Origin of the sequence: Cytobacillus sp. OWB-43, from assembly GCF_034651445.1 — a bacterium.
Lineage (GTDB): Bacteria > Bacillota > Bacilli > Bacillales > Cytobacillaceae > Cytobacillus > Cytobacillus kochii.
On sequence record NZ_JAYEFF010000003.1, the window covers coordinates 304,269 to 361,939 of the forward strand.

The window sequence follows — 57,671 nt, forward strand, 5'->3', positions numbered from 1 at the left end:
GTATGAGATTAGTGAAAAAGACTGTCAATCAAGATGATATTCAAACATATCATTTGTTTTTCGCAGATGATACGGGAAGTCCTGGAACAGATATGACTTTCTTCGATTTCCCTAATATACCCAAAGGTGTTCATGGTACAAATGAAATTTTTCAAACATCTTTCCGTGTACCTAGTGATCAGGCATTGGCTTATTGGGTGAAAAGGTTTGACCGGTTAAATGTTGCCCATAGCGGTATACAAGAGCAATTTGGCAAAAGAGTTTTGCCGTTTGTTGATTTTGATGATCAGCAGTATCAGCTTATTTCCGATGAAAATAATAAAGGTGTCGAAGCTGGGACACCGTGGCAAAATGGTCCTATTCCTTTAGAGTATGCGATTACTGGCCTTGGTCCGGTCTTTGTACGTGTATCTAATATTGATTATTTTAAAGAAATGCTGATGAAAGTATTAGAGTTTAGAGAAATTGCCCAAGAAGGTGACTTGTACTTATTTGAAGTTGGCGAAGGTGGTAATGGTGCACAAGTAATTGTTGAGTATAATACCGTTTTACCGATGGCACGTCAAGGATACGGTACCGTCCATCATGCTGCTTTTAGAGTGGAAGATAGGGAAGCTATTGATCATTGGACTGGGAGAATGGCGCAATTTGGCTACCAATCATCAGGTTTTATTGACCGTTTCTTCTTCGGCTCTTTGTATACAAGAGTTGCACCGCAAATTCTATTTGAGCTGGCAACAGACGGTCCAGGGTTTATGGGAGATGAACCATATGAGACACTAGGTGAATCGTTGTCACTGCCACCATTCTTCGAATCTAAAAGAGAACAAATTGAAGGCCTAGTCAGACCAATCGATACAGTTCGAAGTACAATTGACTTTAAAAAAGAATGACGCACTCTATGAGTATTAATTAGGATTAAGCAAACGCGATCTCATTTGATCGCGTTTTTTAATTTCGTTAAAATTAATTATGCTTAAAACAATACATACTTATCTGAGTTGATTATTTTTCAAGATGATACATAACACCCACCAATTAATAGGGATACTATTCATATGTTTTATCTAATTTGTGTGAAATACAATATTTATAACTAAAAGGAATAAGGGAATAACATGGAGGAGTGTTTTTTCAAAGAAATAAGAGAAATCAATTTTCATTTTGCATTTTCTAGTTTAGTATGGTTATATGTATAAAAAGTACGGTTAGGTTAGATGAAGGGGAAGATCGTTGCATGTCAGAAGAAAATATCACGAGAATACATATGTATGATAAAGAATATATCCTTATTGGTACAGCACATATATCCAAAAATAGTGCGGAGCAAGTAAAAGAAGTGATTGAAAGAGAGCAGCCTGACTCCGTATGTATTGAATTAGATAAAGGTAGATATGAGTCTATTACAGAAGGAAATAAATGGAAAGACATGGATATTTTTAAGGTGATTAAAGAAAAGAAAGCAACACTTTTATTAATGAATCTTGCTATCTCCTCTTTTCAAAATCGTATGGCTAAACAATTCGGAATTAAAGCAGGACAAGAGATGATTCAAGGCATTGAATCTGCTAAGGAAACCGGAGCAAAGCTTGTGTTAGCTGATAGAAATATCCAAATTACGTTTTCTCGTATCTGGAGAGGACTGGGTTTTAAGGGAAAAGCAATGTTACTTTCACAAGTATTTGCCGGTATATTTAGCAATGAAACGATAACTGAAGAAGAACTAGAAAAAATGAAAAATCAAGACTCAATTGATTCCATTTTAAATGATTTTACTGAGGTATTCCCACAATTAAAAGTACCTTTAATTGATGAACGCGATCAATATTTGGCAGAAAAAATAAAGAATGCGCCCGGTGAAAAGGTTGTTGCTGTATTAGGAGCAGCTCATGTTCCAGGTATTAAAAGGGAATTTGAGAAAAAACATGATCTCAAGAAATTAACGGAAGTACCACCAAAATCAAAAGCGCCAAAAGTAATTGGCTGGATGATTCCAGTAGCAATTTTAGTCCTTATTGTTCTTACTTTTCTCATGAATCCATCGGCTGGAGTACAACAAACAATTAGTTGGGCCCTTTGGAATGGAGGGCTCGCTGCTCTAGGGGCTGCTATTGCATTTGGACATCCTCTTACAATATTATCAGCATTTATTGCTGCGCCATTTACATCTTTAAGTCCGTTGTTGGCTGTAGGTTGGATCGCCGGATTTGTCCAAGCATTCATTAAGCGTCCGAACGTTCGCGATTTCGAAAACCTCTCGGAAGATGTATTTACATTGAAAGGGTTTTGGAATAATAAAGTAACTAGGATTCTCCTCATTATTGTGCTATCCAATCTCGGTAGCTCATTAGGAACTTTTATTGGCGGAGCAGATGTCATTCGTTTATTTATTGATCATTTATAAGTTATACTAGAATTAGTAATGTTCATTGAAAGGAAGTATGACGTTTGAAGAAATTCCCAACAATTATTATTGTTGCTATTGTAGTTGCGATAATAGCGTTTAATATGCTGGAAGCTGATTCAGCAGAATTAGTATTACGTGATCGAACGTTGATTTCAGCTGGTGCAGGTGTTTTGTCCGGAACCATTATGTGGATTCTTTTAACACTTGATAAAAAAGATAAAAAGTAATGTAAGAGCGCCTTTTCTTTTGAAAGGCGTTTTTTTATATGGGCTTTAGTTGTGATGTTCTCTTTTTGTCATAACAGTTGAGGTTGGTCAATACAATGAAATAACAACGAATGAAAGAGGGGACAGCATGAATACGAATAGGGTGATTACCAATGAAGTACTTGTACGCTATGCGGAGCTCAGCAGATTAAAAAAACAAATTGATGAAGAGCTAGGTGCTATGAAAAAAGTATTCAATGAATACTTTGATCAAGCGGTAGGGAGAAACGAAAAAGGTGAACTCATCCTCTCCCAATATAAATTACAGCGTCAAATTAGGGTGAAAGAGCAGTACGATAGAGAGAAGACGGTAAACAAATTAGAATCTATTAATCAGCATCAACTTATTCAAAAAATACCAGATGAGAAGAGAATTCAGTCTGCACTAGATTTAGAAATTATCGATGATAAAGATTTATCTGACTGTAAAACCACACAATATACGAAGGTGATTGTCGTTAAAGCAAAGGAATGAGGAGAAAAGATATATGGGATTTAGCATAGTTTAAAATATGTATTTTACACGAACAAATCCATTTTTTTGAATTTGTTCGTGTATTTGGTATTGTTCTGACTATTTTTTGAACCGGCTTGTCTTATTTAAAGATGGTAGAGATTTGCTCTATTTCTTCTCCGGAAAGTTGCACTTCTAATGTTTTTAAATTATTCAACACTTGCTCGGCTCTTTTAGCCCCTGGGATAATGGCGTCGATGCTGTCTTTTGTTAAATACCAGGCTAAAACTATATGGGCGACTTCCACATTTTTCGCTTGGGCAATACCTCGTAATTCATCTACTTTTGCTAAGTTATCTTCAAAAACCTCTTTTTGAAAATGTGGGGAGTTAGCACGCAAGTCACTGAATGTTGTATTTTTATCGTATTTCCCTGCTAATAAGCCAGATGCTAGTGGAAAATAAGGTATGAATGAAATATTGTTTTCTTTTGTATAAGGAAGTAAGTCTGCCTCGGCGTTTCTCTGTAATAAATTGTATTCCCCTTGGTATACATCTACATAACCATCTTTATTGGCTTCTTTTAATTGATCAATAGAAAAATTAGATACGCCAATAGCTCTTATTTTTCCCGCGTCTTTCAGTTCTTTCAACGCTCCAACTGCTTCGTCTTTTGGTGTTGATTCATCAGGAAAATGAATGTAATAAAGGTCAATATAGTCAGTTTGGAGTCTACGTAAGCTATCGTCTACAGATTGTTTTAAGAAACTGGGACTGTTATCCATCACCACATCTTCTTTAACGAATTTATGAGCGCCCTTGGTCGCAATGACTGCTTCTTCACGTTTGCCTCTTTCTTGTAAAACCTCCCCAATGAGTTCCTCTGACCGCTCAGGCCCGTAAATAAAGGCTGTGTCAAGAAGGTTCACGCCATTATTCAATGCTTCATGAACCAGTTTTTTTCCTTGTGCTTCATCAAGGTTGGAGTATAAATTATGTCCACCCACTGCATTTGTTCCAAGACCAATAGGATTAACAAAAAGTCCAGATTTACCTAATTGTTGTTTCGACTTCATTTACTTCACTCCTTCTTTTAAGTTAATCTGATCATAACAAATAATGTTAAGATAACAAAGAAATGCGTTTGTCATTCTTTCTTTTAAGTTGACATCTACTTGAGATGAAGCAGAACGATAATGAATAGTAAAACATACGTCAGGAGATTATGGTGAGTGAAATGAGAACTGTTTTAATAGTGGAAGATGAATTACCAATTAGCCAAGTATTAAAAGTTTATTTACAAAAGGCAAACTTTCAAACTGTCCAAGCATTTAATGGAACTGAAGCAATCCAAAAATTAAATGAATATCATCCATCACTTGTTTTATTGGATGTTATGTTGCCAGATCGGGATGGATGGTCAATTTTAAAGGAAATCAGAGCGCAAATGAAAACGCCTGTTATTATGTTAACCGCTCTAGCGGACGTTCAATATCGATTAAATGGATTAAATGAAGGAGCAGATGATTATATCGCTAAACCATTTAATGCAGAAGAAGTTGTAGCTAGAGTGCAAGCGGTCTTAAGAAGGACTGGTAAAAGTGATGAAAAAATCAAGAAGTACGGTGGTCTGATAATTGATATTAAGTCTCATAAAATTACATTAAATAGTGTGGTCATTGAGTTAACGCCTAGAGATCTTGCTTTGCTCATTTTTTTAGCAGAGCATCCGAATCAAACATTTACTAGGGAACAATTAATTGAACATGTTTGGGGTTGGGAATATGAGGGAAGCGATCGAGCGGTAGACTTAGCGATTAAACGAATTAGAAAAGCATTGCATTCATGGTCTTCAGAAGAAGGTGAAATCAAGACTTTACGTGGATTGGGGTATCAATTAAGTGTCTAATCAACAAAGTAAACCTAGAGAATCTCTACTTCGATATTGGACGACTCGCTATTTACTTGCACTTTGTGTCGGACTTCTAATTATCGCCTTTTTTTCTGTATTATGGATTAGGCATACCACAGTTGAAAACCGCCTCAATATTATGGAGTTAATGGCGGAAGAAATTGCTGACCGTTTTGTAGAAATGAGTGAAGGAAAGCCAATTCCAAAAGGAGATGTCCCAGGGTATTTGAATGATAGAGGACGTTTTATGGATTTAGAAAGTGATCCACTTATTTCAATTGTTGATACGTATGGAAATACTTTAACAACCAATCGGCCTCAAGATCGAATGTTACAATTTGCCGAAGTTCTTTTAAATGAGGATAAAACTGTTCAAGAATTAAATAATGATGCAACGAAAGAAGCTTTTTATGTTGTAAAAGTACCGATTACTTATCAAGATGCGCCTGTAGGCTGGGTAGTTATGCTAGAATCGAAAGCAAATCTAGCAGAAGTAAACCAAGAATATCGATTATTAGCTATGATGATTATTGGTTTGGCATTAATTGGCTGGGCAGCGATTTACTTCTTGTCGAAGAGATTGTCTAAACCTATCCAAGAAGTAGCAGAGGCAGCTAGGGAAATTCAAGCGGGGAATTATCAAATTGATTTAAAGGATTCATACCAAGAACAGGAATTATATGAGCTTGTACATTCTTTTAAAGAAATGTCTAAACGGTTAGAGAAATTAGAAACATTACGTACGGAGCTGTTAGCAGGTGTGACTCATGAATTAAAAACGCCGGTAACGTCAATTGACGGGTTATTGCAGGCTGTTCATGAAGGAGTGGTGGAAGGTGAAGAGGCAAAAGAGTTTATCAAACTGTCCATATTAGAAACAGAAAAAATGAAAAAAATGGTGGAAGATCTATTAGCCTTTAACACTTATGCCACGAATGTGATGCCAGTTCAACTACAAGAATATGAAATTAATCAATTAATTAAAGAATCAGTCTATCAATGGGAAATTACGCATGAAGTAAGTGAGGATTTTCAACTTGTTGTGTACCAAGCGAGCACGCCTTTATTTGTGCATATTGATCAGATAAGATTACAACAAATTCTAATTAATTTACTTAATAATGCCTTCCAGGCAATGGATGGAAAAGGGAAAATCGAGGTTAAAATAGATACGGGACCGAAGAATATCTCTATAAAAGTTAATGATAGTGGAAAGGGAATACCTGACGAAGAAGTACCATACATTTTTGAGCGTTTCTTTCGTGGACAAGAAAAGAAGCTTCGTGTAAGAGGGTTAGGTCTTGGCTTACCATTTAGTAAACTGATAGCACAATCAATGAATGGTGATTTAATTTTAGTTAAGACATCTGAGTGTGGTACTGAATTTATGATCGAATTACCTTATCAAAAGCACAGTTTTAGGAAGGATTGACCAAAGTGAAAGAACCTGATCATACAGCTGTAAGAGTGTCTTTATGGCGAGCATTACATTTAATTGTTGATGAAAAACCTTATATTTTTCATGATAATATCGGTTTAAAACTTATCTCTCCAAATGTTGATTGGCAGAAACGTCCTGATATGGATGTAGCAAATACAAGTGCTTTTAGAGCATCAATTGTCGCTCGCTCTCGTTTTGTTGATGATTTAGTTGTTGAACAATTTGAAAAAGGGGTAGATCAATATGTGATTCTTGGTGCGGGGCTTGACACTTTTGCACAAAGGCATCAAGAGTTATGTCCTCAGATGACCATTTATGAAATCGATCAAGTTGATACACAGTTATGGAAGAAAAAAAGACTGGAAGAAACAGGGTACCACATTCCTGATTGTTTAAAATTTGTACCGGTAAATTTTGAAGAGAAACAAGGGTGGTTAGATCAATTAAAGAAGAATGGTTTTGATGTTACGAAGCCTGCCGTTGTTGTTTCAACAGGGGTTACTCAATATTTAACTATAGATGCCATTATGGATACATTGAAAATGTTTAGTAAGTTAGCAAAGGGCTCAAAGTTGGCGCTGACTTTCCTACTCCCATTTGAAAACATAAAAAAACAGGATGAACGGAAAGAGGTGGATGAAGCAGAAAAAGGAGCAAAAGCAGGTGGAACGCCATTTATCAGTTTTTTCACCCCTTCAGAAATGCTAGCACTAGCTGAAGAGGCAGGCCTAAAAGATGTGACTCATCTATCATCTATTGATTTAAAAGAGAAGTATTTTCGTGTACGGAAAGATCAATTGATGCTGCAAGGTGGAGAAGATTTTATTATAGCAACGATATGAAAATATGTCGTGCCCTACTTTTATAAGATATCTATTCACATTTAACCCGCAATTTCAGATTATACCTGAAAGTTTGCGGTTTTTTTCGTTCTTGGGTACTCGGCGATTGAGCTGTGTGCTTTGGAAAAGTATTATGTCAAAACGAGATAGAACTGAAAGCCGAGGATAATACGTTAGCACGTCATTCAGATGGAAAAGCGGAATTGAACGCTTCGCAAAAGCTGTTTGCAAGTCATTCAGAAGGAAAAGCGGAAATGAACGCTTCGCAAAAGGTATTTGCAGGTCATTCAGAAGGAAAATCGGAAATGAACGCTTCGCAAAAGCTGTTTGGAAGTCATTCAAAAGGAAAAGCGGAATCGAACGCTCCGCAAAAGCTGTTTGCAAGTCATTCAGAAGGAAAATCGGAAATGAACGCTTCACAAAATGTATTTGCAAGTCATTCAAAAGGAAAATCGAAAATGAACGCTTCGCAAAAGGTATTTGCAAGTCATTCAAAAGGAAAATCGGAAACGAAAGCTTCGCAAAAGGTATTAGCAAGTCATTCAGAAGGAAAACCGGAAATGAACGCTTCGCAAAAGCTGTTTGCAAGTCATTCAAAAGGAAAAGCAGAAACGAAAGCTTCGCAAAAGCTATTTGCAAGTCATTCAGAAGGAAAAACAGAAACGAAAGCCTCGCAAAAGGTATTAGCAAGTCATTCAGAAGGAAAACCGGAAATGAACGCTTCGCAAAATGTATTTGCAAGTCATTCAAAAGGAAAAGCAGAATCGAACGCTTCGCAAAAGCTTTTTGCAAGTCATTCAAAAGGAAAAGCGGAAATGAACGCCTCGCAAAAGGTATTAGCAAGTCATTCAGAAGGAAAACCGGAAATGAACGCTTCGCAAAAGCTGTTTGCAAGTCATTCAAAAGGAAAATCGGAAATGAACGCTTCGCAAAAGGTATTAGCAAGTCATTCAAAAGGAAAATCGAAAATGAACGCTTCGCAAAAGGTATTTGCAAGTCATTCAAAAGGAAAAGCAGAAACGAAAGCTTCGCAAAAGCTATTTGCAAGTCATTCAAAAGGAAAAGCAGAAACGAAAGCTTCGCAAAAGCTATTTGCAAGTCATTCAAAAGGAAAATCGAAAATGAACGCTTCGCAAAAGCTGTATGCAAGTCATTCAAAAGGAAAATCGGAAACGAAAGCTTCGCAAAAGGTGTTAGAGAGTACGTTAACAAACAGAAAACGAGAATTAATCCAAGGTGGAACCAACCGCAGAGATAAAAGAAATAACCGTCTTATGGAATAAACATACATTTATGTTTCATACTAACAAAAAGGAGTATGGGAGGTGGCGTAATGTATCAGTTAACGACGAAAGAATTGTCGGCAATTGAAGATGAAATTCGGGCGGAGGAAATAACAGCGAAGACGTTTAACTGGTGTGCTTCTCTTTGTGAGGACGAAGAAGTAAGGATGTCATTGGAAAAATTAGCAGAGGAACATCAGCTAAGGATTGCAGAATTATCAACCTATTTCAACCGAGCGAGGAAATTACATTAATTTTATTGGAGGTGGTTTCATTGCCGAATAATATCAATGGTCGTGGATTAACAGAACGAGAAATGTTGCAATTATGTTTAGAATTAGCAAAAGGAAGAGTTCCCGCTATTAGCCACACATTAATGGAAACGACTCATGATGAATTGAGAGATATTTATGAAGGGTGCTTAAAAACAAGTGCAGAAGCCCAAAAGGAAATCTTTCAATTAATGGAAAAGAAGGGATGGTATGAAACGCAACTCGCTACAGTAGAAGAAATCGAAAATGTACAAAACTTTATGCAAAATAATTTAAACCCATCTCCCTCCGAATAATATTCGGAGGTTTTTATTTCTTTTTTTACATAAAAAATTATTTTGACATATGCCTGACACATTCACTGATTAAATTATAAAACAAGGCAAGCAAAATCAAATGAAAGAAGGGATTTTTAATGAATGAATTCAATCATTTTGAAGATAATCGCGAGTATCAATCGAAGCGAAAAAATACTTGGTTTAAAAGTGTAACAATGACTGTAGCAAGTGGAGTTATGGGCTCAGCCCTAACTTTAGGAGCAATCAATTATTTTCCTAATGAAACAAAACAGTCTACGGAGGTTGTACAGGAGCAAGCAGAAACTAATGTTTCCAAAGTTAATGCTGAAACGGTATCAACTACGAGTGATGGGTCGATTGCAGATATAGTAGAAAAAGCCTCTAAAGCAATCGTAGGCGTTGTCAACATGCAAGAGCAGCAAGCAAACCCTTTTAGTCATTCTACAGGCAACACCCAAAGTGGGGAAGCAGTTGAAAGTGGTACTGGCTCTGGTGTTATTTTCAAGCAAACAGATAATGAAACGTATATTGTGACAAACAATCACGTCATTGAAGGAGCGTCTAATATTCAGGTTTCTCTGCATAATGGTGAAAAGCTTCAAGCTGAACTTGTTGGAACAGATTCATTAACAGATATTGCCGTGTTAAAAGTGAATGAAAAAGTAGACGCTGAAGTCCTTTCTTTTACTGATTCTTCAAACCTTCGTGCAGGAGATCAAGTGTTAGCAATAGGCAATCCACTAGGCTTAGATTTATCCAGAACAGTAACTCAAGGAATTGTAAGTGCAGTGGATCGATCGATTGAAGTCTCTACCTCAGCCGGAGAATGGGATTTAAATGTCATACAAACAGATGCAGCAATAAATCCTGGAAATAGTGGTGGAGCACTTATTGACTCAAATGGGAATTTGGTTGGTATTAATAGTTTGAAAATAGCTGATAGTGGCGTAGAAGGGTTAGGCTTTGCCATTCCAAGTAACGATGTCGAGAACATTATTGATCAGTTAATGAAGGATGGTAAAATCATTCGACCTTATCTAGGTGTTGGTTTGATGGACTTAAATCAAGTACCGCAGTTTTATCAAGAACAATTACCAAAAAATGTAGAAGAAGGTGCCATTATTACCCAAGTTGAGGAAGGTTCGACAGCAGAAACGGCGGGGTTGCAAGCTGAGGATATTTTAGTTTCAATTGGTGATCAAACTATTACAGCCGCTAATGACTTAAGAGAATCTCTTTATAAAGACTTTTCAATTGGCGATAAGGTTAAAATATACTTTTATCGTGATGGTGAAAAGAAAACAGTAGAAGTAACGTTACAAGGAAATGGGGAAAAGCAAGTTGAAAAAGAATAAATTATTGATTGCCACTGGTTGTATGTTTGTTGCTGCTGTCATAGTTGCTGTTGTTTTATACAATAGCCATTCAAAAGCAGCGACAGTCAATGGAGAAAATATAAGCAAAGATGATTTGAATGAAGCGTTAATGTCTCAATATGGCACTTCTGTTCTAGATACATTAATATCTGATCAAATTGTTCTTCAAGAAATGGATAAGGAGAAGGTAACTGTAACTGAAGAAGAAGTGGCTGAAGAAATGGATGCCTATATGGAGCAATATGGGGGAGAAGAGGCATTTAAAGAAGTGTTAGATGAAAACGGGGTATCCTATGACTCTATAGAACATAATATCGAAATCTACTTAGGTTCAAAGAAATTGATCACACCAGGAATAGAAATTACTGATGATGAGATGGAAACATACTTTGAAGAAAATAAAGAAAGTTTTTCTCAGGCAGAAGAGATAGAAGCAAGTCATATCCTAGTAGAAGATGAGGATACTGCCAAAGAAGTAAAACAAAAACTCGATGATGGTGACGATTTCTCAGAATTAGCAGCTTCTTATTCAACCGATGATTCAAATAAAGATAATGGCGGTGAATTGGGGTATTTTGGTGAAGGTGAAATGGTAGAAGCATTTGAAGAAGTGGCTTTTGCTATGGAAGTGGACGAAGTGAGTGATCCAGTTAAAACAGATTATGGTTATCACATTATTAAAGTAACAGATCATAAAGAAGCGAAAGAAGCCAATCTCGAAGATGCGAAAGAAGAAATAAAAGAGATGTTAATAGAGTCTAAGCTTTCTACTGAATATACGGAATGGCTAAATGAGAAATACGAAGAATACGAGATTAAAACGTATATTTAAAGGAGGTGAACGATTTTGAAAGGAAGGAAAGAGCTCAAACATGAAATCTCAAAAATGGATGGGGTTATACTTAAAAAACGCTTAAGTTCCTTTATGAATGCGGACCCCCATTCAAATGGGAGAGGGGGATATAATGTTCGTAGCGTATACTTTGATAACTTTGAAAACAAAGCACTAATAGAAAAAAAAGAAGGCTATATGAACCGGGCAAAATATAGGGTTCGCACATATAATAATGATTTTGACACAATTAATCTAGAAAAGAAAAGTAAGAAGAATAATCTGACCTATAAAGAAAAATGTCGGATGACAGCTGAGGAATATGAGCTTATTAGAGCTAGCGACATTTTATGGATGGAGAATGATTCCAGACCATTAATGAGGGAACTTTTCCATAACATGATTCGTTATCAATTGAAGCCAGTAACGGTTGTCGATTATGAGAGGGATGTTTATATCTACCCATATGGTAATGTACGTCTCACTTTTGATAGCAATATTCGTACAAGCTTAAGGAATCCCGACTTTTTAAATACGACAATGCCTATGGTACCATCCCTTGATCATCAATTGATGATACTTGAAGTAAAGTATGATGAATACATTCCCGATGTCATTAAAATGCTTCTGCAAATGCTAGATCGCAGGAAGGGCACGTATTCTAAATATCAATTAAGTAGAATGTATGGATTATAGAGAGAATAGGAGAAAAGCAAAATGGAAAGTGTGAATTTTTCAGATGTATTTAAATCAAGCTTTTTAGAAAAGACAGAGAGTTTTTCAATTATAGATTCCCTAATAGGTTTATTCATGGCTTTTGCAATTGGACTTTTTATTTATGCAGTATATAAGAAGACATTTTCTGGTGTGATTTATTCACATACTTTTAATATATCCCTCATTATAATGACCATGGCTACAGCATTAATTATTATGGGAATTTCCTCGAATGTCCTGTTATCACTAGGTATGGTTGGTGCTTTATCCATTGTCCGTTTTCGTACACCAATTAAAGACCCTATGGATCTTGTTTATCTTTTTTGGGCGATTGTTGCCGGTATTCTTTGCGGAGCAGGCTTTATTCCGTTAGTGATTATTGGCAGTTTAATGATCGGTCTCGTACTTGTATTGTTCGTTAACAAAATTACGATTCAGAACCCTTACTTACTCATTGTAAAATATGGGGGTGAAGATGTGGAATCTCAACTAGAATCGCTATTATCAAAGGTCACTAATAAACATATGATGAAATCCAAATCTATCATGAATGGTAATCAAGTAGAAATTACTTATGAAGTAAGAATGAAAAAAGAGCAATCTCAAGTGGTGAATAATGTAACGAACCTTAGCGGGGTAGAGTCGGCTGTAATGTTAAGCTATGACGGTAATTTTACAGCGTAAATGAACAGGAGAAAGGAATATGATTAAACGCAAATATGTCGTTCTCGTTTTTCTAATGTTGGCTGTTTTATTTGTTGGTATTCTATTCTTTCTACCTCATTTACTTCCAAAAGGGGAAGTAGTTGATCACTCTTATGTTTCAAAAGTATTCAATAAAAATAAAGTGACTCAAGTTGAGTTAACCCTAGCAGAAGATGATTGGGAAGATATACTAGAGAATCCGACGGAAGAAGAATATAAGATGGCAAATGTGACGATAAATGGAACTAAATTGAACCAAGTAGCTGTTCGGACAAAGGGGAATTCTTCCCTTTCTTCCGTTGCTAGAATGGAAGATTCTGATCGTTATAGCTTCAAAATAGACTTTGATTACTATACCGATCAAACTTTATATGGATTGAAAAAGTTGAATCTAAATAACCAATTTAGTGATGCTACGCAAATGCGAGAATATTTATCGTATCAATTAATGGAGAATATGGGATTACCCACACCTGCTTATTCTTATATGTATGTGACCATTAATGGTCAGGAATGGGGATTATATTTAGGTGTTGAACAAGTAGACGAAGTGATGCTTGGAAGATATTTTGAAAATCCATATGGATCATTGTACAAGCCAGATGGTACAAATAGTGACTTGAAATGGGTAAGTGATGATATTGATGATTACTCAGGTTTAAACTTGAAATCAGAGGAGCAAGATGAACAAGCGTTAATAGATATGTTAGATAGTATCGATAATGGTGGCAATTTAGAAAAAACTTTAGATGTGGATCAAGTATTACGATATTTTGCAGTAAATACGGCTGTCGTTAGCATGGATAGTTACCAAGGGCAAATGAAGCACAACTATTATTTATATGAAAATGATGGTAAGTTCTCAATCATTCCGTGGGACTATAATATGGCATTTGGCGGCTTTGGAGTAGGTATGGGTGGCGGAGGACGCATGAACGGAGATTCTTCAATCGCTGAAGAAAACCAAAACAAAAATCAAAATCAGGAACAACAAGGTCTAGCACCAGGAGAAGGTGGGCAAGGTGAGGATGAACAAGGTCAAGTTCACCAAGCTGAAATGGGGAACTTCGATGGTGGCATGGGAAATAGTAATTTAATGAGTGAAGATACGATTAATTTCAGTATTTCCGAACCTGTAGCTGGTACTTCTTTAGATGAGAGGCCTTTACTTAATGCTTTATTGGCAAATGATGAATTTAAAAAGCAATATGAAGCATACCTTGAAAAGATTGCCGAAGAATATATGACAAAAGAGTCTTACCAAAATACAACTACACAAATTAGTACATTGATTCTTCCTTATGTAGAACAGGATCCTACCAAGTTTTATACAACAGAAGAATTTCTACAAGCAGTGCAAGGTGATGAGAGTTTACCAGCATTTGCTGAGGCGAGATCAGAATCGATACTTGCTCAGCTTTCAGGTGAATTAGAAGTAGAATCACAAGCTTCTGAAGTCAATAACATGTTCCCTAGCCGAGCAGGTGGTGATGACCAGGAAGGTCAAGAAAGAGGAGAAGTATTCCAACCGCCAAACGGTAATGAAGGAAACATTGATGGTGAAATGCCTGAACGTCCGCAAGGCAATGGAGACTTTCCGCAGGAAGGAGATTTTGAGACACCAGAAGGGTTTGAAGGTATGCCTGGTGGTGAGGGACGTGGACAAGAAGAGCAACCTAGTACAGTAAAGTTCAAAACGTCAGCAATCATCTTGTATGTGGGTCTAATCACAGCTTTATTAGGAACAACTTTTTTTATCTTCTTGTTTAAACGAAGAGGAAGATAAGTAAATGCATAAATAATCAAAATACTATTGACAATTAATTCAATACCCGATAAAATTTCCTTTATCAAAGCAACACATTAAATTTAATATGATTCTTATCGAGAGAGACTGAGGGACCAGGCCCGAAGATGTCCGGCAACCTCCTTTTAAAGGGAAGGTGCTAAATCCTGCAGAATGATTTCATTCTGAAAGATAAGGTTTAATAACAATCATTTGTTGAGCCTCTTTCAAAGTGAAAGAGGCTCATTTTATGTTGTAGAGGATTTAGGGAGGGTGAGGTAAATGATTGAAGTCAATCATTTAGTGAAAATTTATAAAAGCAAAAAGAAGCAAGTAATAGGGGTTGACAATGTATCCCTTTCTATTAAAGAAGGGGAAATATACGGGATTATTGGCTATAGTGGAGCAGGGAAAAGTTCTTTATTACGCTGTCTAAATTTATTGGAGAGACCGACATCTGGTGAAGTGAAAATTGATGGCGTTGATTTAACATCTTTAACAAGTAAAGAATTAAGAAAAGCAAGGCAGAAGATAGGTATGATTTTTCAGCATTTTTATTTAGCGAGTTCGAAGACAGTGTATGAGAATATTGCCTTTGCTTTAAAAGCGGCAGGTAAAAGCCCGAAAGAAATAGATATCAGGGTGAAAGAACTATTAGAATTAGTGGGTTTAGCAGATAAAATTCATCAGTATCCCACACAATTAAGTGGTGGTCAAAAGCAAAGGGTAGGAATAGCCAGAGCACTCGCTAATGATCCAAAGGTTTTACTTTGCGATGAAGCCACGTCAGCTCTAGACCCTAAAACAACAAAATCAATCCTGAACTTATTAAAATCAATTAATAAAAAGCTAGGATTAACCATCGTACTTATCACTCATGAGATGGAAGTAGTCAAAGAGATTTGTCATAGGTTAGCTGTTATGCAAGATGGAAAGGTCATAGAAGAGGGACCGGTGTATGATATATTTGCGAATCCAATTGAACCACTTACAAAGGATTTCATTCAGAGTGTTCTTCAATTTGACTTACCACAACAATTGATTGAAAACAGGAAGGGAACAATCATTAAGATTCAATTTAAAGGTGCAATAGCAGAAGAATCTGTTGTTTCTGAACTGTTCCAAACATTCAAAGTAAAAGGAAATATTCTTCACGGCAAGATTGAATATATTCAAGAAGTACCTCTTGGTATTTTTATTATGGAGTTGACTGGCGAAATACCTGAAATAGAAAGAGCTATACAATATATTCAAGAAAGAACACAGAATTTGGAGGTAGTTGAACATGTTGCTTGAGTCCATTCAGGCGTTACTTCCTGAACTAAATACAGCTGTATTACAAACAATTTATATGGTCGCCATTTCTTTAGTTGCGGCACTTATACTAGGTCTTCCACTAGGTATCTTATTATTCGTTACAGACGAAGGATTGTTCTTAAAGAATAGATTTGTAAATGCTGTTACCGGTTGGATTGTCAATTTGATCCGCTCTATTCCTTATATTATTTTGTTAGTAGCTCTATTGCCGTTAACAAAATTAATTGCAGGTTCAACTATTGGTCCTACAGCGGCTTCTGTTTCATTATCTGTAGCAGCGATTCCGTTTTTTGCAAGATTGGTAGAAACATCCTTAAGAGAAATAGATAAAGGAGTCATTGAATCTGCAGTAGCAGTAGGCGCTTCCCCTTGGATGATAATTAAGGAAATTCTTGTCCCAGAAGCGAAACCTGGAATTGTTCAAGGTTTAACGATTACGACTATTAGTTTAATTGGTTATTCAGCAATGGCAGGTATTATTGGCGGCGGTGGTATTGGTGATTTAGCGATACGTTTCGGTTACTATCGCTATGATAATGTCATTATGATTACGACAGTAATTGTCCTCGTTGTATTGGTGCAAATCATTCAAATTGGTGGGGATAAATTAACTAAATATGTAGATAAGAGATAATAAATTCAAACGATAGATATAGTAAAGGGGATGGAGCCTTTACTATATCTATTTATCCTAATGATTGAGTATTAAAGAGAAGATGGAAACAGACGGGGAGGAAGGATTCTATGAGCACGATAACAGCTTCATCTAAGGAAGCGTATTTAGCTGAACAACTCGCTCGACCATTTATTAAGACGGCTCAACAAGAAGAATTATTTCATAAAGCTACGATATTAGCAGAAGGATTTAGTAAGAGGGCGCAAAAGATTGATGAAAATGCAGAATTCCCTTTTGAAAATTTTGAAGAATTAAAACAATCAAATTACTTAAGTTTAACGATTCCGAAAGAATATGGTGGTAAAGAGATTTCCTTATATGAATATTTCTTAATACAAGAAAGGATTGCCCAAGGTGATGCGTCTACGGCTTTATGTATTGGTTGGCACTTAGGTGTTATCTATGATTTAAGGGTTAAACGGAAATGGAAGGAAGAACAGTTTGCCAAGTTATGTGAAATGGTTATCAAAGATAATAAATTGATTAACCGCTGTGCAACTGAGGTAGCAACTGGCAGTCCAACCCGTGGTGGACTACCAGCGACTACTGCGGTGAAAAAAGGAACACAATGGATCTTGAATGGAAGAAAATCTTTTGCTTCGATGGCACCAGGGTTAGATTTTTCTCTTATTACAGCAACGATAGAAGCTTCAGGAGAAATTGGTATATTCCTTGTACCTCATGAGAACCCTGGTTTAAAAGTGGAATCAAATTGGAATATGCTAGGGATGCGGGGCACGCGTAGTGACGATCTCGTGTTAGAGAATGTAATTGTAGAAGAAACAGCATTAGTCGAATTAGAAGGTGTTCATTTTTATGCGATTCCTAATGCATGGTTACTACATTCAGCTGCTTGTTTTATTGGCGTTGCTATTGCAGCTCGGAACTATGCCATTATTTTTGCTTCTGAATATCAACCTAATAGCCTGCCTGGTCCAATCAGTGAAGTACCAGAAGTGCAACGTAAAATTGGGGAAATGGAACTCGAGCTACTAAAAGCGCGAACAGCACTCTATTCTATAGCGGATCGTTGGGATAATGAACCGAATAAACGAGGAGAATTAGGAGCAGAACTTGGAGCCATCAAACATCTTGTCTCTAACAGTGCTAATAAAGTGGTCGATTGGGCAATGAGAATAGTTGGTGCACAAAGCTTGCAACAAAGAAATCCTTTGCAGCGTTATTACCGTGATGTGCGAGCTGCGCTCCATAATCCGCCTATGGATGATGTAGTAATCACAAATTTAGCAAAAAAAGCATTATCATTTCAAAATAACAATGATTAATAAAACTATTTAAATCACATGCCCCTCTTCATATTTGGAGAGGGTTATTATTTGTATAGGCATATAGATTAGCTCCAATTTTTATCATTTTCATCGTATATGGGCTTCAAAATATTTCGTTTTTCATAATTCTTTTTTTAAAGGCTTCTTTCCTTTTGAAAATGAATTATACTAGTAGATGTGAAAATGAAAAACGTAGAAAGTGGTGTACAGATTGAAAAAGTTTATTTCATCAATGACAATGGTTTCTTCCGTACAATGGGTCTTTTTTATTTTTGCCAATACTGTTGTCATTCCGATTTCCATTGCCAATGTATTTGAGCTATCTAGTGAAACGATGGCAATGATGATTAGAGCATCACTCATACTTACAGGTATTACTTGTATACTACAAGGATGGAAAGGTCATCGTTTCCCGATTATGGAAGGGCATTCAGGCTTATTATGGGGAATTATCCTTAATCTTGGGCTTTCAGCACAAGCGCTTAATATTGGATTAGAACGTATTGGTGGTGGGATTGTTACTGGTATTGTTTTAGCTAGTCTAGTGACCATTTTGCTGATTGCTTGTGGTGGTTTTTCATTATTGCAAGCCATCTTTAGTCCGATGGTAATGACTGTATATTTGTTTTTGCTTACTTTTCAATTAATGTTTATCTTTTTTGAAGGTATGTTAAAGATGACCTCGACTGGCGTCATTGATATAGGTATAAGTCTTTATTCTGTAGTACTCGCGCTGATTGTCGCTACATTAAAAATGAAGGGTAATCAACTTATTAGCAATTTTTCTATCTTAATTGGCCTTTTAGGGGGCTGGCTTGGTTATGTCCTATTGTTTGGTAATGATGGGGCGGGTATGACAACATCGGCACCTTTCCAACTTTTTCCATTAGGGGCTCCTAATCTTGAAATGGGAATTGTCGTAGTCACTTTTGTTGCCGTATTATTAAACTTAAGTAATACATTTGCTTCTATTAACGCTGCAGAAAAACTTCTACAAAGGAGAGCAGCAAAAAAAGAGTTTAAAGGCTCAATGCTGATTACTTCAATTTCTACCATTATTGGATCTGGTTTCGGACTTGTTCCCTATACACCATTTACATCAACGATTGGTTTCTTGCAAAGTACGAGAATTTATGAAAGAAAGCCATTCTTTATCGGTGGTGCTTTACTTACGATCATTGGTATTGTTCCAATTTTAGGCTCATTTCTTTCAATGTTGCCTGTTACAGTTGGAAACGCAGTCTTGTTTGTTGCCTATATGCAATTATTTGGTACTGCATTCAGTAGTTTAAATGGAAAGACGTTTAATTCCAATACGATATTTAGGTTAGCAGCACCTGTATTAATTGGTATTAGTATTATGAATATTTCACCTGCTATCTTTTCGGAATTACCTGTACTCATTCAACCATTTTTAGCAAATGGGTTAATAATGGGTGTTATTATCTCAATTATATTAGAAAAAGGAGTGAACTGGCTTAAATACGAAGATCAACCTATTAAAAGAGGAAAAGCAAGTTGATGTTTCCTTCTTTGGTATAAGACATATTCTTGCACGTTTCTTAACTAGGCAAATGAAAATAAAACACGTAAGATAGAATAGTAGCGAATCAAAAAAGGGGATTTTGTGATGGAAGGAATTACACTGAGTTCATTGCTAGATGTAATTGGGGAGTTATTTTCAGATGAAGTGTCAATTGTAGTTTCAAATACAACAGAGTATATTTACTATCGTCCAAGTAAACGTGTTGACTTGAAAATTCGGCCAGGGGATATTGTAAAAGAAGGAAGTATTGCTGACAAAGCGCTTAAGGCTGAACAAAAGGTGTCAGAGTTTATTAATAGGGATGTATTTGGTGTACCTTATCACGGGATGGCTGTTCCATTTAAAAATAATGGAAAAATTGAAGGTTGTGTGACTGCTATTTTTCCAACATTGACAGAGGGGAAATCTGTCGTTACATTAAAGACAAGTGATGGTTGGGTACCTGTTCCATTTAATGAAGTATATTTCTTGGAAGCCAAAGATCGTAAAACACATGTTCATGCTATTTACTCTTCTGGTACGCATAAAAATACGCTACAGGAGTTTGAGTATATTTTACCAAAGGAAAACTTTATTCGCTGTCACAGGTCATTTTTGGTGAATGTTAATCAAATACAAGAGATATTTCCTGACTCTCATTCTACTTTTTTATTATTAATGAGAAATGGTGCAAAAGTGCCTGTTAGTCAATCCTATTCTAGTTATTTTCGTAAGTTGCTCGGCTTCTAAATCAAAGGCATAAATGGATGAATAACATTTAACTCAATATTTTCTGATTATCTGAAAAAATCTGCTGGCTTATCGGCAGATTTTGCTGTTTTATCAAAATTTTTCATTAATTATACTAAAAAAATAATCCCATTCTGATTTATTAGTAAAATAGTTATTAAGTATTCTTTACAGAAAGAGGGATGGGAATATGGATAATAAACTTGGGAGAGTTAAAATTCAGACACTTCAGAACAATATCATGACTGCAGAAGGGGCTGCAGAAATGATTAAAGATGGCATGACATTGGGGTTAAGTGGATTTACTCGTGCGGGAGATGTGAAAGCGGTTCCTGTCGCATTAGCAGAAAGAGCAAAAACAGAAGATTTTAAAGTCAATGTGTATACAGGCGCATCTCTTGGTTCGGATGTTGATAAGTTGTTTGCAGAAGCCGGTATTTTAAATAAGAGATTACCATTTCAAGCGGACTCAACAATGAGAAAAGGCATTAATAAAGGGGACTTCTTATTTGTTGATCAACATTTATCTCACACAGCAGAACTTATCCGTTCAGGGGTATTACATGTGGATGTAGCTATTTTGGAAGCGGTTTCGATTGAAGATGACGGAACAATTGTACCTACAACATCAGTTGGTAACTCACTGTCTTTTGCAGAACATGCCCATAGTGTAATTGTTGAAATTAATATGGCCCAATTACCATCACTAAAAGGGTTACATGATATTTATAGTCCAGATAAACAAGGTGAGCGTGGTCCAATTCCAATTACAAATGTAGCCGATCGTATTGGTGAGATAGGTATTAAAGTGAATCCGGAGAAAATTAAAGCGATTGTGTTTACTGAACAAGGCGATTCACCTTCAACTATTGTTCAGCCAGATGAGGAAACAGTTATTATGGCACAACATTTAACCAACTTTCTTCGCAATGAAATTGCAGCAGGGAGATTAGATGAAAAACTTGCCCCATTACAATCAGGCATTGGTTCGGTAGCAAATGCTGTATTACATGGCATGATTGACTCTGAATTCACAGACTTAGAGGTGTATTCAGAAGTACTTCAAGATGCAGTATTTGATTTAATTGATGCTGGGAAAGTAAAGTTTGCGTCAGGCTGTTCCATTACACTTTCAGAAGAAAAGATGCAAGAAGTGTTTGCACATTTCGATCAATATCGCGATAAGTTATTGTTAAGACCACAAGAGATCACTAATCATCCGGAATTAATTCGCCGCTTAGGATTAATCTCTATCAATACTGCATTAGAACTAGATATCTATGGCAATGTGAATTCTACTCATGTTCAAGGAACTAAGATGATGAATGGTATTGGCGGATCAGGGGATTTTGCAAGAAATGCAAGGTTAGCTATATTCGTGACAAAATCAATTGCTAAAGATGGAAAAGTTTCAAGTATTGTACCTTTTGCTTCACATATTGATCATACAGAACATGATGTTGACGTAATTGTCACAGAACAAGGCTACGCAGATTTAAGAGGATTGGCTCCTCGTGAACGAGTTGAGCTAATCATTGAAAATTGTGCGCATCCGTTATACAAGGATCAACTTAGAGATTATTATTATGAAGCATTATCAGCAGGTGGCCAAACCCCACATATTCTAGCGAAAGCTTTTTCTTGGCATTTAAACTATGTGGAAAATGGCACAATGTTAGCTTCAGAGAAAGTGGATGTTTAAGGAACAAATATAAATTATAAAATACGAGTTAGAAAAGTAACCTAAGTTAATACTCAGGTTACTTTTTGTCGTGTCTCACTATCGTCTTTGTCTATATATACTGGAAAGGAAAGAGACTGAGTCGGAAACGAGTCAAAAAAGGGAGCCCAGGCAAAAATTTGATTGAATTCAAGCAGAAACGAGTCAAAAAAGGGAGCCCAGGCAAAAATTTGATTGGATTCAAGCGGAAACGAGTCAAAAAAGCGAGCCCGAGTAAAATTTTGATTGGATACAAACGGGAACGAGTCAAAAAAGCGGGCCCGGGCAAAAATTTGGTTGGATTCAAACGGAAACGAGTCAAAAAAAGCGAGCCCGGGTAAAATTTGGTTGGATACAAACGGGAACGAGTCAAAAAAGCGAGCCCGCGGCGAAATTTGATTGGATTCAAGCGAAAACGAGTCAAAAAAAGCGGGCCCGGGCAAAAATTTGGTTGGATTCAAACGGAAACGAGTCAAAAAAGCGAGCCCAGGCAAAAATTTGATTGGATTCAAGCAGAAACGAGTCAAAAAAGGGAGCCCGGGCAAAAATTTGATTGGATTCAAGCAGAAACGAGTCAAAAAAGCGAGCCCGAGTAAAAATTTGATTGGATACAAACGGTAACGAGTCAAAAAAGCGGGGCCGGGCAAAAATTTGATTGGATTCAAACGGAAACGAGTCAAAAAAGCGAGTCCGCGGCAAAAGTTTGATTGGATTCAAGCAGAAACGAGTCAAAAAAGGGAGCCCAGGCAAAAATTTGATTGGATTCAAGCCCGAAACGAGTCAAAAAAGCGAGCCCAGGCAAAAATTTGGTTGGATTCAAACGGAAACGAGTCAAAAAAAGGGAGCCCGGGCAAAAATTTGATTAAATATTCAAGGGTAATTGCCTCACTCAGTCCGTTTCATCAGTTGTTTCGTTTTCGTATTTATCTCTGAGCTTTAAAGCCTTGTCAATCAGTGTACTGCCAATTTCATTTTTAAATTGAGTGTAGACTGGGTCTAGGACCTTTTTCCAACTGTTTTTTTCTTCATTGGTAAGTTCGTGAATGTGGATTGAACTCACTTTTCTTATTTCTTCGAGTTGATTTTCATTCATCTGGGCAGCTTGTTTTCGATTCCATTGCGTGACTTCAGACATAGCCTCAGTTAAGATTCGTTTTGTTTCACTTGATTGCTTATTCCAAACATTCTCATTCATTAAGACGGCATAACCGAGATAGCCATGATTGCTTATTGTCATATACTTTTGTAAGTTATAAAACTTTTTCGAATAAATATTAGAGATAGTGTTCTCTTCGCCGTCTACTTTCCCACTATCTAACAAGTCGTATGTAGAATTAAAAGATTCTTTCACTGAATTTGCATTCAATTCAAGAAATTGTGATGAGAGGACATCACTTTGCATGATTCGGAATGTTTGTCCAGCTATATCTTGCGGATAAATAATTGGACCATCATTGGATGTGAATTGCTTAAATCCATTACTCCAATGAGCTAAACCGATGAGTCCATCCCCCTTTACACTAGATAATAGTGTTTGTCCGATAAACCCGTCTAACCCTTCGTTAATGGCTTCATAGGAAGGGAAAATAAACGGCAAATCGAGTAGCCCCCATGCAGGGTTTAACATGCCAAGTTTTGATGTGGAGGGAGCAATAATATCAACATTGCCTTCTTGAACCGCTCGTATTTCTTCTATATCAGAGTAGAGAGAGCCGTTAGAGAAGACAACAATTTTAATATTTCCGTCTGATTTTTCAGCAACAATCTCAGCAAATTTATCAGCGGCCATTCCCTTTGGCGTATTATTGGAGACAACATGACTAAAAGTTAAAACGATTTGATCATTGAGCCCTTCTTGTTCATCATCATAAGGAAGGTCTTCTGTGAGAATATATTGTTTAAAACTAAAAAAAAGTGCAAGCGTTATAATAATGGTTAATAGTATGATGCTATATTTACTTTTCATCACCTTCACCTCATACTAAATAGTATCATTATTTTCAGATTAAAGGTCAAGTGTAGGTGGCAATGAAAGGAAGATTTGTTTGAAGGAAATACCTATTCGTTGGAAAATAACGTTGCTATCATATGGGGTTGTTATCTTTTTACTGCTTATTTGCGGGCTTGTTGTTATCGCAAATATGCAACAACAAGAAGAATTGGACTTAAGAGGCGAATCAATGAGTACGGCTAGGACAGTAGCAGAGCTTGCAGATATAAAAGATGGACTTGAGGGAGATGAGGGCTGGAAGATTATTAACCCCATTGTTGAAGAAATAAGGGTCATTAATAATACGGATTATATTGTAGTAATGAATATGGATAGAGTCCGTTTCTCACACCCAGTTAGAAGTATGATAGGTCATGTGTCAACTGGTAGTGATGAAGATCCTGCATTTGCCGAACATATTTATTTTTCCAAAGCAAGGGGAGAAGATGGTACATATTTAAGAGCGTTTATTCCAGTATTAAAAGATGAACAACTAAACCAAATAGGTGTGGTAATGGTTGGTAATAAAATTCCAACATTCAAGGAAATCGTCTCTGGCTTTTCTAAAGAGATCCTATTTATTGTGTTCCTCACTTTAATTGTAGGGTTTATTGCCTCATATATATTAGCCAATCATATTAAGAAGCAAATGTTTGATTTAGAACCGTTCGAAATTAAACGAATGTTTGAAGAGAGAACAGCAACCTTTCATTCCATCAATGAAGGGGTAATTGCGATCGATTATCATGAGAAAATTACGATCTTTAATGAAAAAGCAAAAAAAATATTTAATGTGAATGGAGAAGTAACGGGATTATCGATTCGTTCCGTTTTAGAAGATACACGTTTACCAGAAATTGTTGAGAGAAATGAACCGGTTTATAATGAACAAATTATGGTGAGTGGAAAAAGCATCTTGAGCACGAGAATTCCTATTAATAAAGATGGCCAATTAATTGGCGCCGTTGCTATTTTCCAAGATAGAACGGAGGTAGCAAAATTAGCAGAGGAACTTACTGGTGTAAGGAGTTTTGTTGAGGCACTGCGTGTGCAAAATCATGAGCATATGAATAAATTGCATACAATTGCTGGGCTTATCCAATTAGGAAAGCCAGAAAAGGCATTTCAACTTGCATTTGCTGCTTCAGAAGAACAAGAAAGTATATCTTTATTTCTTCATGAAATAATTAAAGACGATGCGGTAGCTGGACTCCTAATTAGCAAAATCAGGAGAGGGAAGGAACTAGATATTATCGTGACAGTTGATACTAATAGTAATTTGGATCACTTTCCTCCTCATTTAGATCATCATGATTTTGTTCTATTATTAGGTAATTTGGTTGAGAATGCTTTCGGCTCCTTCGAACAACTCGATCAGGAAGAAAAAATGATAGATATAAGTATCGAACAAGATGACTACATTTGTTCCATCCTTGTAGAAGATAATGGGATAGGTATAGAAGAATCTAATTTAGAAAAAGTTTTTACAAAAGGATTCACGGAAGGAAAAGAAAATGGGACTGGTTACGGATTATATTTGGTCAAACAAATTGTGGATAAAGGAGAAGGGCAAATAACTGTCACTTCTAAGGTAAATGAAGGTACTTCTTTTTTAATTACCTTTGGGGAGGTTTAACTTATGAATGATATTCAAGTACTATTAATTGAAGATGATCCAATGGTACAAGAAGTTAATAAAGGTTTTATATCTAAGGTAAAAGGGTTTCATGTGAAAGCCATTGCTAATAACGGAGAAGAGGGCATTAGACTTGCTAAAGATTTCTCACCAGATTTAATATTGCTTGATGTGTTTATGCCGAAAAAAGATGGATTAAAAGTTATGTACGAATTAAGGAAACAAAAGCTTAATGCAGAAGTAATCGTAATCTCGGCAGCTAAAGATAAGGATACGATTAAAATGATGCTACAAAATGGAGCAATCGATTATATAATGAAGCCGTTTAAATTCGATAGGATGAAGCAGGCACTTGAGAAGTTTCGTCAGTATCGTGAAAGCTTAAAAAATGAAGGAACAATGTCGCAAGAGCAACTTGATCAATTACTTTATGCAGAACAAGTAACGAAAGTAGAGGTAGATTTACCTAAAGGGCTAAATGAATTTACATTGAAAGAAGTCATTAATTATCTAACCGTTCAACAACAACCGCAAGCAGCTGGAGAAGTGGCTAGCGGTATTGGGATTGCAAGGGTGACAGCTCGGAGATATCTTGATTATTTAGAGAAAAAAGGTGTAATAGTACTAGATATACAATATGGTGGGGTAGGGAGACCTGTGAATCGGTATATGATTAAAACGTAGTGCTGAAATATAGAATAATAATCACATAATCATGAACTAAAAAGAACTGTTGAGTAAAAGCTATTCAACAGTTCTTTTTAGTTCATTTGCCCCTATAGTAAAACTACTACTTTCCATGCATTGACGATGAAAGGGAGAAAATTTACGATAGATTATATACTTTAATTAAAGTATATAATCTATCTCCAAATGATCAAAGAGGAGGAAATGTTAGATGAAAGAGATTATCTCATTACAAGACATTAAACATTTTCATTCAAGATCAGAACAATTCCAACCGTTAGAATGGTACAAATCGATGCTTGAAAGTGGGTCTATTAGTTATAATGAGAATTCTGATACTTGGAATGCATTTAAGTATGATGCCGTAAAGACCGTTTTAAGCGACTATGAACATTTCTCCAGTGAAGGAGACCGTACAACGATTTCAGTAAAGTTTAGTGAAGATGATAAGCAAATGAATAGTAAAGTGAACTTCTTGAAAATGGATCCTCCACACAACAGAAAAGGAAGATCCCTATTAGCATCAGCATTTACTCCAAGAAGTTTAGAAAATTGGAAACCGCGGATTAATCAAATTGCTGAAAATTTAATTACACAAATAGAAAAGGGCAAGACGGAAGATATCGTAGCGGCATTAGCCAATCCTATGCCTGCAATGGTAATGTCAGACTTATTAGGGATTCCGAAGCCCGATGTAATTAAATTTAAGAAATGGGTCGATATATTATTTCTACCATATGATAAGAGCAAAAAGGATGTAATCGATAACCAAAAAAATCAAGCAATTAAAGAGTTCTTTACTTATTTACAACCAGTCATCATTGAAAAGCGACAGCAGTTACAAGATGACATCATTTCTGACCTCATTAGGGCGGAAGTAGATGGAGAAAGACTAACGGACTTTGAAATTATTGAAATGACAATGGCTATATTAGGTGCAGGGGTAGAAACAACGAGTCATATGATCTCAACAAGCTTTTATGCCCTTTTATATGATGACAACGAGTTATTTTCAGAATTAAAAGCCCACCCAGAATATATTGATCGAACGGTCGAAGAGATGTTACGATATCGTTTTCATATGAGTCGAAGAGATCGTACGGTGAAGAAGGATAACAATATTTTAGGGGTAGAGTTGAAAAAGGGAGATGTCGTTGTTGCCTGGATGAGTGCGGCTAATATGGATGAGGAAATGTTTGAAGAGCCATTTCAATTAAATATTCATAGAAAAAATAATAAGAAACATCTTACATTTGGAAATGGACCTCATTTTTGTTTAGGTGCACCATTAGCAAGACTTGAGTTGAAGCTCATTTTAGAAAACTTAGTTAAGCGTTTTTCCAAAATCGAACCTATCGAATCATTTGAACTAGAGCCCAACTTAACTGATTCTGCGACGGGTCAAACGTTAACCTCATTGCCTCTTAAACTTTCTTGAAATAAATAGAGTGAAGATTCAAGGTGAAATTAAAAGAATGAACAATGAATAGTTTCTCGGAAAATGCGAACAAATTCTAATGAATAGGTTCGTATTTTTATTTTTAAGTATACAGATTTTACCGATTAATTAACGAACATGCTCTTATTAATTGAAACTATAATGAAAGAATCAGATGCGTTTATCTCCCAGTATAAGTTAAAATAGCTATATACGTTTTTGGAGGTGAACGGGTGAATGATTAGAATATATATCTTAGGTATGTTAGCACATTCAGTAGACTATCCTTATAATATCCGCAAAAAACTAATGAATGCACAGCCTTTCATAAAGATTAGTGAAGGAAAGTTTTATTATGATTTTGAAGCATTACATAAAAAGAATTGGATAGAGCCTGTACAAAAGTTACAAGAAGGAAGTCGCCCAGAAAAAACACTTTATCGGATAACCAATGAGGGACGTGGCCATCTGGTAGAAGAACTCTATCTTTGTTTTCAAAAATATACGGAAGTGGCAGATTTGTATATTGCCATTCATTTCTTAAATTATATTAATAAAGAAGAAGCCGCTTCTATTTTGAAACAAACCATTCAAAAGGAAAAAGAAAAGTGGGATACATTAAAAACGAAAAAAGAAGAAAAGGAAAAATATAACAAAGTCTCTGACTCAAGCCAATTAATTGCTTCTCATGCATTTGATAAAGCGGAATTTAATATTAAATGGTTAGAGAGAGTACTAGAATTCATAAAATAAATTACTAGACGAAAGAGAGCTTAAATAAATTGTGGCTCTCTTTTGTCTAATCTATCCCTAATTTGACCTTAAATTTCACTTAGATGCTTATGGTAAGAGTAATCGGGGACTCTCCTCCTTTACTGGTTAAAATTATGTAACTTGGCAGTAGTCCATATATGCCAATCATTTTTACTGTCTCAACTAATAAGACCAAAATGAACAAAATGTTCACTATGACCATAAACTTCTTTTCATTTTCTGAAAACGCTATCATTCTAATTACAAAGAATAGTCAGATAGATAGTGTGACAGGAGATGATTAATGTGGGATTTTTAAGAATCTTTAAGAACTTAACCGTTCAAGTGTTAACAGCGATCGCACTTGGTGTGTTAGTTGGTTTAATTTGGCCAGATATAGGTAAAGAATTACAGCCGTTAGGAACTACTTTCATTAATGCAGTGAAGATGGTTATTGCCCCAATTATTTTCTTAACAATTGTTTTAGGAATCGCAAAAATGGGAGATATGAAAAAAGTTGGTAAGGTTGGTGGGAAAGCTTTTATCTATTTTGAAGTTGTTACCACGCTTGCTCTCGTTATTGGATTATTAGTCGTTAATATTGTAAAACCAGGTGACGGGTTAAATTTTAATGAGCTTGAACAAGGTGACGTATCTCAATATACAACCAATGCTGAAGAAGGCATTGATTGGATCGAATTCGTTACACATATCGTACCATCAAATATGGTGAATGCTTTTGCGGAGGGAGATATCCTTCAAGTTTTATTCTTCTCCATTCTATTTGGTGTTGCTCTTGCTTCTTTAGGTAAACGGGGAGAAGTTATTACTGATTTTCTTGACCGGTTATCCCATGTGTTCTTTAAGATTATCGGTTATGTCATGAAAGCTGCGCCAATTGGTGCGTTTGGTGCAATGGCATATACGATTGGACATTTCGGCTTAGGTTCTTTAGCACCGCTCGCTAAGTTGATGATGAGTGTGTATATTACAATGTTCTTATTCATCTTTATCGTTTTAAACATCATTTGTAAATATTATGGATTTAGCCTATTTAAATATTTACGTTTTATTAAAGATGAGTTACTTATCGTATTAGGAACGAGTTCTTCTGAATCTGTATTACCAAGAATGATGGATAAAATGGAAAGATTCGGTGCGTCAAAATCAGTTGTTGGTCTTGTCATTCCGACGGGTTATTCCTTTAACCTTGATGGGACTTCTATTTATCTTTCAATGGCGACGGTATTCTTAGCTCAAGTATTTGGAGTAGATTTATCTATTGGTCAGCAAATAACGATTATCTTAATTCTTATGCTTACATCTAAAGGAGCTGCTGGGGTTACAGGAAGTGGATTTATCGTGTTGGCTTCGACATTAGCAGCTATTCAAGTTATTCCGTTAGAAGGTTTAGCACTCTTACTCGGTGTTGATCGCTTTATGAGTGAAGGTCGTGCCATTACGAATATGATTGGTAACGGAATCGCGACAATCGCCGTGGCGAAAAGTGAGAATGAATTTGATGAAGAAAAATATCAACATGCAATTTCGAATATGAAAGAAATATCTCAAGAAGTGAATAAAGCAAGTTAAACGGTAAAGCCCTCTCAAGATAAACCTGAGAGGGCTTTGTCTGTAAGATGCTATTTGTGGTACGATAAATAAATCATTGATTGGTAAGGTGGAGCGTATATGAAGTTAACAGTAAAACCGTCATACATAAAGAAGTATAGGGAAGGTTTTCCATTAATAAATGAACAATCTGTTGAACGAATTCCTCAAATGGAAGAAGGGACGATTGTTGAGCTAGTGAATGAAAAGGGACAGTTTCTCTGTAAAGGTTACTATGGAATTCAAAATAAAGGTAGAGGCTGGGTATTAACGAAAAACCAGCATGAGCGAATAGACCAAGCCTTTTTTATGGAAAAGCTGAAGGCAGCAGTAAATCATAGACAAAAACTTTTTAACGACCCAGAAACGACTGCTTTTAGAATTTTTAATGGAGAAGGCGATGGCGTTGGAGGCGTTACAATAGATTACTATGATACGTATTATTGCATTAGTTGGTATAGTGAAGGTATCTATCAATTCAAACAAGAGATTATTAGGGCATTAGAGCAATGTATGCCGGTGAAGGCCATTTATGAAAAGAAAAGATTTAATCATAAAGGGTTGTATGTAGAAGATGATGATTTTGTTTGTGGTGAAAAGCCGACATTTCCTATTATCGTTAAGGAAAACGGGATAAATTATCCAATCTATCTTAATGATGGCGCTATGGTTGGGGTTTTCCTAGATCAAAGAGAAGTAAGGAAAAAAATAAGAGATCAATATGCCGATGGTAAAACAATCTTGAATACATTCTCATATACAGGAGCTTTTTCGGCAGCAGCTGCATTGGGCGGTGCAGTGAAAACAACGAGTGTCGATTTGGCTAATCGAAGTAAAGCGAAGACAATCGAAATGTTTAGTGTAAATGGTATTGATTATGAAGAACAGGATATCATTGTTGAAGATGTATTCAAATACTTTAAATATGCGGTGAGAAAAAATTTATCATTCGATCTTGTCATTTTAGATCCACCTAGTTTTGCACGATCAAAAAAACATACTTTTAGTGTTGCAAAAGATTATGTTGCTTTATTAGAAGAAGCTATCTCGATTACTAATCAAGGAGGGATCATTGTTGCTTCATCTAATGCAAGTAATGTGCCGATGAAAAAGTTTAAAACATTTGTCTCAAAAGCATTTGCAACAAGTAATGGAAAGTATAAGATTCTTGAAGAATATTCATTACCTATTGATTTTAAAACGATTCCGTCTTTTCCCGAAGGAGACTATCTTAAAGTTTTATTTATAAAGAAAGATTAATAAAAAGCTACAGGGTACAGCACTACAGTATCCTGTAGCTTTTTTTACAAATAATTGTTAATTGTTTTTGTAGAATAAATTTTTAGAATAATTGTTGTTTTTTTAATTTTTTCTTGTATACTTGTAATACAAGATTGAAATTAAAACGTTTTCATTTGGTGAAAGGGGGAGAATTATGAAAGGTAAAAAAATAAAAATTACAATCTCAATCGCTGCTATTATTTTTCTTACCATTTTTGGTATTAAGACGGCTGCTGATAATGAAGATAAAACCTTTTTATCCGTAGCGACAGCTTCAACAGGTGGTACTTATTATCCGATTGGAGTAGGTATGGCCAATATATGGAGTTATGAATTAAAGAATAAGAAAATTCAAGCAAGTGGACAATCTTCTGCTGGTTCGATTGAAAATATCGAGCTTTTAAGAGAGGGAGAAGCTCATTTAGCTATTCTTCAAGGGTTAATATCTTCTCAAGCTTATGCTGGAGATGATGGTTTTGCAGGTAAACCTTATAAAGACTTACGTACTGTGGCTATGTTATGGCCCAATGTAGAACATTTTGTGTTAATGGATAATGCTATTGAAACCGGTAACATTTCAGACATTGATGGCACTCGTTTTTCCGTTGGACCCCAAGCAAGCGGAACAGAACAATCAACTGTAGTAATGATGCAAGGGTTAGAATTAACTAAAGCTAATATATCACCAGAGTATCTCGGTTATAACGATACTGTTTCTGCAATGAGAGATGGTAGATTAGACGGTGGATCATTACCAGCCGGCATCCCAATCTCAGCAATTACAGATATGTTTGCTAGTAATGTCAAAGCTAGTATTCTTGAAGTAACAGATGAGCAGTTAGAAAAAATTAACGCTGTTTCAAACTCTTGGTACCCTTATACGATTCCTGGAGGAACTTATCCTCGTGTAGAGGAGGATATCCAAACCATTGCACAGCCTAACCTTTTATCTACAACAAAAGATATTGACGAAGAGACAATTTATACGTTAACAAAAACGCTTTATGAGAATCTAGACAAAATGTATGAAGTGCATAATTCTGCAAAAGAAATTACTTTAGAGACAGCACTTGATGGAGTGACTGTACCTTTACATGCAGGTGCTTACAAATACTTTAAAGAAGTTGGTTTAGAGATTCCTGAGGAATTAATTCCGCCAGAGGCAAAATAAGGAGGTTAGAAAATGTCGAATGTAAAAGGGGATGCCGTAACAGCAAATCAACAAGGCTTAGATAAAGAGGCTGGCGGAGGTATGCGTGTATTGCATGGTTCGTATGCCAAGGTTGTAGCGATATTAGCTATTTTATTATCTATATTTTCCATTTATTCAAATGGACTTTCTAATATTCAGGAGATTTATAGAAACTTAATATTTCTAGGTTTTATTCTCGTTTTAACATTTTTATTATATCCCGCAAGATCTTCATCAAAAAGTGGGCGTTTTACATTAGCTGATTATTTGTTTGTTGCATTAGCAATCTTGGGTGTAGGTTATTTAATTATTAATTATACAACCATTCATGTTGATCGTGGCTCACAGCCAATTTTAATTGATTATATTTTCGGTGCTATTACTATTATCGTATTGTTTGAAGCAGCAAGAAGAGCTGTAGGTCTATTTATCCCAATCCTTTGTGGTATTTCTGTTATCTATGCCTTATTTGGCACAATTTTTCCGTGGATATTTGGCCATGCGGGGTTCTCTTTAGAACGTTTGCTTTACCGTTTATATATGACCACTGAAGGCATCTTGGGTCTTACATTATCAACTGCATCAACCTTTATCGTTATGTTTATTTTATTCGGTGCCTTTTTATCTGCAAGTGGTGCGACACAACTATTTAACGATTTAGCATTAGCTATTGCAGGTAGAAAAAGAGGTGGGCCTGCACAGGTAGCTGTTATATCTAGTGCTTTAACAGGGTCATTAAGTGGGAGTGCTGTAGCAAATGTTGCCACAACAGGAGCTTTTACGATCCCGTTAATGAAATCAATTGGTTTAAAACCAAAATTTGCTGGCGCAGTTGAAGCAGCAGCATCTACTGGTGGAATGATTATGCCACCAATCATGGGTGCAGCAGCTTTTATCATGGCTGGATTCTTAGGTGTTTCCTATACTACTGTTATTCTCGCAGCCATTATCCCAAGTTTTCTATATTATATCGCTCTCATCTTTGCGATTGATATAGAAGCGAAGAAACAAGGGTTAAAAGGGATTAGTAAGGAGAATATACCAAATGTTTTACAAGTGTTAAAGGAAAGAGGCGTACTGATTGTTCCTATTATAGTGGTTATAGGAACATTATTGATTGGTAAAACAGCATTATTTGCAGGTTTTGCAGGTATCGGTTCCGTTATTGTTGCCAGTTGGTTAACGAAAGATAAGTCTAATAGAATCACAATTAAGAAAATGATTGAAGCATTTATCGATGGAGGGAAAGGGACAATACAAGTAGGTATCGCTTGTGCCGCAATCGGTATTATTATTTGTGTTGTTACCATGACAGGTATAGGTTCAACACTAGCTTTTAATATTGTTGATTTAACCGGTGGACAGCTTTGGTTAATACTTATTGTCGTTATGCTAACTTGTATTGTGCTAAGTATGGGATTACCTTCTACCGCACTATACATTGTTGTTGCTGTAACTGCTGCACCTGCATTAGTAGAGGCTGGCGTACAACCAATTGCAGCTCACTTCTTTGTATTCTGGTTCGGTGCTCTTTCAAATATTACGCCACCAGTAGCGCTTGCATCTTATACGGCAGCAGGAATTGCTGGAGCAAATGCAATGAAAACGTCATGGGAAGCTTTAAGACTTTCATTAGCAGGATTTATTATTCCGTTTATGATTGCATACAATCCAATACTATTACTCCAATCACCTGATGGCGGTAGTGTGGAAATTCTTTCTGTTATACTAGTATTAATTACTAGTACTCTAGGAGTCTATGCGCTAGCTGTTTCTATGGGGAATTACTTGAATACTTACTTACATGTAATTGAAAGAATTTTATTATTTTTCGGTGCATTGATGCTCATTAAACCAGGTATTATCACTGATGTTTCTGGTCTGGCTGTATGTGCACTTGTATTCAGTATTCATTTAATTCGTACAAGAAAGGAGACAAGTAAGGGTGTAGAGGTGAATATGTAAAGGAGATTAATAAATGAAAATTGAACGGAAGAAGATATCGGCACAAGTATTAGAGCAATTAAATGAAAAAATTAAAAGCAAAGAGTTTCCGCCCAATCAACCATTACCTTCTGAGAATGAATTGGCGAAATTATTTGGCGTAAGCCGCGCTCCTGTTAGGGAGGCACTCAGTGTCTTATCAGCAAGTGGGATCATTGAATCAAGACAAGGTGGCCGAAGTTATGTTAAAGAATTACATCTTGTCGATATGATGGACCGCTTAACATTGCAATATATTTCCTTAGAAGAGGTTTTTGAATTATTGGAATTAAGGATGATAATGGAAACAGAGGCCGCTGCTCTAGCTGCTAATCGTCGTGATTCTTCCGACTTAGAGAAAATAAAGAAAGCGCTAAAAGGGCTAGAGGAGACACTTACTAACCCTGATGAAGTGGGTCTTCAAGCTGATTTAGATTTTCATAAATATATGATTGAAGCAACAAAGAATAGCTTTATGGTAGGGGTCATGGATAATATCGGTGACCTTTACCGTAAGGCTGTCGCTTTTTCATTAAAGAAGAACTTAGGATTACAAAGAAAAAGGGAAAGCGTTTATCTTGAGCATGAAGCTATATATAAAGCGATTGAAAGTCAAGATGAAGAAAATGCAAGAAAGGCAATGAAGAATCATCTACAAAATGTACGAAAGAAATTAAGGGAAGAAAAGTAAAGGAAGAAGGTGCCATCATGTTGACAGATGAGATGGTCGAACAATTTCAAAAAGCCATAAATTCACCAACGAGAATGTTAAAAGAAAAAGCGGATTTAGTCTCTTATTCATATGATGGGTCGTTCGGTACTTATTTACCTGAATTAGTCATACAGCCAATGTCAACACAGGAAGTTGTGTCTATCGTAAAGGTGGCCAATCAATATAGAGTGCCTTTATATCCAAGAGGTCGAGGAACAAGTCTAAGTGGTGGACCCTTGCCTGTTCATGGCGGAGTGGTCCTGGACTTTTCACAGTGGAATCAAAAATTAGAAATAGATAGTGATGATACAATTGCTGTTGTTTCGCCAGGAGTATTGACAGCTGAAATAGACAAAGCAGCGAAAAAATATGGGCTGATGTATCCCCCTGATCCGAGTAGTGCGCATGTGTCAACGATAGGTGGTAACTTAGCTGAAAATGCTGGTGGACCAAGAGGCTTAAAGTATGGGGTAACAAAGGATTATGTGTTGGGGTTAGAAGTCGTTACACCTGAGGGAGAGGTCATTAAAACAGGTGGTCGTACAATTAAAAATGTTACTGGCTATGACTTAACTAAGCTGATAGTCGGATCTGAAGGTACTTTAGGAATTATTACTGAAGCAACACTACAACTAGTTCCACGGCCACAAGCAACTGGAACGATGATGGTCATTTTCGACGATATTGTCGATGCAGGGAGAGCCATATCAAAAGTTCTCACATCTGGGATATTACCTTCTAAGATGGAGATTATGGATCAAGCATCTATTATAGCTGTTGAAGAATATGAATCAGTCGGACTTCCGACCGATGTTGATGCCATTATTCTTATAGAATTAGATGGTCATCCAGTGGCGATTGCTGATGAGTGTAAACAAGTAGAACAAGTTTGCCTAATGGTAGGAGCACGAGAAGTTCAGATAGCAGCGAATGATGTGGCTGCAGCGAAACTCTGGAAAGCGAGGAAACTTGTCTCCCCAGCGATTGTTAGAAAAAAACCAACGAAGATTTCTGAGGATGCGACAATCCCAAGAAGTAAAATCCCAGAAATGTTTAAACGGCTAAAACAAATTAAAGAAAAATACAATATAGATCTAGTAGTATTCGGGCATGCAGGTGATGGCAATCTCCATCCCAATATTATTACTGATAAACGGGATAAAGAGGAAATGAAAAGAGTCGAACTTGCTGTAGCTGAGATATTCGAAACAGCTATACAATTAGGTGGGACTTTATCAGGCGAACATGGCATCGGCACAATGAAGACACCGTTTATGAAAATGGAGCTAGGGGAGGCTGGATTAGATATGATGAAAAGAATGAAGAGCGCATGGGATCCTAAAAATATCATGAATCCTGGTAAGGTTTTTCCCGAAAATGAAAATCAAAGGCTCGTATTAGTCGATGAATAATCAATTAGCATACGAAGAAACATTTGATTGTGTCCAATGTGGGTATTGCTTACCTGCCTGCCCGACTTATACGACAATGGGAAAAGAAAGGCATTCGCCTAGAGGAAGAATTAATTTAGTACAGATGGCTTCTGAGGGTAAAATTTCGATTCAAGAAATAGAAGATTCGATGGAATTATGCCTTGGCTGCAGAGCATGTGAGACTGCTTGTCCGACCAATGTTCAATACGGGAAAATTTTATCTTCTTATAAAGAAGTGAAAATGGAGCAGGAAGGTAGTTCACTTATCAATCGCTTGGCGATGAAAAAAGGTCTTGCGAATAAGAGCATGTTGAATACAATGAATCTTTCCTTGAGGTTTTATCAACAATCTGGGATTGAAAAATTAGGCAAAGTAACAAAAGGGATTCGGGTACTACCTGAGAATTTACGTGCATTTGAAGCCATTATACCTAATATAACAAAGCCTGATAAGGAACTTAGAAAAGGCACACTTATCCCAGATACTGAAACAAAACTAAAAGTCGCCTTTTTTACTGGATGTATCATGGATGTGTTTTTTGCTAAGATCAATGATCTAAGTATAAAGTTGCTTCAGCATGCTGGATGTGAAGTAACCGTAATAAAAAACCAAACATGTTGTGGAGCTCTACAGCATCATGAGGGTGATAGCGAGACCACTAAACAATTAGCAAGAGAAAACATCGTTGCATTTGAAAAAGAGCACTATGATTATATTGTTAATAGTATTGGTGGATGTGGTGCGATGTTAGTTGAATATGATCAACTGCTTCAGTCTGAACCAGAATGGGTTGAACGAGCAAAACGATTTGCTGAAAAAAGTAAAGACATTAGTGTGATTTTAGCAGAGTTGGATATTGAATTTACGAAGAAGGTTGAAAAGAGAATTACATATCAACCCTCATGCCATTTATCAAATGTGCAAAAAGTAAAAAAATCGCCATTAGAGTTAATTTATCGTATACCAGGAACAACGTATATTCCCCTCCCGGAAATGGATATGTGTTGTGGCTCAGCAGGGACGTACAATGTTTTTCATTATCAAGAATCAATGGAAATATTAGATGAAAAAATGTCCTATGTAAAAGAAACGATTCCAGAAGTAATTGTCACTTCTAATCCTGGTTGTCATTTGCAGATGTGCATGGGTGTGAAGCGTGAAGGATTAGAAAGTAAGGTTGAAGTCGTTCATATTGTCGAGATACTAGCAGAAGCATGTGGTTTAAAGAAATGATAGAAGGTGAAAAGGATGTATGATTATATTATTATTGGTGGAGGAATTGTTGGTCTATCCGTTGGGTTAGAACTACTTGAACAAAAACCGGCACTAAAGATTGCTATCGTTGAAAAAGAAAGCCATGTAGCGGCACATCAGACAGGGCATAATAGTGGTGTTATTCATTCTGGCATATATTATAAGCCAGGTAGTGAGAAAGCGAGATTAGCTAAAATCGGCGGACAATCCATGAAGGATTTTTGTGAAAGTAATGATATCGAATATGATATTTGCGGTAAAGTAATTGTCGCTAGTGAAGAAGAAGAGTTGCCACTATTAGATAACCTTTATAAAAGAGGGATACAGAACGGACTTGATATTCAATTAATGGAAAAAGAAGAATTATTGGAAAGAGAACCACATGTAAATGGGAAAAGAGCCATTCATGTACCAATGGCAGGAATTGTTAACTATAGACAAGTGTCTGAAAAAATGGCGGATATCATTCGCCATAAAGGTGGAGATATTCTCCTTAATCATGAAGTTGTGGCCATTCAAGAGGATAATAATGAAGTGGTTGTTATCACTGATCAAGGAGATATAAAAGGTCAATTTTATATCAATTGTGGTGGTCTACACTCCGATCGGATTGCGAAAAAGGCAAAATTATTAACTGATATGAAAATTGTCCCCTTCCGTGGTGAATACTATCAACTGGTTGAGGAAAAACGTCATCTAGTGAAGCATTTAATTTATCCTGTTCCCAATCCAAAGTTCCCATTCCTTGGCGTTCATTTTACGAGAATGATTGGCGGTGCGATTGATGTCGGTCCAAATGCAGTATTGGGCTTCAAACGCGAAGGTTACCGAAAGACAGATATTCACTTACCGGATTTATTTGAAGTGTTAGCATATAAGGGCTTTTGGAAGCTGGCAAGTGGTTATATGAAGGAAGGGATTGAGGAAATGATCCGTTCAGCCTCTAAACAGCTTTTCTTAAAGAATGTACAAAAACTTATGCCAGAAATACAAGCGGCAGACTTGAAAACTGGACCAGCAGGAGTAAGAGCACAAGCATTGAAGGATGACGGCTCATTAGTGGATGATTTTTACATACTGCCGAGCAAGCGTGCGATTCATGTATTAAATGCACCATCTCCTGCTGCAACGGCGTCTATTGAGATTGGCAAGGAGATTGTCAGAAAACTGATATAAAAACTAAATTTCTTGGGTGTTTGAGAGCTATAGACTTTTTTACTATAGCTTTTTTCTTTTTGTTTTAAGGTGAATATGACAAAGGAACTTAGGGGATTTACATTAATCGCCTTTTTTCTATTTTATTTTTAAAAATTTCCCGGAAAATAAGTGGTCGAAGGAGATTAATGTCAAACAGTAAATAGGAAGAAATTACAGCCGTTACTTATATAAATGCGGGAGAGGATAAAGGATAAAGGAGTGTGTTTGCACATGAAGAAAACAGTAATGATTTTATTACTTATTTTCATTCTTTTTCCTAATAGTATATTAGCTAATGAAGATTCTTCCATCGTATCTGAGGCCCTTTTAACCTCTCTCGCTCCTGTGCTTACCGAAGAAATTCATCAATTTTATGGGTATGAAAAACAATACAATCTGTATGACACGGAGATAAAGAAAATCAAACGTAATCGAAAAGGGTATCATATTATTGTCAAACTTGAAATAACTACCTATGAAAAAGAGTATTTACCTCCTTATGGACAAGATTCTCTTGTACTGGACATAACGCCTTTAGGAGCAAAGGTCATTACCTATAAACATAAAGGAGACGCGGAGGAGAAAAAAGTGAATCACTTCTACCGGAAAGTTGCAAAGGACATTGAACATAGCTTCAAAAAAAAATGGCGCAGTTATCGTCAAACACGATTTAACCAATTTCAATTTCTAGCTAGCAACAATGGTTGGAATGATCGTCTTGGACCAGTAACGCAATTAGTTAAGGATATTAATGAAAAATCAACATCAAAGTATAAAAATACCATTCAACCACTCATCTACTTTAATAAAGAGGAAATCTTAATTCTCTATAAAAATAAAATAGGATTGAATGAGATGATTACTTTAAAACATGTAGGCGATGGGTGGGTAGTAGATGAAAGAGAACAGAAACAAGGAAAGAAAATGACTGAGCAAATATTATCTTATATGTAGATTAATGATTGTTTCTTACCAACCCTGATGCTAAAATTTAATTACTATTTGATAGGGTTGGGGGTGTACATATGCCATCAAATCATTTCCATGATCAAAACATATCTGCGGATAAAATAGTGGCTGTTGCTAAAGAGCTCGTCACTGATAATGCATTTCAAAATATTACTTTAGAAGATATTGCTGTGAAAATGAGATGCCAAGTGAAGGATCTGACGGTTCATTTTAATCATATCGATGGTTTATTATATCGAATAATTGAGGAAGACTTCAATGATTTAACGCAGATGTTAGTCACTATTCAATATGGTGATGATAATAAAATAGATAAGCTTAAACAAATCTTAATTACTTTCATGGAATTTGGTATAAACCTTCATCACCGTTACGATGGGTTATTTGCTTTTTATACAAGCAACGATAAGCATTCGATTACAGAAATGGCCCAAAAAACTTATTACCGGTTTGAATATGCTGTTCTACAATTAAAAGATCAACAAACTGAAGAATCACTTATTTATTCTGCCTTCATTGCCCTACATGGTTTTATTCAACACCATAAAGGCTATGTTAAAGACTTTGAAGAAGTTCGAACTTATGCAGAGTCACATGCTTGGTTCGTTCTAAAGGGTTTATCATAAATAAAAGTCAGCAAATATTGAAGCGCTAAGAGCAGGGGATTTACTAGCTATGCTAGGATTCCCTGCTCTTTATAATATTGAAGTTAGGAAGAATGGGGATGGACGGAGGGAAAAGTAAAGATGAATACGGTTCCTTCATTAATTTTACTTTGTACTTTTATTGTTCCTTTCATTGCTCTGGCGATGCTAAAAACAACCATCATTCCTAATCCAGTCCCTTTTGCTCCTTTTGTGGAATAGTAAGGCTCTCCTAGGCGACGAATTTGATCTTCTGTCATACCGAGCCCTGTATCTTGAACTTCGATTCTAATGTGCGTAGAGGAATAATTAGAGCTTATGTATAGTTGGCCACCTCTTGGCATCGATTCTATGGCGTTTTTAATAACGTTTAAGAAGCATTGCTGAAACTTTTGTCGATCGCCTTCGATGTCACCTATGATAGAAAAATTAGTTGTTATTTCTACCGAATTTTGATTAGCTATCGGGCGTAGTATACTAATGACATGACCTAGTTCTTTCTTTACGTTCATTGTTTCAATTTTATCTAGTCCAGGTTTAGAAAAAGTTAGATAGTTTTGAATGACACGTTCTGCTGATGCCAGTTCATGTTGGACGATTTCTAAGTATTCATTTCTTTTTGAAGGGGAAAGTGTTTGTTCTTTTAATAATTGAACAAATCCTGCAGCAGCTGTGAGTGGATTCCTAATTTCATGTGAAATCGCTGCCCCCATTTGCTCAACGGCTTCTAATTTTTCTGCGATAATAAGCTTTTTCTGCATATCGATTGTTTTGAAGACAAATTCAATAATATATACTGCCATTCCTACACCAAGAGCTGGAATGGTAAGAAGAGCAAACCATAAATCAAGTGAGTGTAATTGTGGTACATATAATTCATATAAAATTAGTGAAACGATACTAGAGATAAACGTAATAAGAACAGCTAGAATAATTCTTTTATTGGCAGAAATCTGTTTAAATCTTGGGTATAAATATAAAAACAAACATCCCAGCAAAAGGTATTCAAACATAGTTACATAGAATCCTAAATTCATTCCGTAAAACCATCTTACAGCAATAACGACAATTATGAGTAAAGGGCCGACACCAACATACAATCCACCTAATATTACAGGTATAATCCTTAGGTCCATCATTAAACCAGGCACAGGTTCAAATGAAAAAATATAACAAATACCAATCATCAATGCCAGACTAATAGTTGCCGATGTTCTTGAAAAATGAAAACCGAGATTTTTTTCAGTCCATACAAGCAGAAAAAATAGGATGACAATTAACAGTGATAGATTAAGGAAAAAATGAGTGGTAATGACCATTTTTTCACATCCCTTTTAGTGTATAGGAAAATTTTATATGTTTTCCTTGCATCTGACAATAAAAATGCGGAAAATTAAGAAAAATATAATAGGTGATGCCTACTATTTTCTAAAAACCATAATGAATATGAATTAGATAAAGAATAAAAGATTTCCTTTCTTTTTCTCCTAGCAATTTTTATTTTTCTATTATATGCTAAACAAAAAAAGAAAATGGAGGGTTAGTGTGCAAATACATGAGGGGTTAGGGCTTGTTCTTGACGTAGAGACAACGGGCTTGTCGCCAATTAATGATGAAGTAATTGAAATCGCCTTGAAGTTATTTTCATTTGATCAACAGACAGGTGATATTCTTACCATAAAAGACGAACGAAGCTATTTAAGAGAGCCGGAAACCACCAGTGCATTAAGAAATTATAATCAAGCTTATAAAATTCACGGCATCCCTTTTGAAGAAGTGGTGGGGAAAAGCTTTGATGATCGTGAAATAAAGAAGATGTTCGCATATGCGGATATCGTACTTGCTCATAATGCATCATTTGATAGAAGCTTTCTCTATCAAATGTACCCTAATGATGTAAATGAACTGAAATGGTATTGTACGATGAGAGGGGTCCCGTGGAAAGAATATGGTTTCTATAACAGTAAATTATTGACGCTTTTAAAAGGTCACCAAATCACAAACTATCAAAATCATAGAGCAATGGATGATATTACATATTTACTAGAATTACTGAAAAACAAAAATCCAAATGGAGAATCATATTTAAAGGATGTTTTAAGGAAAGGTCCGATGCGTAAGTATCAGCCTAAAGTCAAGAAGTATATTTGATTTCCTCATAAATAATATCAAATCTATCGTATAAAAAGGTGTTTTCACTGTAAATGATCGTTGTGAAAGCACCTTTTTTACTATGAGCCTATGTCCATTTAAATTGTAATAATATAGAACTGACATTACTAACGATAGAGTCTCTGATTGTTAATCAGAGACTCATATAAAGATATGAAACATTAAGCTACACTATTATTCCAATTAGATATATCTTCTTCCAATGGAATTTTATTAGCTCTAGCTTTCCGTGCAGCAATAAAGAATATTGTAATTAAAACGATAGCGCCTATAGCTCCACCTATCCAAGAAGTAGTCATAGAGAGACCAAAGCCGATTTGGGCATTTAAGATATACGTAATTACCATCACTAACATAAAACTACCTGGTATTAAAGCGATAAAGTAATTCTTTTTAGCAATATATAAGTACATAGCACCGACAAACAATGCAATTACAGCTGTTGATTGGTTTGCCCAGTTGAAGTATCTCCATAATACATTAAAATCGACTTGGGTAAGTACCATGGAAATTCCAAATAACGGTACAGCAATCCATAATCGACTAGAGAACTTAACTTGAGGAAACTTAATATAGTCGGCAATTATCATTCTAGCACTTCTAAATGCGGTATCGCCTGAAGTGATAGGAAGTACCACTACCCCTAACACAGCTAATGTACCACCGATTGCTCCAAGTAAAGTTGTAGATACTTCACTAACTACTGCACCAGGACCACCGGCAGCAAGCATTTCATTTAAGCCACCATAACCATTAAATAAGCTCATTGCAGCTGCGGCCCAAATCATGGCAATAATACCTTCTGCAATCATCATTCCATAGAAAATCTTTCTTCCTTGCGTCTCATTTTGAGTTGTTCTAGAGATGATGGGTGTTTGGGTAGCATGGAATCCAGATAGCGCCCCACATGAAATGGTAAAGAATAATAAAGGTAGCAAAGGAGCATTGTCAGGGTGAAAATTCTGAAAAGAAAGCTCAGGAATAGGTGCACCTGTGACTAAAAGACCGATACCAACCCCCAATGCACTAATTACTAATAACGCACCAAAATAAGGATAAAGACGACCAATGATTTTATCAACAGGCAAGAGTGTTGCTAAAATATAGTAAAGAAAAATAAATCCGATAATAAGACCTAGTGCGACTTTTCCGTCCATTAAAAGGTGTAATAAACTAGCAGGAGTAGAAACAAAGACTGTACCTACTAATAATAACAATAGTATTGCAAAAGCATTTACGACATGCTTCATAACTTTTCCTAAAAATTTACTAGCTAACTCAGGCAAGTGAGCTCCGCGATTTCTTATAGAAATCATACCTGTTAAGTAGTCATGTACAGCACCTGCAAAGATACAACCGATAACGATCCAAACAAACGCGACTGGTCCATATAAAGCACCTAAAATTGGCCCGAAAATTGGACCTGTACCAGCAATATTAAGTAATTGAATAAGTGAGTTTTTAGATGTACTCATAGGTAGATAGTCGACATTATCTTTGTGTGTGAATGCAGGTGTTGCTCTAGCTCCTTTCACCCCAAAAACTTTCTCAACATACTTACCATAGGTGAAATACCCAATAATTAATAAGATAATACAAGAAAAAAATGTAATCATAGCATTGCCCCCTTTGTTAATGTATACGTTTTCATTTATTATAAATGACTATGATTCAAGGTTGAGTATTTTGAGCATAACATGTATAAATCCGTGATTAAGAGGTCCTTAAATTAAATTAAGATGCATTTTTTAGTGTAAATAGTCTGATAATTAATTGAGCTCCATGACCTATATTTCTAGTTTTGTTCTTAAATCTTTTACATAATTTCTGCTGACAGAAAGTTTTTCATTCGATCCTTTTAGCTCTAACTGAAATGCCCCATTGAACCAAGGAGAAAGTTTATTAATATATCTTAAATTAACAAAATAGCTTTTATGTATTCTACAGAAAGAATAAGTAGATAGTCGATTTTCTAGCTCTTTTAATGATGCTTTTGTCTCATAGGCATTATCTACAGTTATGATTCGTGAAAATTTATCTTCCTTATAAACATAAATAATATCTTTAGGTTCGATGTAAATAATTTCTCCATTGTCTTCAATTGCTAGCTTTCCAGCTAATTTACTTTGCTTAGGTAGATCTATTGGTTTTAAATATTTGATGATCCGGCTGACCGTTTCAGAGATTTGCTCTTCATCATATGGTTTCAGTAAGTAATCAATCGCTTCATAACGAAAAGCTTCTACAGCAAACTGAGGGTAAGCTGTTGCGAATATGATTTTAGGTGGATTTTTGAATTCCATTAAACTTTTAGCTGTTTGCATGCCATCCATTTTGGGCATTTCGATATCAAGAAAAACGATATCTGGCTGTAATTGAATCGTTTGTATGATGGCATCTTCTCCAGAATCAGCTTCGCCAACAATATGAATAGAGTCAAATATGGATAACAAATGCTTTAATTCTTCCCGGCTGTACGGTTCATCATCTACAACGAGCACTTTAATCTTTGTCTTCATTTTTTTCCCCCATTGGTATATTAAAAGTTATTTCCGTTCCATTGTTTTCTTCACTATTTATGTGTAATCGGGCGTTCTCCCCAAATGTCATGATTAACCTTCTATTTACATTGTATAATCCAAGACCTGTGCCTATTTTTGATGCGATTGGTTCTTTCCCAATTTGCTTTAACCGATCATGATCAATACCAAGACCATTATCTTTAATAGATATAGCAACTTCATTGTTCATTTGTTTAATTTGTACTTTAATCATACAATTTTTGTTCATTTGCTTAAATGCATGTTTAATTGCATTTTCTACAATAGGCTGTAAGGTGAGCGGTGGAATCTTACTATTAAGAACTTCATTTTCAATATAATAATCGACTTGAATTCTGTTTTCAAATCTCGTTTGTTCTATCATTAAATAGGCTTTCATATGAAGAATATCTTGTTCCAAAGTGATACGGTTTGCGGTTGTTGCATTTAAGTTTTGCCTTAGAAATTGAGACAAAGTAATAAGCAGTTTTCTTGCTTTATCGGCATCAATACGGACGAGAGAGACAATGGTATTTAATGTGTTAAAAAGAAAATGGGGACTAATTTGCGCTTGCAAAGCTTTAATTTCTGCTTCTTTAGCCAATTGAAATGCTTTATCTGCTTCGGCTATTTCTAGCTGATTACTTAGTAACACACTTAAACCTGAGATCAACTCAATTTCTAAATTAGTCACTTCCTTCTCAGAGGTGAAATATACCTTTAAAGTACCGATGATTTGCCCGCGTTGCTTTAGGGGAGCAATGACAGCTGCTCCAAGTGGACAATGCTCATTTTGACATTGTATTTCTTCATTACCTACTACTATTAGTTTACCATTATTAATTACTTCCTTTGTGATTTCTGTTTGGATGGGGTGGTCTACTCGGTGATGATCATCACCTGAACCAACATGGGCAAGAATCACATGTTTATTTGTAATGGCGACTGCCTTTGCATGTATTTCCCTTAATAATATGGTACACACAGCCTTAGTGGAGACCTGTGTCATTCCTTTCCTAAGATGTGATAAAGTTTGATCAGCGATTCGTAATGACTTTTGCGCTTGTAGTGCTCCTGCCTTTTCTTCTTCATTCACTACATTTTTAATGATAAGGAGGAATAAGGCTGATCCTACACCGTTTGCAATAATCATTGGAACACCAATTACTTCAACTAAAGAGACGGCCTTTTCAAACGGCCTCGAAAGAAGGAGAATAAGAAGCATTTGAACGGCTTCTGCAGTAGCTCCTATAAAAAAGGCAGAAGATAGCTTTACATGGTCTTTCTTCTTATGAAAATAGCCTGCTATTAGTCCGGATATAATCGTTGCTAATCCACATGAAAAGGCAGTAAAACCACCTAGTGTAAAACGATGGATTCCAGCAATTAATCCAGCACCCAAACCTACTTTATAACCACCGAAAAGCCCAGCTAAAACAACACCTATTACGCGTGAGTTAGCAATTGCTTCTTCACTTGTTAAATTAGATGCCCATCTGTCTATATTAAATGTCTCAGCATTTAAAGATAAACCTGTGTACGTCCCGATTATTCCGAAAAAACCAAAAAATAAGATCGCTTTTAATTGTAAATCTTTTTTTACATTTTCCTTATAAATCATATCTCGAAAAAATTGGAACCGTGTTAGAATAAAGGCTATGGTAACAATAATACCTAGCCTCTCTAACATAGTAATGAACAATTCAAACATAAGAAAACTCCTTCGTCATATATACATCTATCATACATTAAAAGGGTAAAATATCTAAGTATCATAAAAATTTTCGAAAAATTCCCGCTTTTACCTTTGCATTCTTTTCCACTTTCTGCTATTATGAAAGAAATTATTTTTGTTCGGAATGTAAGTAGGATGCGTTTGTAGACGTTTGCTTCATGTATGTTCCACAAGAATAGTCATAATTTATGTGTTATACATAAGGAGGATTTATTCATGGCAGAAGGAAAAGTGAAATGGTTTAATGCAGAAAAAGGTTTTGGTTTCATTGAAACACAAGAAGGACAAGATGTGTTCGTACATTATTCAGCTATCCAAACGGAAGGTTTCAAAACGCTTGATGAAGGACAAAGCGTAACATTTGAAGTGGAAGAAGGTCAACGTGGCCCACAAGCTTCTAATGTAGTTAAACTATAATATGCTTGAAATACAAGCCTGATGAAGGGCTTGTATTTTTTTTGGCGAAAACAAGCGGTTGTTTTCTAAAAAATAGTACAATTACAAACTTACTGGAATCCTTTTTTTCTTAATGATAAATAGACTATAATATAGATAGAGACTAAATAAAGGTAGGAATCGTTATGATTGTAAAAACTGAAGAAGATTTAGCGGGTTTAAAGGAAATTGGGAAAATTGTTGCTTTAATCAGAGATGAAATGATTGCTCAAACAAAGCCTGGCGTCACAACTAAAGAATTGGATGAGATAGCTGGAAAGATGTTTGAAGAGCATGGGGCATTATCTGGTCCAAAGGGTGAGTATGACTTTCCAGGATATACTTGTATTAGTGTAAACGAGGAAGTAGCACACGGTATCCCTGGAAATAGAGTCATTGCAGATGGAGATTTAGTTAATATTGATGTATCTGGATCAAAAAATGGTTATTTCGCTGATACAGGTTTATCAATCGTTGTAGGTAATGGGGATGAGAAACTACAGTCTTTATGTGAAACAGCGCAAAAAGCTTTTGATGAGGGCCTAAAAAAAATAAAGCCAGGTACGAAACTTAATCGAATCGGAAAATCTGTCTACCAAACAGCAAAAAATAATGGTTTTAATGTTATTATGAATTTAACTGGCCATGGAATTGGTCGTTCTTTACATGAAAAGCCAGATCATATTCTTAATTATTTTGATAACTGGGATAATCAATTATTACGTGAAGGGATGGTTATCGCTTTCGAACCCTTTATTTCCACTGGAGATGAAGAAGTTCGTGAACAAAGTGATGGCTGGACTTTCATTACACCTAATAAAAGCTTTGTTGCGCAATGTGAACATACAGTTATCGTGTCGAAGGAAGGCCCGATTATTATTACGAAGTAAATCAAATGAAGAGCGGTAGCGATATCTAGTCGTGCCGTTCTTTTTTTGTTTTTTTAAGATGAGCTATTGAATTGCTTTAATTAGAATCTCCCTGTGTTTGTTGAAACTGACTGGATGAGATATGCAATTTTCTTAAGGTTTATCACTTTTCACAACAATAGATTACCCTTATGATAGATATAAAAAAGGAGTGTGGGAACGAATGAAAGCAGTGATACATAAAGGTGAAGCAGGATTGAATGGAACGGGTTATCAGGACGTAAATGATTTTACTGTTGGTGATAAAGAAGTAAAAGTTGAATTAAAGGCGGCTGGATTAAACCATAGAGATTTATTCATTCTTCATCGACATCAATCAACTGAACCAGCACTTGTATTAGGTTCTGATGGTGCGGGGGTCGTGGTGGAAATTGGTGCAGAGGTGACGGGTATTAAAGTCGGAGATGAGGTTGTCATTAATCCAGGATTAGGCTGGGAAAAAAATAGTGACGCACCACCAGAGGGGTTTGAAATTGTTGGCTTTCCGTATCACGGTACTTTTGCCGATCATATTGTTATTCCTGCCATTAATGCTTTCCCTAAACCTCCACATATGTCATGGGAAGAGGCAGGCGTGTTTTCATTAGCAGGTTTAACTGCTTATCGTGCCTTATTTACAAGAGGGCAAGTAAAGTCTGGGATGAAAGTATTTATCCCTGGCATTGGTGGAGGAGTGGCTACTTCTCTTTTACAATTTGCTGTAGCAGCTGGTGCGGAAGTATACGTTAGTTCTCGTTCAGAAGAAAAGCGAGAAAAAGCTTTATCATTAGGTGCTAAAGAAGCTCTGGATAGTGGGGCAGATTGGCAAGGGGAAATTGGGGGCAAAATGGATCTAGTCATCGAATCAGTTGGAGCTGCAACTTTCAACCAATCCTTAGCTGTTCTTCGTAAAGGAGGCACACTAGTAATTTTCGGTTCATCTACAGGTGACGAGGTGACAGTAAATCTTCGACAATTCTTTTACGCACAGCAAAACATTCTTGGTAGTACAATGGGAAGTGCTGAAGAATACAAAGAAATGATTACGTTTATGAACGATCATAAAATCAAGCCAGTAATGGATCAAGTTTATCAGTTAGCAGATTATCAAAAGGCATTTGCCAGATTAGAACAAGCAAAACAACTAGGAAAAATCGTTTTTCAAATAGGTAAATGAGTAATAAGGGTGAACGAAGAAACTAAAAAACTTCGTTCACTCTTTCTTTTATCCAACATAAAAAATCGTCGGATATTGTATCCACTAAAAAAATGAGTGCTTTTCTAAAGGGAAGGAGCTCAAAAATCACTTTTTCCTTCAAATTAATGGAAGATAATGATGTAATATTACACTTTTATACCTTTCTAGAGACCTAAATTCACTTTTAATTCCGAGTAATAAAAAGGGTAATTATCATGAATATTGATTTTATGGAAAAAAATACCTGATTTAATGTTGAAAAAAATGTCTGATGGCCTGCTACTTGGAAAAAAATATGTCAAATTTACTGTTTTTTACAAATAAATAAATGCTGAATTTTACACATTGTTGTAGTCTGAATTTTTGAAATATAATTACCCCTAAGTAAGACATTACAATTTGGGGAGGAACAAGTAAATGACGAAAAAGAAAACAGTAGCAGCTGCACTACTTAGTCTTACGTTAGGGATGTCCGTATTTACATCAGGTATTTCTGCACAAGTTTCAGATGAAGCAAAAGGGAGTGAAACATATCGCGTATTGATACAAGCCCCTAGCAATTCTGTTAATGCATTAGAAACAAAGTATGAAAAACGATGGGACTTTGGTAAAGAAGGCTTCACTGCAGATGTGAGTGCTAAGGAGTTACAAACATTACAAGCGACAAAAAATGTCGAAGTACAAAAGGTAAATGAAATGAGTATAGCAACAGTAACAGGAGAAGTGTCGAAAGCAGAAGTAACAGCTGTGCCAAGTTCACAAACACCTTGGGGAATAAAATCAATCTATAATAATCAATCTTTAACAGCAACATCAGGTGGTAATGGTATCAAAGTAGCTGTGCTTGATACAGGTGTTTATACAAATCATATTGATTTAGCAGGATCAGCAGAACAGTGTAAAGACTTTACACAATCAAGCCCACTTGTAAATGGCTCTTGTACTGATCGTCAAGGACATGGTACACATGTAGCAGGAACTGTTTTAGCACATGGTGGTAGTGATGGACAAGGTGTTTACGGAGTAGCTCCTGATGCGAAGCTATGGGCATATAAAGTGTTAGGTGATAACGGTTCTGGTTATTCAGATGATATCGCTGCAGCGATTAGACACGTAGCAGATCAAGCAACTAGCACAGGCTCTAAAGTAGTTATTAATATGTCTCTTGGCTCTTCCGGTAAAGATTCACTCATCTCAAGTGCAGTAGACTATGCATACAATAAAGGTGTATTAGTTGTTGCTGCGGCAGGAAACAGTGGTTCAGGTAGTAATACAATTGGTTATCCAGGAGCATTGGTCAATGCAGTTGCCGTTGCAGCTTTAGAGAATGTGCAACAAAATGGGACTTATCGCGTAGCGAATTTCTCATCAAGAGGTAACCCATCAACTGATGGAGATTATGTCATTCAAGAGCGTGATATTGAAGTGTCTGCCCCAGGTGCAGCAGTGGAATCCACTTGGTATAATGGCGGTTATAACACAATCAGTGGTACTTCAATGGCTACACCACATGTAGCTGGTTTAGCAGCAAAGATTTGGGCTGCGAATCCTTCTTGGAGTAAATCTACTTTAAGAACAGAATTACAAAATCGTGCCAAGGTTTATGATATTAAAGGTGGAGTTGGTGCAACAACAGGCGATGACTATGCATCAGGATTTGGTTACCCTAGAGTAAAATAATTAAAATAGGGGTTGCTATATTCAAGTAGCAACCTCTTTTATATATGATTATGACGTGCTAGAATTCTTTAAATACTTAGGATTTTTCATAACCGAAACGAGAAGGATAACCCCGCTTGCAATCAGTAATAGACTTGTAGTAATAAAAACGGCAGTAAACCCAAAGGCCCCAGCAACCATTCCTCCCATAACTGGTCCGATGACATTTCCTAGAAATCTTAAACTAGTATTATATCCCAGCACCTCTCCTTGCATGGCTATAGGTGCAGCCTGTCTAATATAGGCAATACGCACAGGTATAATTCCTCCAATAGTTACCCCGAGTGCAAAACGAATGATAATAAGCTGCCACATTTCAGTGACAAATCCACCTGGAAAATAGACGATACCAGCTAAAAACAATAAGGCCATTAATATTTTAATATAACCATAATTGTCCCCAAGCTTTCCCCAAGTTTTTGACATCATTAAGTTACCTACACCAGCTGCGGAAAAAGCAATACCTGCATATAGAGCTAAATTTTCTGGGCCATGTATTTCGCTGACATAAAGGGACAGAATCGGTTGAATACTAAAATGAGCGACTTGAATCAACATCGATAAGATTAAAACAGTCACAAGGACAGGGTTTGTAAGTATATGTTTTAATACTTCTTTACTCGTATAATTCTGCTTCTCTGATTTCTTCACTTCATTGATTTGAAATTCTTTCGTGAAGATAACAAGAATCGCAGAAATAAAAATGGCTAATGATGTCCAATTGAAAGTAGAAGAAAAACCGACCATGTCAGCTAGTGCACCACCGATTAAAGGTCCTAAAAGAGAGCCTGTGATACTTCCTGTTTGTAAGGTGCCAAGCACTTGTCCTGCCATTCTTTTTGGTGTTTGTGTAGAAATAAAAGCTTGTGAAAGGGGAATAAAACCTGTGAAGATACCCATAAATAGCCTTAGATAAAACAAATGCCATACGCTTGTCGCAAAACCTAATAGGAAAATACAAAGGGCCATTCCTGAAGCAGAAATGATTAACACCTTTTTCTTTCCATACAAATCACCAATTCTTCCCCAAATTGGAGCTACAATAAAGGCAGTAACGAATGTAATGGCAAAAATCCAACCCGACCATCTTTGAATATAAGCGTCGGAAAACTGACCAAAGGTTTCAATATATAATGATATAAAGGGCAAGACCATCGTCATACTAGCTGAAACAAAGAAGTTGGCAAACCACATAATTTTAATATTTGTCTTTACTTGTGGATGGATCATGAACGAACACTTCTTTCTCATTTGAACATTTCGTAACACTAAATTTATCATAAACGAACTCAACCAAAATAAAAAGGAAAAGGTTTTTATACGACATTACCTTATAAATAACGAAAGTCGATTTAACATGAGCCATTGTTATTTGAACAGGATACCTTTATATTATGTATTATAAACGTATTTCATCTGCATGAAGTCGTTTTAAACTGTTTATCGTTAAATAAAGGAGTTATATCATCTATGGAAGTTATTGGCGAACTAAAGCCGTTTATTAAAAAAGTATGGGAACAATCGCAATTTAAACAACCAACAAATATACAGCAAGAGGCGATTCCAGTAGTATTAGAGGGAAAAGATCTTATTGCTCAATCCCCAACAGGTACCGGAAAAACGTTAGCGTATTTATTACCTGTTTTAGAAAAGATTCAACCAGAAAGCAAGGATGTGCAGGTAGTTATTCTCGCATCATCCCAAGAGTTAATTATGCAAATCTTAAGTGAAGCACAAAAGTGGGGAAGAGATAGTAATATCCGTAGTGCATCGTTTATCGGTGGTGCGAATGTAAGGAGACAGTTAGAAAAATTAAAACAACGTCCACATATCGTTTTGGGTACCCCAGGCAGAATACTTGAATTGATTAAGCAAAAGAAATTAAAAATGCATGCGGTGAAAACAGTTGTCCTTGATGAAGGCGATCAGCTTCTCATTCCCGAACATCTTGAGCATGTGAAAAGTATAATAAAAGCGACTTTAAAGGAAAGACAAGTAGTGCTGTTTTCTGCTACTTTACCTAAAACAATAGAAGTAGAAGCTAAAGGTTGGATGAAATCACCAGAAGTTATCACCATTGAAAAAGATGAGACGATTACAGCAGGTGATGTGGGGCATATATACTTTAACGTGGAACAACGGGAAAAAGTTAAATTATTGGAAAAGCTTTCTCGAATGGATCATTTGAAGGCGCTGGTATTTGTTAAGGATATCCCCAATATCATGATTATGAAAGAAAAGCTAGAGTATAACCATATTCACGTAAATGTACTTCACAGTGATTTAAATAAATTCGAAAGATCTAAAAATTTGAATGGCTTTAGGAAAAAGGATGCTCGCTTACTTTTATCAACAGATGTAGCAGCGAGAGGTTTAGATATTAAGGGAATTACTCATGTCATCCACTTTGACTTACCACGTGAGAAAACGCAGTATATCCATCGCTCAGGGAGAACAGGACGTTTTGGTGCAGATGGAACAGTGGTATCACTTGTTACCATGAATGAAGAAAGAGATTTAAAGCGCTTTGCTAAAGAATTAAATCTTCAATTAGAAGAGAAAATAATGCACGGCGGAAAAATCGTCAATCCAGAACGTCAATCAAACGAAAAAAGACGCTAAGGAGTAATGGTGTAAGACGCTACAATAAGAAATCATAGAAAATCCGCAACAAGGTTTGATGGTTGCGGATTTTTTTCTTTTTGTTCTATATCGCTACATTTCAAGATGAAATGGAAACATCTTCAATCTATCGATGCCGATTTTGATTAATTAAGAATGTACAATTTTTTTCAACCACTTATGTGACATTATTCTATCTGGAAGCCGCACTAATCCAGTTAAAAGAAAAACATTTAAAAAGTTTCCAAAACTTAGCTTACCTTACCTTACCTTTATGGTCATATGCGTTAATCCATCTTTTCCAAAGGTTCAGTTGCTGGACCTTCAATGACCTCGCCATCATATGAAAAACGGGATCCATGACATGGACAATCCCAAGTGCGATCGCCGGCATTCCATTCTGTTTCACAACCTAGATGAGTACAAGTTGTGTCAACAATATGAAGTTGGCCATCATCATCGCGGTAACAGCCTCGGCGTTTTCCATCCACTTTCACCAGGCCGCCTTCATTATTTGCTAGATCCTCAGGGTGCTTAAATTCTGGCTCGAGTTTCCCTTTTATTAATTGTCCTGCAACATCTGCATTATAAGTGATAAAGTTTTTAATACTAGGGTTCGCATGAAATCTCGATGGGTTAAAAAGTTCCTGATAAGGTGTATGCTGTTCAGTTATCAAATCTTTTAACAAAATTCCGGCAGCTGTACCGTTTGTCATACCCCATTTGCGATAACCAGTAGCCACGAAGATATTATTTTCATTAGATGTGATAGGACCAATATAAGGTATTTTATCTAATGAAGTTAAATCTTGTGCAGACCAGCGAAAGGTGATTGGCTTTTCCCCGAAGACCTCATTAGAGAAAGCCTGTAATGTCTCGTAATGTTGATAAGTGTTAATGCCTTTTCCTGTTTTATGACCCTCTCCGCCAATAAGAATAAGTTTCTTACCAGTCTCCTCTGAAGTTGTAGCACGGATCGAACGGACAGGGTTATTGGCACAATAGTACATGTTTCCTTCAAAATCGTCGTCACTTTCGATAGCAATTACATAGGACCGTTCAGGTAAAAGCCTGGAGAAATATAAACCTTTCCATTTTAAAAATGGGCTATGGGATGCCATAACAACATAGTTACATAAAATACGATGCCCTTTATTTGTTATGACAACAGGTTGTTTACCTTCCTCGATATCAACGACCGTTGTTTGTTCATAAACAGTACCTCCTAAGTCGATGAAACGCTTAAGTAAGCCTTCTAAATATTTAACCGGATGAAATTGTGCTTGATTGTTCATTTCAAGCACACCTGTAGTTGGAATGGAGAATGGGATACTCTCTTTTAATTGCCCTATAATCCCCAATCTTTTATAGGCGTCATATTCAAAAGTTAATTTTTCACTGTATTGATCATTGGTTGCATAGATAAAAGAGCTTTCATTACTAAAATCGCAATTTATATTTGCTGCTTCTTTTTCAATCATTTTTATTGCATCAGCTTGGGCTTCATAATACAGTCTTGCTTGCTCTATGCCGAAATGTTCAATCAACTCGTCATATATTAAACCATGCTGTGCAGTCACTTTTGCAGTTGTATGGCCAGTCGTTCCTGCTAAAACTTCCCCGGCGTCTAATAAAATCACTTTCAACCCTTCTTTAGCCAATAAGTAAGCTGAAGTAATCCCTGTTATACCAGAGCCAATGATAACTACATCTGTTTTAGTGTTACCGTCCAATGATTGATATTGGAGTTGTTTTGCTTCCAACCAGTACGATTGAGGGTATTTCGGCATATTATTTTTTTCATTATTCATACAATCACCTCTAAAATATATATCTCCGTTTAATATAGCCTTATGGATGTTTCTTATACTTCTTTCCTCAATTGACGTAAAAAAGTACAGTGAGCTATAATGATAGAATTAAGAAATTTATGAAAATAAAACAAGGTGATTTATACTTTTAGTGTATAAAAAGGAGATTCAATAGGATGAAATTTGAGACGGCATTATTACATGGAGATAAAAAAGAAAAGCGCACAATTCAAAGTAAAGCAACACCGATTTATCAAACATCTGCATTTACTTTTAAAAGTTTAGAAGAACTAGAGGGTTTTTATAGTGGAAACGGCAACTACTTGTATACGAGATCAGGCAATCCAAACACTGATGAGTTAGGAGAAGTTGTCGCAAGATTAGAAGGTGCAGCAGCAGGAGTTGCAGCTGCATCAGGTTTAGGTGCCATTATGGTAGGAATATTAGCAGTGGCTAAAAATGGTGATCATATTATTGCTACTGATGATGTGTATGGAGGAAGTTTTCATCTTATTGTGGAAGAGCTCACGCAATTCGGTATTGACGTAACAATTGTTCCTTTTAGCGATATGACGCAAGTCGAGGCGGCAATCAAAGATAACACGAAGCTTTTATATACAGAATCAATTACTAATCCTTTATTAAGAGTAGAAGATCTTAAAGCTGTTGTATCATTGGCGAAAAAATACAATCTGAAGACATTGATTGATAATACATTTGCTTCACCGTTTCATTGTCAGCCGATTGAGCTTGGGGTAGACATGGTTGTTCATAGTGCGACCAAATATATTGGTGGGCATAGTGATGTCACTGCTGGTGTCATTGTTGGTAGTACTGAGTTAATCGAACTGGCTGCAGCAAAAGTCGTAAATCTTGGCGTGAACTTAAGTCCTTTTGAAGCATGGTTAACAGTAAGGGGAGCAAAGACATTAGCATTAAGGATGAAGGAACAATCTTATCATGCGAAAAAAGTAGCAGAAGCTTTACTTATTCATGAAGGAGTGGAGAGAGTTTATTATCCCTTCGAACAAAATGGAGCATATGGATACGGGGCAATGGTCACGATCGAACTGAAACAACAAGCTGATGTATCAACTTTTTTCCGTTCACTAGGGTGGATAAAAATTGTTCCTACTTTAGCTGGTGTTGAATCTTCTGTTTCACATCCAATTACAACTTCGCATCGTGCGGTACCAGAAGAAACTTGTGAGGCGTTAGGCATTAATGAGCATTTGATTAGAATCTCCATTGGTATTGAACATTACGAAGATATTATTTCACAGCTTTCCATGGCTATTGAAAAAGCAATGAATAAGTAAAAAGAAAGGCTGTGACGGTGGTGGTCACAGCCTTAAAATATTTAATTTAAGAGGTCATCTATCTCTTCTTTTTTTTCATCTATTTGGGTAGAATCTTTTGAATGAAGCGCGTACCTTAATGTGTAAACAAAAACGCCAGCAGCCAAACCAACGATGAGTAAATAAGCGCTTGTTGCTATCCATAAATAAGCGATAATGATCCACCCCTTTCATTACACTTATATGCAAGTCATCACTTTTTCTTTCCATTAGACAAAGGAAACTTTTCATCGGATGACGAAATTAATTAGTAGAGTGAGGAGGGATATCATGTCTTTTAAAACAGCAGATTTATGTGACGACCATCATGAATATGTAAAGGTAAATCAAGAAGTATTATATTCATACGGTAAGAAAAAGAGATTCCATGGTAAGGTTTCAACAGTTAAGGTTTTTGAAGATAATGTACTTGTACTTGAAGCACTGGAAAGTATCCCAGAAGGTCATGTGCTTGTTGTTGATGGTGGCGGGTCAAGGAGATGTGCACTTATGGGCGATCGATTAGCAAAAATTGCAGAAACGCG

51 protein-coding genes and 1 riboswitch (2 of these 52 cut by a window edge) are annotated in these 57,671 nt (G+C 36.2%); of the genes, 43 read left to right on the forward strand and 8 right to left on the reverse strand.

The window, feature by feature from the left end; all coding sequences use genetic code 11:
- The 4 genes from U9M49_RS14215 to U9M49_RS14230 form a co-directional block, all read left to right on the forward strand.
- On the forward strand, nt 1–893 hold the 3' portion of the coding sequence (locus tag U9M49_RS14215) for a ring-cleaving dioxygenase (protein ID WP_307317625.1). 85 nt of this gene lie to the left of the window's left edge; 893 of the gene's 978 nt are visible here — the last part of the coding sequence; its start codon lies off the left edge, out of view; it ends in the stop codon at nt 891–893.
- Between the two features lie 344 nt (nt 894–1,237).
- Nucleotides 1,238–2,404 (forward strand): TraB/GumN family protein, encoded by a 1,167-nt coding sequence (locus U9M49_RS14220; RefSeq protein ID WP_095370158.1) that lies wholly within the window; start codon nt 1,238–1,240, stop codon nt 2,402–2,404.
- Between the two features lie 44 nt (nt 2,405–2,448).
- Nucleotides 2,449–2,634, forward strand: coding sequence for a hypothetical protein (locus U9M49_RS14225; RefSeq protein ID WP_095370157.1), 186 nt, complete (start codon nt 2,449–2,451; stop codon nt 2,632–2,634).
- A gap of 127 nt (nt 2,635–2,761) precedes the next feature.
- A complete protein-coding gene (locus U9M49_RS14230; protein WP_307317619.1) occupies nt 2,762–3,148 on the forward strand; it encodes a hypothetical protein in 387 nt (128 codons plus the stop codon).
- Nucleotides 3,149–3,269: 121 nt separating this feature from the next.
- Here U9M49_RS14230 and U9M49_RS14235 read toward each other — a convergent pair whose 3' ends face one another.
- The gene (locus U9M49_RS14235) at nt 3,270–4,202 is read right to left on the reverse strand and encodes an aldo/keto reductase (protein ID WP_251162923.1); all 933 of its coding nucleotides are present in this window, start codon (nt 4,200–4,202) and stop codon (nt 3,270–3,272) included.
- 161 nt (nt 4,203–4,363) lie between these two features.
- Between U9M49_RS14235 and U9M49_RS14240 the strand changes: the two genes are divergently transcribed.
- From U9M49_RS14240 to U9M49_RS14320, 17 genes are all read left to right on the forward strand, one after another.
- Complete coding sequence (locus tag U9M49_RS14240; RefSeq protein ID WP_095373506.1) at nt 4,364–5,035, forward strand: response regulator transcription factor; 672 nt, start codon at nt 4,364–4,366, stop codon at nt 5,033–5,035.
- Nucleotides 5,028–6,470, forward strand: a complete 1,443-nt coding sequence (locus U9M49_RS14245) for a HAMP domain-containing sensor histidine kinase (protein ID WP_322910018.1) — start codon at nt 5,028–5,030, stop codon at nt 6,468–6,470. Before U9M49_RS14240 ends, U9M49_RS14245 begins: the two co-directional genes overlap by 8 nt.
- 5 nt (nt 6,471–6,475) lie before the next feature.
- Complete coding sequence (locus tag U9M49_RS14250) at nt 6,476–7,321, forward strand: class I SAM-dependent methyltransferase (protein WP_322910019.1); 846 nt, start codon at nt 6,476–6,478, stop codon at nt 7,319–7,321.
- 113 nt (nt 7,322–7,434) lie between these two features.
- A complete protein-coding gene (locus U9M49_RS14255; RefSeq protein ID WP_322910020.1) occupies nt 7,435–8,604 on the forward strand; it encodes a hypothetical protein in 1,170 nt (389 codons plus the stop codon).
- A 50-nt stretch (nt 8,605–8,654) separates the two neighbouring features.
- Nucleotides 8,655–8,858, forward strand: a complete 204-nt coding sequence (locus tag U9M49_RS14260) for a hypothetical protein (RefSeq protein WP_095370152.1) — start codon at nt 8,655–8,657, stop codon at nt 8,856–8,858.
- Between the two features lie 20 nt (nt 8,859–8,878).
- Nucleotides 8,879–9,172, forward strand: coding sequence for a spore coat protein (locus tag U9M49_RS14265; protein WP_095370151.1), 294 nt, complete (start codon nt 8,879–8,881; stop codon nt 9,170–9,172).
- 119 nt (nt 9,173–9,291) lie between these two features.
- Complete coding sequence (locus U9M49_RS14270) at nt 9,292–10,530, forward strand: S1C family serine protease (protein ID WP_095370150.1); 1,239 nt, start codon at nt 9,292–9,294, stop codon at nt 10,528–10,530.
- A complete protein-coding gene (locus tag U9M49_RS14275) occupies nt 10,517–11,383 on the forward strand; it encodes a peptidylprolyl isomerase (protein ID WP_322910021.1) in 867 nt (288 codons plus the stop codon). The genes U9M49_RS14270 and U9M49_RS14275 overlap by 14 nt, the downstream gene beginning before the upstream one ends.
- A gap of 15 nt (nt 11,384–11,398) precedes the next feature.
- Nucleotides 11,399–12,079, forward strand: a complete 681-nt coding sequence (locus U9M49_RS14280) for a polyphosphate polymerase domain-containing protein (RefSeq protein WP_307317599.1) — start codon at nt 11,399–11,401, stop codon at nt 12,077–12,079.
- Nucleotides 12,080–12,100: 21 nt separating this feature from the next.
- Complete coding sequence (locus tag U9M49_RS14285) at nt 12,101–12,784, forward strand: DUF4956 domain-containing protein (RefSeq protein WP_095370148.1); 684 nt, start codon at nt 12,101–12,103, stop codon at nt 12,782–12,784.
- Between the two features lie 19 nt (nt 12,785–12,803).
- Nucleotides 12,804–14,591 (forward strand): CotH kinase family protein, encoded by a 1,788-nt coding sequence (locus U9M49_RS14290; protein ID WP_322910022.1) that lies wholly within the window; start codon nt 12,804–12,806, stop codon nt 14,589–14,591.
- A gap of 92 nt (nt 14,592–14,683) precedes the next feature.
- A riboswitch (SAM riboswitch) is annotated at nt 14,684–14,790 on the forward strand.
- An 83-nt stretch (nt 14,791–14,873) separates the two neighbouring features.
- A complete protein-coding gene (locus U9M49_RS14295) occupies nt 14,874–15,887 on the forward strand; it encodes a methionine ABC transporter ATP-binding protein (RefSeq protein WP_095370146.1) in 1,014 nt (337 codons plus the stop codon).
- Complete coding sequence (locus tag U9M49_RS14300) at nt 15,877–16,542, forward strand: methionine ABC transporter permease (protein ID WP_095370145.1); 666 nt, start codon at nt 15,877–15,879, stop codon at nt 16,540–16,542. The genes U9M49_RS14295 and U9M49_RS14300 overlap by 11 nt, the downstream gene beginning before the upstream one ends.
- Nucleotides 16,543–16,652: 110 nt before the next feature.
- Entirely contained in the window at nt 16,653–17,870 is a 1,218-nt protein-coding gene (locus U9M49_RS14305) for an acyl-CoA dehydrogenase family protein (protein WP_095370144.1), read from the forward strand.
- Nucleotides 17,871–18,084: 214 nt separating this feature from the next.
- Nucleotides 18,085–19,395, forward strand: coding sequence for a uracil/xanthine transporter (locus U9M49_RS14310; RefSeq protein WP_233435289.1), 1,311 nt, complete (start codon nt 18,085–18,087; stop codon nt 19,393–19,395).
- A gap of 108 nt (nt 19,396–19,503) precedes the next feature.
- Nucleotides 19,504–20,148, forward strand: a complete 645-nt coding sequence (locus tag U9M49_RS14315; RefSeq protein ID WP_095370143.1) for a LytTR family DNA-binding domain-containing protein — start codon at nt 19,504–19,506, stop codon at nt 20,146–20,148.
- Nucleotides 20,149–20,338: 190 nt separating this feature from the next.
- Nucleotides 20,339–21,850 (forward strand): succinate CoA transferase, encoded by a 1,512-nt coding sequence (locus tag U9M49_RS14320; protein WP_095370142.1) that lies wholly within the window; start codon nt 20,339–20,341, stop codon nt 21,848–21,850.
- Between the two features lie 907 nt (nt 21,851–22,757).
- Here U9M49_RS14320 and U9M49_RS14325 read toward each other — a convergent pair.
- Entirely contained in the window at nt 22,758–23,834 is a 1,077-nt protein-coding gene (locus U9M49_RS14325) for a DctP family TRAP transporter solute-binding subunit (protein WP_307317585.1), read from the reverse strand.
- A 73-nt stretch (nt 23,835–23,907) separates the two neighbouring features.
- Here U9M49_RS14325 and U9M49_RS14330 point away from each other — a divergent pair, with 73 nt between their 5' ends.
- The 14 genes from U9M49_RS14330 (at nt 23,908) to U9M49_RS14395 (ending at nt 40,631) form a co-directional block, all read left to right on the forward strand.
- Nucleotides 23,908–25,494, forward strand: a complete 1,587-nt coding sequence (locus tag U9M49_RS14330; protein ID WP_157734002.1) for an ATP-binding protein — start codon at nt 23,908–23,910, stop codon at nt 25,492–25,494.
- Between the two features lie 3 nt (nt 25,495–25,497).
- The gene (locus tag U9M49_RS14335) at nt 25,498–26,178 is read left to right on the forward strand and encodes a response regulator (RefSeq protein ID WP_095370138.1); all 681 of its coding nucleotides are present in this window, start codon (nt 25,498–25,500) and stop codon (nt 26,176–26,178) included.
- Nucleotides 26,179–26,392: 214 nt separating this feature from the next.
- On the forward strand, nt 26,393–27,619 hold the full coding sequence (locus tag U9M49_RS14340) for a cytochrome P450 (protein ID WP_322910023.1): 1,227 nt from the start codon (nt 26,393–26,395) through the stop codon (nt 27,617–27,619).
- Between the two features lie 237 nt (nt 27,620–27,856).
- Nucleotides 27,857–28,372 (forward strand): PadR family transcriptional regulator, encoded by a 516-nt coding sequence (locus U9M49_RS14345; protein ID WP_322910024.1) that lies wholly within the window; start codon nt 27,857–27,859, stop codon nt 28,370–28,372.
- A gap of 306 nt (nt 28,373–28,678) precedes the next feature.
- Entirely contained in the window at nt 28,679–29,965 is a 1,287-nt protein-coding gene (gene dctP, locus U9M49_RS14350) for a C4-dicarboxylate transporter DctP (RefSeq protein WP_233435288.1), read from the forward strand.
- 99 nt (nt 29,966–30,064) lie between these two features.
- The gene (locus tag U9M49_RS14355; protein WP_322910025.1) at nt 30,065–31,243 is read left to right on the forward strand and encodes a class I SAM-dependent rRNA methyltransferase; all 1,179 of its coding nucleotides are present in this window, start codon (nt 30,065–30,067) and stop codon (nt 31,241–31,243) included.
- 175 nt (nt 31,244–31,418) lie between these two features.
- A complete protein-coding gene (locus U9M49_RS14360) occupies nt 31,419–32,435 on the forward strand; it encodes a TAXI family TRAP transporter solute-binding subunit (RefSeq protein WP_095370134.1) in 1,017 nt (338 codons plus the stop codon).
- Between the two features lie 12 nt (nt 32,436–32,447).
- Nucleotides 32,448–34,421 (forward strand): TRAP transporter permease, encoded by a 1,974-nt coding sequence (locus U9M49_RS14365; protein ID WP_322910026.1) that lies wholly within the window; start codon nt 32,448–32,450, stop codon nt 34,419–34,421.
- A 13-nt stretch (nt 34,422–34,434) separates the two neighbouring features.
- Nucleotides 34,435–35,130 (forward strand): FadR/GntR family transcriptional regulator, encoded by a 696-nt coding sequence (locus tag U9M49_RS14370; protein ID WP_095370132.1) that lies wholly within the window; start codon nt 34,435–34,437, stop codon nt 35,128–35,130.
- A 17-nt stretch (nt 35,131–35,147) separates the two neighbouring features.
- Nucleotides 35,148–36,563, forward strand: a complete 1,416-nt coding sequence (locus U9M49_RS14375; RefSeq protein ID WP_095370131.1) for an FAD-binding oxidoreductase — start codon at nt 35,148–35,150, stop codon at nt 36,561–36,563.
- Nucleotides 36,556–37,818 carry a (Fe-S)-binding protein gene (locus tag U9M49_RS14380; RefSeq protein ID WP_322910027.1) on the forward strand — a complete coding sequence of 421 codons (1,263 nt, stop codon included), beginning with the start codon at nt 36,556–36,558 and terminating at the stop codon, nt 37,816–37,818. Before U9M49_RS14375 ends, U9M49_RS14380 begins: the two co-directional genes overlap by 8 nt.
- A gap of 15 nt (nt 37,819–37,833) precedes the next feature.
- Nucleotides 37,834–39,015, forward strand: a complete 1,182-nt coding sequence (lhgO, locus tag U9M49_RS14385) for an L-2-hydroxyglutarate oxidase (protein ID WP_095370130.1) — start codon at nt 37,834–37,836, stop codon at nt 39,013–39,015.
- A gap of 252 nt (nt 39,016–39,267) precedes the next feature.
- On the forward strand, nt 39,268–39,990 hold the full coding sequence (locus tag U9M49_RS14390; RefSeq protein WP_322910028.1) for a DUF3888 domain-containing protein: 723 nt from the start codon (nt 39,268–39,270) through the stop codon (nt 39,988–39,990).
- A 71-nt stretch (nt 39,991–40,061) separates the two neighbouring features.
- Nucleotides 40,062–40,631, forward strand: a complete 570-nt coding sequence (locus U9M49_RS14395) for a TetR/AcrR family transcriptional regulator (protein ID WP_095370128.1) — start codon at nt 40,062–40,064, stop codon at nt 40,629–40,631.
- Nucleotides 40,632–40,714: 83 nt separating this feature from the next.
- On the opposite strand, the gene U9M49_RS14400 is transcribed toward U9M49_RS14395, so the two are convergent.
- Nucleotides 40,715–41,968: a sensor histidine kinase gene (locus U9M49_RS14400; protein WP_307317566.1), complete on the reverse strand. Its 1,254-nt coding sequence runs from the start codon at nt 41,966–41,968 to the stop codon at nt 40,715–40,717.
- A gap of 226 nt (nt 41,969–42,194) precedes the next feature.
- Here U9M49_RS14400 and U9M49_RS14405 point away from each other — a divergent pair, with 226 nt between their 5' ends.
- Nucleotides 42,195–42,800, forward strand: coding sequence for an exonuclease domain-containing protein (locus U9M49_RS14405; protein WP_095370127.1), 606 nt, complete (start codon nt 42,195–42,197; stop codon nt 42,798–42,800).
- A 182-nt stretch (nt 42,801–42,982) separates the two neighbouring features.
- On the opposite strand, the gene U9M49_RS14410 is transcribed toward U9M49_RS14405, so the two are convergent.
- The 3 genes from U9M49_RS14410 to U9M49_RS14420 all read right to left on the reverse strand — a co-directional run bounded on the left by U9M49_RS14410 (nt 42,983) and on the right by U9M49_RS14420 (nt 47,072).
- The gene (locus U9M49_RS14410) at nt 42,983–44,437 is read right to left on the reverse strand and encodes a carbon starvation protein A (RefSeq protein WP_095370126.1); all 1,455 of its coding nucleotides are present in this window, start codon (nt 44,435–44,437) and stop codon (nt 42,983–42,985) included.
- Nucleotides 44,438–44,608: 171 nt separating this feature from the next.
- A complete protein-coding gene (locus U9M49_RS14415; protein WP_307317561.1) occupies nt 44,609–45,340 on the reverse strand; it encodes a LytR/AlgR family response regulator transcription factor in 732 nt (243 codons plus the stop codon).
- On the reverse strand, nt 45,324–47,072 hold the full coding sequence (locus tag U9M49_RS14420) for a sensor histidine kinase (RefSeq protein WP_095370124.1): 1,749 nt from the start codon (nt 47,070–47,072) through the stop codon (nt 45,324–45,326). Before U9M49_RS14420 ends, U9M49_RS14415 begins: the two co-directional genes overlap by 17 nt.
- A gap of 240 nt (nt 47,073–47,312) precedes the next feature.
- Between U9M49_RS14420 and U9M49_RS14425 the strand changes: the two genes are divergently transcribed.
- The 4 genes from U9M49_RS14425 to U9M49_RS14440 all read left to right on the forward strand — a co-directional run bounded on the left by U9M49_RS14425 (nt 47,313) and on the right by U9M49_RS14440 (nt 51,317).
- The gene (locus U9M49_RS14425; protein WP_095370123.1) at nt 47,313–47,513 is read left to right on the forward strand and encodes a cold-shock protein; all 201 of its coding nucleotides are present in this window, start codon (nt 47,313–47,315) and stop codon (nt 47,511–47,513) included.
- Between the two features lie 164 nt (nt 47,514–47,677).
- The gene (gene map / locus U9M49_RS14430) at nt 47,678–48,421 is read left to right on the forward strand and encodes a type I methionyl aminopeptidase (protein ID WP_095370122.1); all 744 of its coding nucleotides are present in this window, start codon (nt 47,678–47,680) and stop codon (nt 48,419–48,421) included.
- A gap of 202 nt (nt 48,422–48,623) precedes the next feature.
- Nucleotides 48,624–49,616: a zinc-binding dehydrogenase gene (locus U9M49_RS14435; RefSeq protein ID WP_095370121.1), complete on the forward strand. Its 993-nt coding sequence runs from the start codon at nt 48,624–48,626 to the stop codon at nt 49,614–49,616.
- A gap of 438 nt (nt 49,617–50,054) precedes the next feature.
- Nucleotides 50,055–51,317, forward strand: a complete 1,263-nt coding sequence (locus tag U9M49_RS14440) for a S8 family peptidase (protein ID WP_095370120.1) — start codon at nt 50,055–50,057, stop codon at nt 51,315–51,317.
- 48 nt (nt 51,318–51,365) lie between these two features.
- Here U9M49_RS14440 and U9M49_RS14445 read toward each other — a convergent pair whose 3' ends face one another.
- The gene (locus U9M49_RS14445; RefSeq protein WP_307317688.1) at nt 51,366–52,676 is read right to left on the reverse strand and encodes an MFS transporter; all 1,311 of its coding nucleotides are present in this window, start codon (nt 52,674–52,676) and stop codon (nt 51,366–51,368) included.
- 150 nt (nt 52,677–52,826) lie between these two features.
- Between U9M49_RS14445 and U9M49_RS14450 the strand changes: the two genes are divergently transcribed.
- The gene (locus U9M49_RS14450; RefSeq protein ID WP_322910029.1) at nt 52,827–53,978 is read left to right on the forward strand and encodes a DEAD/DEAH box helicase; all 1,152 of its coding nucleotides are present in this window, start codon (nt 52,827–52,829) and stop codon (nt 53,976–53,978) included.
- A 287-nt stretch (nt 53,979–54,265) separates the two neighbouring features.
- On the opposite strand, the gene U9M49_RS14455 is transcribed toward U9M49_RS14450, so the two are convergent.
- A complete protein-coding gene (locus U9M49_RS14455; protein ID WP_095370117.1) occupies nt 54,266–55,789 on the reverse strand; it encodes an FAD-dependent oxidoreductase in 1,524 nt (507 codons plus the stop codon).
- A 176-nt stretch (nt 55,790–55,965) separates the two neighbouring features.
- Here U9M49_RS14455 and U9M49_RS14460 point away from each other — a divergent pair, with 176 nt between their 5' ends.
- Nucleotides 55,966–57,108, forward strand: a complete 1,143-nt coding sequence (locus U9M49_RS14460; RefSeq protein ID WP_322910030.1) for a PLP-dependent aspartate aminotransferase family protein — start codon at nt 55,966–55,968, stop codon at nt 57,106–57,108.
- A 309-nt stretch (nt 57,109–57,417) separates the two neighbouring features.
- Nucleotides 57,418–57,671, forward strand: partial view of a ribonuclease E activity regulator RraA gene (gene rraA / locus U9M49_RS14465; protein ID WP_095370115.1) — the 5' portion only. Its footprint extends 226 nt past the window's final position; only the first 254 of its 480 coding nucleotides appear in the window; the start codon lies at nt 57,418–57,420; its stop codon lies beyond the right edge, outside the window.

Excerpts from the sequence above, each read along its gene's own strand:
- U9M49_RS14235 (WP_251162923.1), bottom strand. The coding sequence starts at position 4,202 with ATGAAGTCGAAACAACAATTAGGTAAATCTGGACTTTTTGTTAATCCT.
- U9M49_RS14400 (WP_307317566.1), bottom strand. The coding sequence starts at position 41,968 with ATGGTCATTACCACTCATTTTTTCCTTAATCTATCACTGTTAATTGTC.
- U9M49_RS14365 (WP_322910026.1), top strand. The coding sequence starts at position 32,448 with ATGTCGAATGTAAAAGGGGATGCCGTAACAGCAAATCAACAAGGCTTA.
- U9M49_RS14230 (WP_307317619.1), top strand. The coding sequence starts at position 2,762 with ATGAATACGAATAGGGTGATTACCAATGAAGTACTTGTACGCTATGCG.
- U9M49_RS14295 (WP_095370146.1), top strand. The coding sequence starts at position 14,874 with ATGATTGAAGTCAATCATTTAGTGAAAATTTATAAAAGCAAAAAGAAG.
- U9M49_RS14450 (WP_322910029.1), top strand. The coding sequence starts at position 52,827 with ATGGAAGTTATTGGCGAACTAAAGCCGTTTATTAAAAAAGTATGGGAA.
- U9M49_RS14395 (WP_095370128.1), top strand. The coding sequence starts at position 40,062 with ATGCCATCAAATCATTTCCATGATCAAAACATATCTGCGGATAAAATA.
- U9M49_RS14415 (WP_307317561.1), bottom strand. The coding sequence starts at position 45,340 with ATGAAGACAAAGATTAAAGTGCTCGTTGTAGATGATGAACCGTACAGC.
- U9M49_RS14335 (WP_095370138.1), top strand. The coding sequence starts at position 25,498 with ATGAATGATATTCAAGTACTATTAATTGAAGATGATCCAATGGTACAA.
- U9M49_RS14260 (WP_095370152.1), top strand. The coding sequence starts at position 8,655 with ATGTATCAGTTAACGACGAAAGAATTGTCGGCAATTGAAGATGAAATT.
- U9M49_RS14410 (WP_095370126.1), bottom strand. The coding sequence starts at position 44,437 with ATGATTACATTTTTTTCTTGTATTATCTTATTAATTATTGGGTATTTC.
- U9M49_RS14460 (WP_322910030.1), top strand. The coding sequence starts at position 55,966 with ATGAAATTTGAGACGGCATTATTACATGGAGATAAAAAAGAAAAGCGC.
- U9M49_RS14370 (WP_095370132.1), top strand. The coding sequence starts at position 34,435 with ATGAAAATTGAACGGAAGAAGATATCGGCACAAGTATTAGAGCAATTA.
- U9M49_RS14270 (WP_095370150.1), top strand. The coding sequence starts at position 9,292 with ATGAATGAATTCAATCATTTTGAAGATAATCGCGAGTATCAATCGAAG.
- map (WP_095370122.1), top strand. The coding sequence starts at position 47,678 with ATGATTGTAAAAACTGAAGAAGATTTAGCGGGTTTAAAGGAAATTGGG.
- U9M49_RS14320 (WP_095370142.1), top strand. The coding sequence starts at position 20,339 with ATGGATAATAAACTTGGGAGAGTTAAAATTCAGACACTTCAGAACAAT.
- U9M49_RS14220 (WP_095370158.1), top strand. The coding sequence starts at position 1,238 with ATGTCAGAAGAAAATATCACGAGAATACATATGTATGATAAAGAATAT.
- U9M49_RS14380 (WP_322910027.1), top strand. The coding sequence starts at position 36,556 with ATGAATAATCAATTAGCATACGAAGAAACATTTGATTGTGTCCAATGT.
- U9M49_RS14420 (WP_095370124.1), bottom strand. The coding sequence starts at position 47,072 with ATGTTTGAATTGTTCATTACTATGTTAGAGAGGCTAGGTATTATTGTT.
- U9M49_RS14345 (WP_322910024.1), top strand. The coding sequence starts at position 27,857 with ATGATTAGAATATATATCTTAGGTATGTTAGCACATTCAGTAGACTAT.
- U9M49_RS14340 (WP_322910023.1), top strand. The coding sequence starts at position 26,393 with ATGAAAGAGATTATCTCATTACAAGACATTAAACATTTTCATTCAAGA.
- U9M49_RS14375 (WP_095370131.1), top strand. The coding sequence starts at position 35,148 with ATGTTGACAGATGAGATGGTCGAACAATTTCAAAAAGCCATAAATTCA.
- U9M49_RS14455 (WP_095370117.1), bottom strand. The coding sequence starts at position 55,789 with ATGAATAATGAAAAAAATAATATGCCGAAATACCCTCAATCGTACTGG.
- U9M49_RS14285 (WP_095370148.1), top strand. The coding sequence starts at position 12,101 with ATGGAAAGTGTGAATTTTTCAGATGTATTTAAATCAAGCTTTTTAGAA.
- U9M49_RS14325 (WP_307317585.1), bottom strand. The coding sequence starts at position 23,834 with ATGAAAAGTAAATATAGCATCATACTATTAACCATTATTATAACGCTT.
- U9M49_RS14425 (WP_095370123.1), top strand. The coding sequence starts at position 47,313 with ATGGCAGAAGGAAAAGTGAAATGGTTTAATGCAGAAAAAGGTTTTGGT.
- U9M49_RS14240 (WP_095373506.1), top strand. The coding sequence starts at position 4,364 with ATGAGAACTGTTTTAATAGTGGAAGATGAATTACCAATTAGCCAAGTA.
- U9M49_RS14315 (WP_095370143.1), top strand. The coding sequence starts at position 19,504 with ATGGAAGGAATTACACTGAGTTCATTGCTAGATGTAATTGGGGAGTTA.
- U9M49_RS14435 (WP_095370121.1), top strand. The coding sequence starts at position 48,624 with ATGAAAGCAGTGATACATAAAGGTGAAGCAGGATTGAATGGAACGGGT.
- lhgO (WP_095370130.1), top strand. The coding sequence starts at position 37,834 with ATGTATGATTATATTATTATTGGTGGAGGAATTGTTGGTCTATCCGTT.
- U9M49_RS14440 (WP_095370120.1), top strand. The coding sequence starts at position 50,055 with ATGACGAAAAAGAAAACAGTAGCAGCTGCACTACTTAGTCTTACGTTA.
- U9M49_RS14290 (WP_322910022.1), top strand. The coding sequence starts at position 12,804 with ATGATTAAACGCAAATATGTCGTTCTCGTTTTTCTAATGTTGGCTGTT.
- U9M49_RS14300 (WP_095370145.1), top strand. The coding sequence starts at position 15,877 with ATGTTGCTTGAGTCCATTCAGGCGTTACTTCCTGAACTAAATACAGCT.
- U9M49_RS14390 (WP_322910028.1), top strand. The coding sequence starts at position 39,268 with ATGAAGAAAACAGTAATGATTTTATTACTTATTTTCATTCTTTTTCCT.
- U9M49_RS14360 (WP_095370134.1), top strand. The coding sequence starts at position 31,419 with ATGAAAGGTAAAAAAATAAAAATTACAATCTCAATCGCTGCTATTATT.
- U9M49_RS14305 (WP_095370144.1), top strand. The coding sequence starts at position 16,653 with ATGAGCACGATAACAGCTTCATCTAAGGAAGCGTATTTAGCTGAACAA.
- U9M49_RS14355 (WP_322910025.1), top strand. The coding sequence starts at position 30,065 with ATGAAGTTAACAGTAAAACCGTCATACATAAAGAAGTATAGGGAAGGT.